This is a genomic window from Psychrobacter halotolerans (assembly GCF_039680845.1).
Classification (GTDB): domain Bacteria; phylum Pseudomonadota; class Gammaproteobacteria; order Pseudomonadales; family Moraxellaceae; genus Psychrobacter.
Genome location: NZ_JBDKWD010000002.1, coordinates 230,687 through 288,357, shown reverse-complemented (window position 1 = coordinate 288,357; position 57,671 = coordinate 230,687). Strand labels below are relative to the sequence as shown.

At 41.2% G+C, this 57,671-nt stretch carries 42 protein-coding genes (1 of these 42 cut by a window edge); 8 read left to right on the top strand and 34 right to left on the bottom strand.

The features are described from left to right. On the top strand, positions 1-1,258 hold the 3' portion of the coding sequence (locus AAJP47_RS04885) for a phosphohexomutase domain-containing protein (protein WP_346716785.1). The gene continues 230 nt to the left of window position 1, outside the view; only the last 1,258 of its 1,488 coding nucleotides appear in the window; its start codon lies beyond the left edge, outside the window; its stop codon occupies positions 1,256-1,258. 230 nt (positions 1,259-1,488) lie between these two features. On the opposite strand, the gene AAJP47_RS04880 is transcribed toward AAJP47_RS04885, so the two are convergent. The 4 genes from AAJP47_RS04880 to AAJP47_RS04865 all read right to left on the bottom strand — a co-directional run bounded on the left by AAJP47_RS04880 (position 1,489) and on the right by AAJP47_RS04865 (position 6,688). Beyond that, positions 1,489-2,958, bottom strand: a complete 1,470-nt coding sequence (locus AAJP47_RS04880; protein ID WP_346716784.1) for a UDP-glucose/GDP-mannose dehydrogenase family protein — start codon at positions 2,956-2,958, stop codon at positions 1,489-1,491. Between the two features lie 57 nt (positions 2,959-3,015). Beyond that, the gene (gene pgi / locus AAJP47_RS04875; protein ID WP_497198684.1) at positions 3,016-4,686 is read right to left on the bottom strand and encodes a glucose-6-phosphate isomerase; all 1,671 of its coding nucleotides are present in this window, start codon (positions 4,684-4,686) and stop codon (positions 3,016-3,018) included. 3 nt (positions 4,687-4,689) lie between these two features. Beyond that, the gene (locus AAJP47_RS04870) at positions 4,690-5,565 is read right to left on the bottom strand and encodes a UTP--glucose-1-phosphate uridylyltransferase (RefSeq protein WP_346716783.1); all 876 of its coding nucleotides are present in this window, start codon (positions 5,563-5,565) and stop codon (positions 4,690-4,692) included. Between the two features lie 73 nt (positions 5,566-5,638). Further along, on the bottom strand, positions 5,639-6,688 hold the full coding sequence (locus AAJP47_RS04865) for a CgeB family protein (RefSeq protein WP_346716782.1): 1,050 nt from the start codon (positions 6,686-6,688) through the stop codon (positions 5,639-5,641). 59 nt (positions 6,689-6,747) lie between these two features. Here AAJP47_RS04865 and AAJP47_RS04860 point away from each other — a divergent pair, with 59 nt between their 5' ends. Then, positions 6,748-8,076 carry a NosD domain-containing protein gene (locus tag AAJP47_RS04860; RefSeq protein ID WP_346716781.1) on the top strand — a complete coding sequence of 443 codons (1,329 nt, stop codon included), beginning with the start codon at positions 6,748-6,750 and terminating at the stop codon, positions 8,074-8,076. Positions 8,077-8,114: 38 nt separating this feature from the next. Continuing rightward, entirely contained in the window at positions 8,115-9,179 is a 1,065-nt protein-coding gene (locus AAJP47_RS04855; RefSeq protein WP_346716780.1) for a hypothetical protein, read from the top strand. Positions 9,180-9,249: 70 nt separating this feature from the next. Here AAJP47_RS04855 and AAJP47_RS04850 read toward each other — a convergent pair whose 3' ends face one another. The 18 genes from AAJP47_RS04850 to sdhC all read right to left on the bottom strand — a co-directional run bounded on the left by AAJP47_RS04850 (position 9,250) and on the right by sdhC (position 38,233). Beyond that, complete coding sequence (locus tag AAJP47_RS04850; RefSeq protein WP_346716779.1) at positions 9,250-10,023, bottom strand: hypothetical protein; 774 nt, start codon at positions 10,021-10,023, stop codon at positions 9,250-9,252. Continuing rightward, positions 10,023-11,012, bottom strand: a complete 990-nt coding sequence (locus tag AAJP47_RS04845) for a hypothetical protein (RefSeq protein ID WP_346716778.1) — start codon at positions 11,010-11,012, stop codon at positions 10,023-10,025. The genes AAJP47_RS04850 and AAJP47_RS04845 overlap by 1 nt, the downstream gene beginning before the upstream one ends. Positions 11,013-11,034: 22 nt before the next feature. Continuing rightward, the gene (locus tag AAJP47_RS04840; RefSeq protein WP_346716777.1) at positions 11,035-12,897 is read right to left on the bottom strand and encodes a heparinase II/III domain-containing protein; all 1,863 of its coding nucleotides are present in this window, start codon (positions 12,895-12,897) and stop codon (positions 11,035-11,037) included. A 24-nt stretch (positions 12,898-12,921) separates the two neighbouring features. Beyond that, positions 12,922-15,387, bottom strand: coding sequence for a glycosyltransferase family 4 protein (locus AAJP47_RS04835; protein WP_346716776.1), 2,466 nt, complete (start codon positions 15,385-15,387; stop codon positions 12,922-12,924). Between the two features lie 371 nt (positions 15,388-15,758). Beyond that, the gene (locus AAJP47_RS04830) at positions 15,759-17,381 is read right to left on the bottom strand and encodes a hypothetical protein (RefSeq protein ID WP_346716775.1); all 1,623 of its coding nucleotides are present in this window, start codon (positions 17,379-17,381) and stop codon (positions 15,759-15,761) included. 115 nt (positions 17,382-17,496) lie between these two features. After that, positions 17,497-19,494: a heparinase II/III family protein gene (locus tag AAJP47_RS04825; protein ID WP_346716774.1), complete on the bottom strand. Its 1,998-nt coding sequence runs from the start codon at positions 19,492-19,494 to the stop codon at positions 17,497-17,499. A 14-nt stretch (positions 19,495-19,508) separates the two neighbouring features. Beyond that, positions 19,509-21,791 (bottom strand): glycosyltransferase family 4 protein, encoded by a 2,283-nt coding sequence (locus AAJP47_RS04820; protein WP_346716773.1) that lies wholly within the window; start codon positions 21,789-21,791, stop codon positions 19,509-19,511. 29 nt (positions 21,792-21,820) lie between these two features. Next, positions 21,821-23,065, bottom strand: a complete 1,245-nt coding sequence (wecC, locus tag AAJP47_RS04815) for a UDP-N-acetyl-D-mannosamine dehydrogenase (protein ID WP_346716772.1) — start codon at positions 23,063-23,065, stop codon at positions 21,821-21,823. A 24-nt stretch (positions 23,066-23,089) separates the two neighbouring features. Next, positions 23,090-24,235: a non-hydrolyzing UDP-N-acetylglucosamine 2-epimerase gene (gene wecB / locus AAJP47_RS04810; protein ID WP_346716771.1), complete on the bottom strand. Its 1,146-nt coding sequence runs from the start codon at positions 24,233-24,235 to the stop codon at positions 23,090-23,092. A gap of 613 nt (positions 24,236-24,848) precedes the next feature. Beyond that, entirely contained in the window at positions 24,849-25,724 is an 876-nt protein-coding gene (sucD, locus tag AAJP47_RS04805) for a succinate--CoA ligase subunit alpha (protein ID WP_346716770.1), read from the bottom strand. A gap of 138 nt (positions 25,725-25,862) precedes the next feature. Next, positions 25,863-27,029, bottom strand: coding sequence for an ADP-forming succinate--CoA ligase subunit beta (sucC, locus tag AAJP47_RS04800; protein WP_062843560.1), 1,167 nt, complete (start codon positions 27,027-27,029; stop codon positions 25,863-25,865). Positions 27,030-27,175: 146 nt separating this feature from the next. After that, positions 27,176-28,630 carry a dihydrolipoyl dehydrogenase gene (gene lpdA / locus AAJP47_RS04795; protein ID WP_346716769.1) on the bottom strand — a complete coding sequence of 485 codons (1,455 nt, stop codon included), beginning with the start codon at positions 28,628-28,630 and terminating at the stop codon, positions 27,176-27,178. 249 nt (positions 28,631-28,879) lie between these two features. Continuing rightward, complete coding sequence (odhB, locus tag AAJP47_RS04790; RefSeq protein WP_346716768.1) at positions 28,880-30,127, bottom strand: 2-oxoglutarate dehydrogenase complex dihydrolipoyllysine-residue succinyltransferase; 1,248 nt, start codon at positions 30,125-30,127, stop codon at positions 28,880-28,882. A 140-nt stretch (positions 30,128-30,267) separates the two neighbouring features. After that, a complete protein-coding gene (locus AAJP47_RS04785; RefSeq protein ID WP_497198683.1) occupies positions 30,268-33,153 on the bottom strand; it encodes a 2-oxoglutarate dehydrogenase E1 component in 2,886 nt (961 codons plus the stop codon). A gap of 1,121 nt (positions 33,154-34,274) precedes the next feature. Further along, positions 34,275-34,985, bottom strand: a complete 711-nt coding sequence (locus tag AAJP47_RS04780; protein ID WP_346716767.1) for a succinate dehydrogenase iron-sulfur subunit — start codon at positions 34,983-34,985, stop codon at positions 34,275-34,277. Positions 34,986-35,207: 222 nt separating this feature from the next. Then, entirely contained in the window at positions 35,208-37,058 is a 1,851-nt protein-coding gene (gene sdhA / locus AAJP47_RS04775; RefSeq protein ID WP_346716766.1) for a succinate dehydrogenase flavoprotein subunit, read from the bottom strand. A 381-nt stretch (positions 37,059-37,439) separates the two neighbouring features. Beyond that, positions 37,440-37,844, bottom strand: coding sequence for a succinate dehydrogenase, hydrophobic membrane anchor protein (gene sdhD / locus AAJP47_RS04770; RefSeq protein WP_346717099.1), 405 nt, complete (start codon positions 37,842-37,844; stop codon positions 37,440-37,442). A gap of 2 nt (positions 37,845-37,846) precedes the next feature. After that, entirely contained in the window at positions 37,847-38,233 is a 387-nt protein-coding gene (sdhC, locus tag AAJP47_RS04765) for a succinate dehydrogenase, cytochrome b556 subunit (RefSeq protein WP_346716765.1), read from the bottom strand. Positions 38,234-39,314: 1,081 nt separating this feature from the next. Here sdhC and gltA point away from each other — a divergent pair. Continuing rightward, complete coding sequence (gene gltA / locus AAJP47_RS04760) at positions 39,315-40,595, top strand: citrate synthase (RefSeq protein WP_346716764.1); 1,281 nt, start codon at positions 39,315-39,317, stop codon at positions 40,593-40,595. A gap of 147 nt (positions 40,596-40,742) precedes the next feature. On the opposite strand, the gene AAJP47_RS04755 is transcribed toward gltA, so the two are convergent. After that, positions 40,743-41,711: a hypothetical protein gene (locus AAJP47_RS04755; protein ID WP_346716763.1), complete on the bottom strand. Its 969-nt coding sequence runs from the start codon at positions 41,709-41,711 to the stop codon at positions 40,743-40,745. A gap of 71 nt (positions 41,712-41,782) precedes the next feature. Then, positions 41,783-42,310, bottom strand: a complete 528-nt coding sequence (locus AAJP47_RS04750) for a type IV secretion protein Rhs (RefSeq protein ID WP_346716762.1) — start codon at positions 42,308-42,310, stop codon at positions 41,783-41,785. Between the two features lie 333 nt (positions 42,311-42,643). Here AAJP47_RS04750 and AAJP47_RS04745 point away from each other — a divergent pair, with 333 nt between their 5' ends. Both AAJP47_RS04745 and ribBA read left to right on the top strand, forming a co-directional pair. Further along, on the top strand, positions 42,644-43,933 hold the full coding sequence (locus AAJP47_RS04745) for a replication-associated recombination protein A (RefSeq protein WP_346716761.1): 1,290 nt from the start codon (positions 42,644-42,646) through the stop codon (positions 43,931-43,933). Between the two features lie 341 nt (positions 43,934-44,274). After that, positions 44,275-45,387 (top strand): bifunctional 3,4-dihydroxy-2-butanone-4-phosphate synthase/GTP cyclohydrolase II, encoded by a 1,113-nt coding sequence (gene ribBA / locus AAJP47_RS04740; RefSeq protein WP_346716760.1) that lies wholly within the window; start codon positions 44,275-44,277, stop codon positions 45,385-45,387. Positions 45,388-45,519: 132 nt separating this feature from the next. Here the strand turns inward: ribBA and AAJP47_RS04735 are convergent, their stop codons facing one another. The 6 genes from AAJP47_RS04735 to AAJP47_RS04710 all read right to left on the bottom strand — a co-directional run bounded on the left by AAJP47_RS04735 (position 45,520) and on the right by AAJP47_RS04710 (position 51,379). Continuing rightward, positions 45,520-46,011, bottom strand: a complete 492-nt coding sequence (locus AAJP47_RS04735; protein WP_346716759.1) for an acyl-CoA thioesterase — start codon at positions 46,009-46,011, stop codon at positions 45,520-45,522. Positions 46,012-46,052: 41 nt separating this feature from the next. Continuing rightward, on the bottom strand, positions 46,053-47,012 hold the full coding sequence (locus AAJP47_RS04730) for a hypothetical protein (protein ID WP_346716758.1): 960 nt from the start codon (positions 47,010-47,012) through the stop codon (positions 46,053-46,055). 64 nt (positions 47,013-47,076) lie between these two features. After that, positions 47,077-48,027: a uroporphyrinogen-III synthase gene (locus AAJP47_RS04725; protein ID WP_346716757.1), complete on the bottom strand. Its 951-nt coding sequence runs from the start codon at positions 48,025-48,027 to the stop codon at positions 47,077-47,079. A 102-nt stretch (positions 48,028-48,129) separates the two neighbouring features. Then, a complete protein-coding gene (gene hemC / locus AAJP47_RS04720; protein WP_346716756.1) occupies positions 48,130-49,164 on the bottom strand; it encodes a hydroxymethylbilane synthase in 1,035 nt (344 codons plus the stop codon). 178 nt (positions 49,165-49,342) lie between these two features. Then, positions 49,343-50,080 (bottom strand): LytR/AlgR family response regulator transcription factor, encoded by a 738-nt coding sequence (locus AAJP47_RS04715; RefSeq protein ID WP_346716755.1) that lies wholly within the window; start codon positions 50,078-50,080, stop codon positions 49,343-49,345. Between the two features lie 291 nt (positions 50,081-50,371). Next, positions 50,372-51,379 carry a histidine kinase gene (locus tag AAJP47_RS04710; RefSeq protein ID WP_346716754.1) on the bottom strand — a complete coding sequence of 336 codons (1,008 nt, stop codon included), beginning with the start codon at positions 51,377-51,379 and terminating at the stop codon, positions 50,372-50,374. A gap of 257 nt (positions 51,380-51,636) precedes the next feature. Between AAJP47_RS04710 and argH the strand changes: the two genes are divergently transcribed. Beyond that, on the top strand, positions 51,637-53,010 hold the full coding sequence (gene argH, locus AAJP47_RS04705; RefSeq protein WP_346717098.1) for an argininosuccinate lyase: 1,374 nt from the start codon (positions 51,637-51,639) through the stop codon (positions 53,008-53,010). 342 nt (positions 53,011-53,352) lie between these two features. After that, positions 53,353-53,643: an oxidative damage protection protein gene (locus tag AAJP47_RS04700; RefSeq protein ID WP_193005813.1), complete on the top strand. Its 291-nt coding sequence runs from the start codon at positions 53,353-53,355 to the stop codon at positions 53,641-53,643. Between the two features lie 106 nt (positions 53,644-53,749). Here AAJP47_RS04700 and phoU read toward each other — a convergent pair whose 3' ends face one another. The 4 genes from phoU to pstC all read right to left on the bottom strand — a co-directional run bounded on the left by phoU (position 53,750) and on the right by pstC (position 57,608). Continuing rightward, entirely contained in the window at positions 53,750-54,541 is a 792-nt protein-coding gene (phoU, locus tag AAJP47_RS04695; RefSeq protein ID WP_346716753.1) for a phosphate signaling complex protein PhoU, read from the bottom strand. A gap of 118 nt (positions 54,542-54,659) precedes the next feature. Beyond that, entirely contained in the window at positions 54,660-55,580 is a 921-nt protein-coding gene (gene pstB, locus AAJP47_RS04690) for a phosphate ABC transporter ATP-binding protein PstB (RefSeq protein ID WP_497198682.1), read from the bottom strand. A gap of 102 nt (positions 55,581-55,682) precedes the next feature. Then, complete coding sequence (gene pstA, locus AAJP47_RS04685; RefSeq protein WP_346716752.1) at positions 55,683-56,588, bottom strand: phosphate ABC transporter permease PstA; 906 nt, start codon at positions 56,586-56,588, stop codon at positions 55,683-55,685. A gap of 66 nt (positions 56,589-56,654) precedes the next feature. Then, complete coding sequence (gene pstC, locus AAJP47_RS04680; protein ID WP_346716751.1) at positions 56,655-57,608, bottom strand: phosphate ABC transporter permease subunit PstC; 954 nt, start codon at positions 57,606-57,608, stop codon at positions 56,655-56,657. Positions 57,609-57,671 lie beyond the last annotated feature (63 nt).

Below are 57,671 nucleotides of genomic sequence, written 5' to 3'. Positions count from 1 at the left end.
CAGTGATATTCGTCATTCAAGTGAGCAGCTAAAACAAGCGGCCATTCGAGGTATGTTAGATGCAGGCGCTGACGTTATTGATTTGGGCATGACTGGCACAGAAGAGGTGTATTTTGCCACCAGCCATTATCAAGTACTGGGCGGTATTGAAGTGACGGCCAGCCACAACCCTATTAATTATAATGGCTTAAAATTGGTGAAAGAGCACTCAAAACCCATCAGTGGCGATGATGGTTTGGCAGAGATTCAAGCATTAGCAGAATCAGGACAATTTACCAATGATCGTCCATCGGGCACACTACAATTAATAAGCGATAAAAGCGCTTATATCGCTCACTTAATGACTTTTATCGATACGGATAAACTAAAACCACTCAAATTGGTGATTAATTCAGGTAATGGCAGTGCTGGCCCTGTTGTCGACTTATTGATTGATAAGCTCGCACAAGCGGATACGCCCATCGAGATTATTACGCTACATCACACTCCTGATGGCAGCTTTCCCAATGGCATTCCCAATCCTATGATTGAAACCAATAGAGCAGCGACCCAGCAAGCGGTTTTAGAACACAAAGCAGATCTAGGAATTGCGTTCGATGGTGATTTTGACCGCTGTTTTTTATTCGATGAAAATGGCGCGTTTATTGATGGTAGCTACATCGTAGGTATGTTGGCGCAAGCCTTTTTGAACAAGTATGCCAATGAAACCATCGTCTATGACCCGCGAGTGATATACAACACTGAAGCGGTGATAGAACAACACCATGGCAAAGCGGCGATCAGTAAATCGGGACATTCTTTTATCAAACAAGTTATGCGTAATTCTGGTGCTGTCTACGGTGGCGAGATGTCGGCGCACCATTATTTTCGTGATTTCTTCTACTGTGACAGCGGCATGATCCCGTGGCTGTTGACCATTGAGCTACTGTCCATCACAGGCAAGACCTTGTCTGAATTGGTTACAGGCTATATCAAAGATTATCCCAGCTCAGGCGAGCGCAACTTTCATTTGACCACGCACGATGCTCCCACCATTATCCGTGCGATTGAAGAAAAATTCAGCCTGCAAAAACCCACTAAATCCACACTCGATGGTTTAAGTCTCAACTTTGGGGAGTGGCGCTTTAATTTACGCGCCTCTAATACAGAACCACTTATCCGGCTAAATATTGAAAGTCGTGGTGATGCGTCATTATTGGCGGCTAAAATTGAAGAAATTCAGCAGTGGTTAGCCACCCAAGGCGCTGTACCTGCCTAACATCACAAAGTCGGTTCAACATAAGAAAGGTATAGCGTGACTGGAATACATTTTTTGTAGCCTCTGTCAGCATAGCAAGCAAGCAAGCAAAATTTTTACGAGTCACGCATTATAAAGCTATCCATCTATTTTATTGAGTATCGACTAAGGCCATTCAAGATAAAAAAATGCTCGCTGATAGCGATTAACTATTGGCGAGCATTTTTTAGTTCGATAAGATTTTAGCAGGACTATTTAGAGCGACCAATACCCATATAATCGCCTACCAAGCTATCAACTTGCAAGCGCGTCAATGAATTTTGGGCATCAAATATCGGCATTGCTTGTTGATTGAGCTGATTGATATCCAACTGATCGTTAGAAGACCAGCTTATAATAAAAATCGCTTGTGCTTCATGCAGCTGTTGGTACGGAGTGTTTATCAGTTTAAATAGCGGTTGGTCGCCATAAAGCGTGACCAATTCTGTCTGGGCTTTATCACTATATATCAGCGTACGAATATTATAAGACCATAACAGTGCCAATAGTGGATGGATGGCTGAACCTGCCGTACGTCCAGAGCCGGATTTATAGCTACCGCCCCAAATCATGACCGTTCTATTATCAATAAAACCGTTAAAATACTGCCAAAACTTACGGAAGATAAGCTCTTTTTGGTCTTCATTGATATGCATCACAGACTGCAATAATGGCATGTCTAAACTGTGCGTTTGACTCGACTGCTGCAACTTATCAAGCTCCGTTGGTAAAGTATTACCGCCGAATCCCCACCCAGCTTGTAAGTAGCTGCTACCAACACGCTCATCGAGCCCCATGATATGACTCACCTGTCTGATATCAACTTGTTGGCTGTCCGCTAAACGCGACATCTCGTTCATAAAGCTAACCCTTGTCGCAAGCATTGCCATAATACTACTACGGGCAAATTCTATCGTGGCAATATCGGCACGATGAACAGCGTGAGCATGCTGCGTTAGAGGCTTTAATATCTGTAGATGTTCGCTGCTGTTTGCCGTTTTTTCACCGACTAACCACAGTGATGGGTGTAACATCGAGCTATAAGCGTCGCCATCCTTTAAGAAGACAAAGGGTACATAATACACCCACGCGCGCTGCAAACGCTGAGCCAAAACAGCAACGTGTCCCAGCTTTTCAATACCGCTCATAATCAAAGGCGTTGCTTGCTGCTGACTGTGGTTAAACGCAGTCAGCCAGCTGTCCTCCGCCCAAACCGATTTGATACTGGTTAAAAATACCCAATAAAGCCCCACTGTCATTGGCTCACCGATAGTGCTTTGAGCTTCAAGATCGCGATCGTTTTCACGACTTAATGCTTCATCGTTTGCTGGGTCATGACTTAATGACTGATGGTTTAATGATTCATTGTTTAAAGATTCATAGCGCTGTATAAGCTTGTCAGCCGTGTCTGGCAATGCTTGACTCACAATCATTTGCTGCTGCTCATACAGGTGCCACAATGCTTGCAAATGATGCTCAAAACCATACTGCTGTAACTGCTGAGCCAATATGTCTTTATTGGCATACAAATGGACACGCTGACCCAAACTTGCCAGCACCACCGCACTCGTGATGGCTTCAATACTGTGACCAATAAGCACACAAACGGTAGAATTGCTTAAGTGGTTTGGATCAAAATCTTTATTGGTAGACATTGGTATATCGTTTGCATTTGCGCTCATGAACTTACCTTACCCTGAGGTTAAACGATTAACAAATCACTGATTATTAATAAAGCACTAAGCCCGCTGTTTGATGTGTTGTAGCAACTGATCGGTAGACGTATCAAATTGAGCATCGCTCTCATGTTGCATGGCGTGATGCACAGATTCTGCCATTTGTTTTCCCATCTCAACGCCCCACTGATCAAATGGATTGGTGTCCCAAATGCTTGCCATGACATAGACCTTGTGCTCATAGAGGGCAACAAGTGCCCCTAAACTATGCGGTGTCAGCTCATCTATCAGCAATGTGGTTGATGGCTGATTGCCACGGTAGTATTTGTATTTGTCAGCATCAGCCACTATTTTAGTATCAGCGATGTTGGCAACAGCTGTATTACCAAAAGCCAATACTCGACTTTGTGCCAAACAATTGGCTAACGACAGTTCATGCTGCTGCTGTAAGGGCACGTTTTGCACGTTGTCACTATAACGCCGGACACACGCGATAAAATCGCAAGAAACTTGCTGCGTGCCTTGATGGAGCAATTGGTAAAATGCATGCTGAGCATTTGAGCCAATCTCACCCCACAGAATTGGACAGGTATCGTAATCAATCTTCTTACCGTGACGCGTCACTGACTTACCATTACTCTCCATCTCAAGCTGGGTTAAGTAGCTAGGTAAGTAGCTTAAACGGCCATCATAAGGCAAGACGGTATGGGCATTTACCTGTAAAAAGGTACTGTTCCAAACAGCAAGCAAACCTAACAGTACAGGTAAATTCTCTGAAAAATCAGCCTGAGCAAAATGCTCATCCATACTATGGGCACCGTTTAACAGCGCCTTAAACTTAGGCATACCGATACGAATGGCAATGGCAAGCCCAATCGCTGACCATAAAGAAAAACGACCGCCCACCCAGTCCCAAAGTTGCAACTGGTGATCAGAATGAATCCCCCATACGTTCATTTTCTCTTTATTGGCTGAAATACCAATAAAGTGCCGACGCAATACGCAGTCCTCAGTACCGTCTCGTAGCTTGGCGGTCGTAAGCAGCCATGACAAAGCCGTTTTAGCATTTGATAAGGTATCAACCGTACCAAAAGATTTGGACGAGATGATAAATAAGGTCGTTTCAGGATTCAAATGCTTCAATAAGTTATCGAGTTGAGTCCCATCCATATTGGACACAAAATGTACTTCTATCTCTGTATCTGCCCACTCATCTAAGGTGGTGGTTGCCATCAGTGGTCCAAGATCAGAGCCACCGACCCCGATATTGACCACATCGGTAATGGCTTTACCTGAAAAGCCGCGCCACGTACCGCGACGTACTCGCTCAGACAGTCTTGCTACTTGCGCCAAACTTTGATGTACATCAGCAACTACGTCTTGTCCTTCAAGCGTTAAGGCAGCGGTTTCTGGTAAACGCAGCGCTGTATGTAGCGCTGCTCGCTGCTCGCTGGTATTGACTATAGCACCTTGCATGAGCGCCTCAATCCGTGCTGACAACTCGCAATGCTCTGCTAGCTGCAATAAACTCATCAGTACCTGCTCATCAATACACTGCTTGCTATAATCCATATATAGCGCGCCAGCTTGAGCACTAAAATGGGTGGCACGGTCGTCATCTTGCGCAAATAAGCTTGCCAACGACCATGGCTGCTCGGCAAGCGTTTGCAGTTGTGTCCAATGCTCAGAGCTGCGAGCATTGTTGTATGTGAGCTTATTGTTGATCTCTTCCACAGGCTACTCGTCCTTTGCCAGTTGCCGCTGGGCAAAATAGATAAAGGCTTGCATATAAGAGCGCATGTCGCCTGCATCATAGCTGTCACCGCGCATGGTCGTCACATTGACGCCGTACTCGCTAATGAGCGCATCAATGGCATCAGTCAATTGTATTTCGCCGCCCACAGAGGCTTTGGTATTGGCCAAATAATCAAAGATTTTATTACTAAATACATAACGACCGACCACTGCCAGTTTAGACGGTGCCTCTGCTAAGCTGGGTTTTTCTACAAAACCTGCTACGCCAAAGCTAGCATTAACGCTACCCGATATCTCATCTACATGGCTGGTATCAACAAGTTTGGCGATACCATATTTCTGCACGTCCTCATCAGCAACTTCATTGACCAATATTTGCGAATGACTGTCATTGTTAAAAGCATCAATCATAAACGCTAAATTATCAGAAGATAGATCCGTGGTAAAAGGGTCAAGCACCACGTCTGGTAGCAAGACTGCAAAGTCATGCTCGCCAACGATTGGTTTTGCTGCAAGCACCGCATGACCTAAACCCAACGCTTTTCCCTGACGTATCATGGATACGGTCACATCATCTGGCAGCCAATTCAAGCTATCTGCCAGCTCGTCTTTGCCTTTATGCCGCAGCTGGGTGTCCAGCTCAGCATTGATATCGAAATAGTTTTCAATGGCGCTTTTTTGCGCATGACCGACCAAAACGATGTGCTTAATACCAGCGGCAATCGCTTCTTCGACGACATAATGGATGGCTGGACGATTACCTAGCGGTAATAGCTCTTTTGGCACGGACTTAGACAGCGGTAGCATACGTGTACCGAAGCCTGCGACAGGAATGACAGCGTGGGTTATTTTTTTCATAGTATTTGGGCTGTGTTAGGAGTTAAATGTTTCAAGAGCAAAAAGTTAAACCTAGCTAATTATTGCCTAGTATTTATAACTCAATAAAATCCACAATGTGTTGTAACCATTTATCATAATTGTAATTTTCTAGCACATGATTGCTAGCATAATGCATCATCTCGATTTGTTGTTTGGTATACCCTTTAGATAATTGTGCAAACAACTCATCAGCTTCTTCTTTGCTATTAATGACTTCACACATCCCTTCAAAGCGAGTGCTCACTGATAGACTAGGATTGGTCACAGCTAACCTACCACAAGCCATGATTTCAATTAGACGACGTGAAAACATACTTGGAGAATTGGTCACTGTATTGACATTCAAACAATGAGAATACTGTCTAAATAGTTTACCCGTCTGATCGTAAGGCATAGCAGGATTGATAGTCATATTTAAAAGATTAGGGTAGCGATAAACATCTGACTTACGATCAGAATTGCGATCAACGATAGTCAATCCATAAGGGGCAGCAGCAGTAAAAGCCATGTCTTGCCACTGCTGACGTGTGTTATGAATATGCTGACTATAGCTACCGACAAACAAGCTTTCATTATAACGAGGCGGTAAAATCGTTGGGTAATGGATCTTTGGCTGCACCGCAAATGGTAGCACACCTACTTTAACACTATTGCCCAGTATAGACTGGTAACGCCCTACACAGTTCGCATCGACGGTTAATACATATTTAAACAAGCTTGCAGAATCAATAAAACGGTTGAAATGAGCACCATCTTCTTTATTCCAAAATACTGCCGGAATATTATACTTATCTGCTATTTCTAAGAGTTTACGTAACTCAACGTTATTACGTTCTGGATAATCGGGATAATTAGCTATTCTATAACGCCATTTATCTTTGTGACCACGCCATGCTGATTCTACTAAAATAAAATCAGGTTTACGTTTTCGCCAAAATTGGTACGGTAACTGATTTTCAAGTAACTTGACAGAATCTACCATATTTAAGGATTGGGAGGTCAACTCATCACTGATTAGTGCTAGCTTTAACAAAATATTAGGCCTATATTTTAAGGTTAAAAATTTTCTAGTTTTGTTGCTGGATAATAATGAAGCTAACATAATACTATTAGTATTTCTTTTGGGATTCTATTAGATTATAGTTATTTTGGAGAAACGGTTTGCAAAGACGTCAACTGGGGAAAGGCTTATTAAGTTTTGCGCTATTAGCCAATAGTGTCTATATAAAGCCTTCGTTCGCTATGCAAAATTCGCTGTCTGTCAGACAGTTTGGCGCAGTTGCTGACGGAATTACAGATGATAGCAAAGCTGTACAAGCGGCTTTTAATCAAGCTGCCATAACAAAGCAGTCTCTTTTTTTTCCTTCTGGGATTTATCTAGTCTCAGGTATAGATATAAAAGGGGTTTCTTTTTTTGGTCACAAAGCTTGTATTATGAGTAATCAAGATACTAATCATCGTTACCTCATGTTTGACTCTTCAACGAACGCTATCGAAATATCAGATATTGTGTTCGATGGTAAGACCACGGTTCAGTCCAATAAATCCTATCAAGTCGCTTTAAGGTTCGAAAACAACAAGCAAATTGAGTTAAATAATATAGATGCACACAATTTTAAAAACAACGTGGCCATATTTGAACAAGGAACTTCACACAATGTAGTACGAGGTGGCATTATTCAAGACTGCCAAAGTAGTAATGTTTACTCTTTCAAAGGGCAATACAATCAAGTATATGGTGTCAGTTTTTCGCATTGTAAAGATCATGTTATCAGGTTTGGACGCTTCAACTCCGACAAGGATAAAGACTCAGGTCGTTATAACTTAGTCGATGCTTGTGTCTTTGAACAAGTTGGTAATGACGCTATTTTATATGAGCTTAATTCTGGTAAGGGAATTATCAAAGGATGCATCGGTCATCACATTCGCTCACTTGTGAAAGCAGAAACGTCATCAGAAGCTGAACTACCGGAGCAAAAATCCCGTGATATTCATGTCTTAAATAATTATATTGATCAAACCATCGAAGAGAAAGGTGCTTGCATCAAGCTTAATGGAGCAGAACATTGTATGGTGGCTAATAACACAGTCATCGGTTTTTATGATGGGATCTCAGCTGGTTCTGCGAGTATTATATCTGACAATATTATCCGTGATACTGAACATGTTGCTATACGCTGTAATGGTAATCATATGATTGTTAAAAGCAACCAAATTATAAAGGCAGCCTACGGATGTATGGCTAATAAAACGGAGTTCAATTACTTAACCATCACTGATAATCACCTACAACACTGTAAAGAGTATGCGATTTCGCTAGCTTCCTCTAACAATATTATTAAAAATAACATTATTACCAACTCGAAAGTAGCTGTTAGACTGGCTGACAAAGCTGAGCATAATAACATTACTAACAATACAGGCACAAACAACGATAGGAATATTAGAAAAGGGAATACTACTAATACTTTTAATGGAAATTTTAATTAGTTACTTAGTTTGATAAACCAACCTAAAAGAGCTTTATTATGGTAACAGTGTCATTGTCTATTGACGCAGAATTAGCTTTAGAAAGAATTCATAGAGCGATGAGTAATCGTCAGCCAATAAAAGAAAAGTTCGAACTTTCCACTGGCTATGCAATCAATATCCATATTGAAGATTACAGTAAGCCGCTGCTATTTACCTTTGACAATCGCCAAATAGCCGAACATATGGAGGAAACGACTTTTGAATGTAGAAAAGGCTGGGGCTACGATTACATTGTGGGTAAAGGCTGGAATGTATGTGCTTTTCTAGAATCTGACTATACACGTTGGTATCGTCATCCATCTTTCATTGCTCTAATGCAATACATCGAGTCAAAAGGCTTGTTTAAAAATTATGCATCGAAAAAGATAACTTATGGCAGTTCAATGGGTGGATATGCAGCAGCTACTTATACAAAAGCATTGTCCGCTGATATGAGTATCCTGTTCAATCCTTTTTCAACATTAAACGCGAATCTTGCTCCTTGGGAGACCCGAGGAATTTACGCGTTATATAATGATTGGACTAATGAGTACCATGACGCAACTGATGGATGTCAAGCAACTAATAACTATATTATCTACGACCCAACGTTTCAGTTGGACTATCTTCAAGCCAATCGTTTCGTCAAAAACTGCCGTCAAACAACACAGATTAAAGTACCCGGTGTAGGTCATGGTATACCTGGCCATTTATCTAAAATCGGTGCTTTAGATTTGGTAGTTAGTAGTATTGTGACAGACCATTATCTTTCGTCTGAATCAGAAATTTTTGAGGCATTAAAAAAACGGCGTAACTATATAGGCTATCACCGATTTATGTTAAATCGTAATCCGCAAATGACCGAGGCTAGAAAACAGATTGTTATGAAACACTGCTTAAACATGCTACGCAAAAAATATCCTGAACCTAGACATGCTTCTTTTTTCTATAGAGATGCGAGTGACCTTTATGCTTTTTATGATCGACAGACGGCTTTAACGTTTATAAAAAAAGCAGCCACGCTAAAGCCTGACTGCCCTAAAATAGATAAAAGATTAAATGCCCTTTTAATAGCTGTTTAGAAAATCGGATAAAAAGAGCTGTTTTTGGTTACCCATGTTAAAGACAGCTCTTTGCAAATTTATCCAATTATTATACAGTTTCTGGATATTTTTCTTTTAACTGAGTAAGCTTATTTAAGTCACCAGCTCTCATATAGGCCTGATAGCTGTTTTGAACCACTGTATTAGAGGTATCTAACTCAAGCGCTTTACTAGCAAATACTGACTCAATACTTGTTCCTTCTTCTGCAATAGCACCAATCGTACGACTCGCTCTAATAAGTAACACAGCCTTAGTCCTATTATTAAAGCGAATGTCGTTCTCTATAGCAGCAATCAAAGTATCAACACCATAACGACGATATAAGCGCTTAAAATAAGTTTTTTGTTCTGAAACATCTTCTATTGGCATAGTTTCAGGGTACTCTTTGATATTATTTATTACTTTTTGCTGTTGATACTGTTCCTGATAGTCTGCTATCAGAGATTCGATATTAACAGAGTCTTCAAAACCGTCAACTAATTGCTGCTTGATTATAGAGTACTGTTCGTGAGGCTCTAAAGACTGCTCCTGATAATAGTAGTGCAGATACGACAGACACTTTAGAGCTGAATCAGTATCACCCAGTTCAATATGAAGTAAGCCTGCCATGCGATAAACACTCTCGTGTCTACTTAAATCAAAAGCAATATCTGGTAAATAGCCTAATCTTCCGTCCGCTGATTTTTTAGCTAATTCGCGACCAGCTTTTAACAAATTATATGCTTGAACTCTTGGATTTTTTTCATCGATATTTTGATTGAGATAAGTTATTAACCCGTAAATACCAGAATCTTGGAAGTTAGACAATAATTCTGAACTCATTATTGAACCCCTTTGCTATTAATAATACCTTTCACTGAGTCTTCTAGGAATATTGGATAGTGACCAGCCAACTCTTCATGAGTATTGTAATCACCAAAATCCCATTCCACATTGCTTATTTCTAACGTATCAACCCATTTCATAAAAGGAACAGCATGTTCAATGTAGTGTGGCTCCCCCTTACCAACATGTATTCTAGTATTAGGAAATGGCTTTTCAGCTTTTTCTAATACTTTATACATAAGGTTATTGGCGTATTCTTTTTTAGTCTCATTTTCTTCACCAAAAATCCCTCTAAATATAGGAGATCTGATAGAAGCATCTGAGTACACACACAAATAATCTCCAAGCATCGTTTGTGGACCACCAACTACAATATGGCCAGCTCCAAACTTATAACCATGGTATAACCCTGCATAACCACCTTTACTTGATCCAATAAATATTGTATTAGCTTTAGGAATATTTAAAGCTAGAACGTAAGCGCTTATTAGACTCTGTACTAAATTATCTACTGCTATAGGATTATTTTCATTTAAATAGTAACTTGAATGTGTATTTTCGTCAGTTCCATACCCATCTTTAATATATAATCTATGGGCATCAATATGTGCTATTGTTCTTATATAATTATATTTGGGAATTGCTTGTATAGCTTGGAAACAAACTACCAAATAGTTACTTGGATTTTGAGAAGGATAGAATGCATACTTTAAACCGCTTTCGTCTGCGATCTCTGGAATTAAATAACGATAACCGTCCCCTAAATCTGTCCATCTTTTAGTATCTGAATCAAGTTTTTGATATTTATACTTATAGTTATAATGGCTTTCTAGTTCGTCGTGGTTTAAAACAAACACTTCGCGCGATTCTAACACCTTTAAGAAACTAAATTCATTCTTCACATTATCATGTATAACTAGTCTGACTTTTTCATCCAATTCTTTCTCTAGATAAGGATTAAAGGTAAACTCGCCAATAAGTTTCATTTCTTTCTCCAAAAATTAATTTTTATTTAAGTGTATATTTTACTTTAAACTCTAAATCTTCTTCTCTAAGCAATGAAAACTCATGTACGCCAATATCATCTACCCAAGTAAAATATAACTTCCTACCTGATGTATTAGCAAAGTTATCTTCTAATTTCTTTTCACAAATACTATTAAAGCTAAACAACGTAGCAAATGAACTAGTATTAACTTTAGACTGACTAAAATTAATAGAATCCGAAGGTATAAACTCTCGCTCTGCTGGTGAAAACCAACCTTGTAATCTTGGCTTTTCTACCCCACGCATGACTTCAGATCCTTGAACGCCATTGAGCAGACTTGTCACATGTAGCTCAGTATTACTATCTAGTTTAGTATAGTAAGCATCTTCCAATTTGATAAGTTTAAGTCCTGGATCAAAATTGAACCATTGCTTGACATCATGGATATCATCCAAATTATCTTTGAACCAATCAAATACAATTAGCCATTGATTAGGCATGTATATCAGCACCCTTGCATGTCTAATACTCTTATTGTGCTTACATTCCGTTTCAAGTACTGTGAGACCATTTAGATATTGTTTGGATCTTTTAGTTGCGCTTCCATAAGGTTTTACCCCCTTACGCATGTAATCTTTACCATCAAACTCTAGTGTGTTGTGCGCGCGTGTAGACTCGCAATATAACCTGCTAGGGTGAGTATACCAGTAACCTTGTGACCATAGCTCTGTACCCATTTCAGCTTTACCGATATAACCATATCGACCTGCATCTATTAAGATATTATACCCACGGTCATACCATATGAAACTCAAATCATCTGCATGCTTGTGAGTACGAGAATGAAAAGCTGCCGTTTGTGCAAGATAGCTGTATTTATCATAACCCAAGTCTTTGACAGAATTACTATTACGTACAATAAAATAACCTGCTTCTTTAAACTCTTTTAGCTCATTGCTTCCTAGCGTCCCTGCTTCTCCATTCGTTGTGACAAACTTCATCATTGGCGTTTGCCATTTTCTTTCAGCAGCTGAGCTTTTTATACGCATTAAACGCCAATCAGAGTCACCGAAATTAGCGATATGTTGATTGGGTAGTATAAACCAAGACAGAGCTTCTTCTATCTTATAGGTGAATGACAAAATTTCTTCGTCTTTTATTAAATCTGCTTTTATTACACCGATCAATGTATCGTAAACCATGCGATGGTAGTCTGGAGAATGCTCACGATGGACACCATCTTCTGTAAACTGCTGATTTAACATGATTTTGAATCGTGATATACCTTGCTCTAATGCAAATGCCATTACAGGAGACGTTTCTTTGAATCGTCTCCCCATAGCAATTTGTCCAGCAGCTTGGTAATAACCATGATTATTATGAAAAGTTATATTACTATCTAAATTTAAGTAAGCTTGATGAGCTAAGATACCACTCCATAGCTTTTTACTAATCAAATCATCCTTTTCTACATTTTGTGTATATGCGTCATATATATAAGATAGCCTATAAGCTCTTAAACCTACTGCCATATCGTACCAAGCGAAATCTGTACTATTTTCATAGTTGACTGGAATATTCGCCTCTATATTTACATACTGATCTATCCAATCTAAAGCTATATTTAATGCTGGCTTAAATATTCTATCTTCTGGAGCCTTATCATAGGCATACAATAAGATATCTATCATATCCCAAGAATGAATATAAAAGTTCCATGAGCGCTCATCTTGTGAACTAAGCGCCCATGGTATTGAATTATTTATATCTATGAATGGATAGTTCCTACGTGACCAACCTTTTTCAAGAATGTCATATGCTTCTAGAGTCGCTTCTTCTTTCGACTTTTTTCTACTTGTCAGATTTTCATAAGGAATTTTCATAAGAAGTTATCTATAGTATAGTGATTAAGCAGAAGTATTTAAAATACGACCAATTATTAAAGACGCCTTTTCAGCCGTACGCTGCCAAGTACGTTCATTCTCAACGAATATACGTCCTGCCTCACCATAGCCTAGCCACTTCTCTGGATGATCAAGTAAATATTGAAGCTGCAATACCAAATCATCTGTATTACCACGCTCGAAGACACGACCGTTCACATCATGAGTTATCATTTCTGTTAAAGCTTTGTTGCTTGATACTAACACCGCCTTTTTCATCGAAAGTGCTTCTAGTGTTTTCATAGGAGGGACTATCTCGCACACTGGCCATGCTTTACGAGGGAACGGAGCAATATCGATCAGCGAATAATAGCGTTCAACTTGTTCAAAAGGTATTCTGCCTGGCATAATCAGCCAGTCCATAAAGCCTACATCTTGGGCAATCTGTTCTACTTGATTGATGATACTCCCTTTACTCTGCCCTGTCGCATCCTCATTACCAACTATCAATAATCTAAACTCATAGCCCAACTGCTTAAGCTTAGAGCAAGCAAAAGCAAGATCATCAAGTCCTTCATAACTCACCAATGTGCCAACATAGCCTATAACGGGCACATCTAAGGGTATATTAAGTTCAGCTGCTAATTCTGCATCTTTCGATATAGGATTGAAACGTTCAATATTACATGAGTTAGGTAATAGAGTGATCCGTCCTTGAGTTTGCACACCTCTGGATTCTAGTTCATCCACCATGCCTTGCGTAAGGGTAAATACATGATCGGCATTTTCTGCAACAACCGCTTCTAGGCGCTTTTCTACTTCGAACATAGGGTCCTGCTCAAATTCAGGATATTTTGAGAGTCGAGTAATTTCCCAAAAGCCTCGTATCTCATAAATAAATGGGATACCAAGAGCACGCGCTGCAAACATAGCTGGCAATCCATCTAAATGATTTGATGCAGCTATAATGAGTGCAGGTCTATCTACCTCAAAAGCCTGCTTATAGCTATCGACCGCTTTTAGTATATATTCGTAGTTTGAGTATTCACGGCGAGAAGGCGATAGTAAACGCTTATATACTACATCATCTATCTGATCAGCTGGTGCTACATCTTCTACTTGGACTTGACTAATATCATGCGGGTAACCAGGCCTAGTGGTAGCATAAATGTCTATTCCCTGACCTCTTAGCGCCGTTAGTAGTCCATGACCTCGAGTGGCATAACCTCCGCTAGAATACGGTAAGCTATTATGAATGACATAACAGACTCGACCAGCAATTGGTTGATAAGCTATCTCAGTATTGAACTCAGGTACTTGACTGGTTAATGTCAATAAATGCTCTGGAGTAGACCACAGTAACTTACGCTGCCGTTGTGTCGGGTCATTACCAGCAATAACTCGCAATAATTTAATTATTTCTTTTAACTTATCGTATTGAAGAGTACGCTGGTACGCAAAATAAACATTACGTAATGTACTTTCGTTTTTATCAAGGCTATAAGCATATGAGGCTAGCAGATTAGTATCGCGCTCAAAATCTTTCGGACGAGAGTTTGTATAACTACGTACTACTTTAGCCGCTTTTAGTGCAAGTGTGGCCTTAGCTTTATTACTCAGTGTTTCACTATCTATAAGCTTTATAAGACCATCAGCCCCATCTTTATTTAATATAGTGAGGACATATTCTTCAGTATACTTGTCCTTAGGTAGCTTAATATGTTCAGAAGCTATTTCAGTGTGTTGTTTACTACCACTTTTTACTATATTAATCGACTTACCATTTAGCTCAATTTTCTTTATATTCTTTTCAAGCGTGGACAGTAAACTCTCTTTAAGTTTAGCTATTTTCTCATCTTCAACTTGATATTTTTTTTGAAGTTTTATGATTGCTTGGTTGGCTTCTACAATACTACCAGTATTTATACATATACCAGCATGAGTCATTAATGTATATCTATCTTCATAAAGAGATAGAGCAATTTTACTCAAGACTTGTAAATTAGATTTTACGAAGCCGTTGCTTTTTGCATGATTTATTAGCTGGATATATAGACGAGATTTATACTTGTTATCTAAACCCATATATCTTGCTTCAAAGAAGGCAATTAAACTAGATAAGTCATTTCTCAACAAAAGAATTAGACTGTCTTCAAGAAATTCAGTATCTGAACCTTTTAGGAAATTTTCTTTCGATTTTTCTAAAAGTACTGAGTCAAATAATTTTTCTTCTTTTACTGAATATTTATTCCCCAAATCATCTAAATAAAAGAATTTTACAGAAATATTCCTACTGGTGGGGATTGTTTTAAAAGTAAAAACACTTTCCAAAATATAACTTGATTTTTCAATAAGCATTTGGTTTGCATATAAATAAAAGGCATAACGTATACCTTCTACTTTTTCAGTATTTGCAACAATTAGCCCATTTTCTTCGCTAATAGCTCTGCCCAAACTTTCTATCTGGGCTTCAAATGCTTCATTTTTCAAGTTTATTCCTTCCATTTTTAGGCTCTAATATAATATGTGACTACTCAACAAAAAATAGGGTAATTTTAATCTTGAAATAAAGACATAAAACATAACTAATTTCATCGGAAGATCTAAAATACTTTCTACCTTTCTTAAAATTAGGGTTTTTTTAGATGCCAAAAAAATATGATACATTTAAAAAATCTACTTAATCTGGTATTTCTTCTACTTTAAGTAGATAGCTTGAGTATGAACTTTAGTCCTCTTCGCTATGCTATGCTATGCTATGCTATGCTATCTAAATAAAAAACTATTTATTTCTAGTAAAGTATTCTTATTTAAAATTAATATTAAATCGTCTTATGATTATTTACTAATGACAGTATTTTTTAAAACAAACCAGTTGCAATAATAGTAGATATTGGAATACCTTCTTTAGCGCTAGCGAACTTCCCATTAACTATAGCCTTATCTAAAGCTATAGAAGCTTTATTAATAAAATCTTCATTCCATAATTCTTTTACTAGTTTAGTATTACAAGCTCTATCAAAATCCTCCTTCAAGTATTTAAACACTACACTCTTAGAACTTTTTGAATTGATATCTTTTTCAACAGACTGTCCTACAAAGATGGAGCCTTTTTTTATGGAAATATTAGAATTAACTCTAATCAGTTGATCAAAGTTTTCTTTTACAGGTGCCTTTTTAGGATCATCATAAGGCAAATTCAATAAATCATCAGTAAGATTTATCAGATCATATAGAACTTGAAGATTTTGGATTTTTTTAGAATTATCTTTTTTTGCTATATTGGCTAGGTATTTAGAACTTAAAGGATTGAAACTAACACGATACTGTGGAGATAAGCCTGTATGAAATCGATTTCTGAAATGTCTATAATGGAGAATTAAAGGATCTATCTCTTTACCACATTGATCTAGATCTTGTATACGTAATAATGTTTCATATAAATTAATAGCAAAGCCTAATTGAAGATTTTTTTTATTTAGTTTACTACATAAAAGTCTAACAAAATCCTTATAGTTATTAGTATTAGGCCGCTTGGTATAGAAAGGACGGTAGTTCTCACCACCACCTCCTCCTATTTTAACTTTCTTATAGTCGATTTCAGATTCAGGAAAGTATATTGGCTGATAAAGCCCTAAGCATGTGTTTTTCCAAGTTAAATAATTATCTTCATCACTTAAATATTTTACTTTATAAACAGAGTTTCCTTTACGGTTAAGTTCGTAACCATAATAAGATGATATTTTGTCGGCTATCTTAATATCTATGTCACTTCCGTTAGTTAAATAACTTGATAGCCTATAGTCAGAGTTATTGGAAGAGTCAATATTGTTGTAAGCAAGATGAGATAGTGAAAATACAGCGCGAGAATCCAACCCTCCTGTCAATGCTTGTTGTATTAATACATTTTCACATGACATTAGGGTTGAGAACCTAGAAGCCCACATATTAGCAAAGTTTAGTATTATTTCATCATAGTTAATAATATCTACTTCTTTATCTTGGACTTTTTCAATGCTCAGGTTATTTTTTCCTATTGTAAGCACGGTATTGATTGGAAGTATACTGATTTCTTTAACAATAGTGTCAAATGTCATAGGTTGTTGGGCTGCAGAAATCTCTATAGACAACATTAACAAAGATTCGAGATTAGGGGTAATTTGAATAGAGTGTTTAGTTAAATGCTCAATCATTAAAACTATAGAATTTGAAACCACCCAAACTCCCAAGTTTTTATCGTGAAAATATAGTATTTTCTTATATCCTGCACTATCTGATCCTATTACAAAATTTTCTGCAACTTTCTTTGCTAAGATATAACAACCATCCTCCCCAAAAGAAATATCTTTACCAGTAGCTTTTAGATACTCATCCGCCCCTGACTGTCCGAATATAAAATTCTCTTTATCGAAACAATAACCTTGGAAAAATTCATCTGGATTTTTCTCAAAACTAGATAGAAGATATGTAGCATTATTTTGCATTTTATTCCCAAACTAAAAATTAAGGGTTGCTATGATTAGATTAACCAAATAATAAAGATAAGCTTAATCACCATCTCCATAAGTATTCTTGATACCGGTTTACAGTCTAATAGGTTTAATCGTTTATATAAGAATATAAGTTAAAGTTTTTCGTTATAATTTGGTCTTTAATCAAAGATATAGTCGGTTCTACTAGGAGTTTTTGACTAAGTATAAACCTAGTCAATATTGTAGTTTTCTTATCCAAAATAGTAGATATTCTTAGAGTAGAAGTTGGTTCATATTGAAGATAGCTTTTAGAAACCCATCCAATAAGTTTTCCGTTTGATTCGTAACCTTTATATGTGTGATAATTTATTTGATTATTTGAACATTGAGAGGTTATTTCTGTCATAAGCTTTTTGTTAGTTTGTACAAGAACTTTCTCTTCTTTTATAACGACCTCTGTATCAGTGTCAAAATGCCACCATTGATTTACGTTTCTCAGGCTATCGCTTCTTTTATTAATAAGTATATCAATGACATATAGTTCTTCTTTAGGTTTATATACTAAAATCCTTTCATGAATATACTGGTTCACTTTATGATCCACTTTACCTTTTAATACCCAAAAACCATCAATATATTTTGGTTCTTGTGCAATCGCACTTCCATAGGTATAGTTTTGGCTACGAGTGGTGCTTTGTTCGTCAACCTCAATAGTATTGTGAGAGGATGTACTCAAAAAATATTCTCGATACTTATCCTTATGATATCCATATTTACCAGAATCGATTAATAAATCTACCCCATTTTCTTGTAGAATCAAAGAAAGATCATCACTATGTTTATGGTGATGGCTATAAAATGATCCTTGAAAAAACAAGAATGATGATTTTTTTACTGGGGTTGTTTCACATGATCTGATAATTGCATAGCCATCTACTTTTGCACCGATATATTTGTCAAATTTCACATGTGGCCAGCTCTCTAGCTTAGGTAGTTTACTGATAGCTGAACCAGTGTGTGAGTCACCGATAGGCACGCATTTATTGTTAGGAAAAACTAACCATGCCTTTGCCAGCTCTCCTTGCTTAAGTAGATTTAAAATAGCCGCATCTAGGTCATTCCACCAAGGTGAATTAACCATTTTTATTAATCTTTTATGGGTAAAAAAATGATAGTCAGGTGAATTTTCTGTATGCACCCCATGTTGCCCTAGTTGAGAAGTAATTAGCTTTCCCATTTGCTCATTAGCATAAGCTCTTATGTTTTCAATAGAGTATGCGTCCTTATTACAACTTGCTAAAACATAAACTAGGCTTTTAAGCCCATGTAACTGGAACAACCCATGATTACCAGAATTAAGTTCTTTCGGATTACTAAGATGCCTTAAATGTTCGTGAAAAAAGTAATCTAAATCCAAAATTTGATGATCCACACCTTTTTCATAACAATATTTCAAGTAAAGACTGATTTTAAGCGCCCGTAGACCTACTGACATGTCATACCATAGCCATTCACTTGTATTATTTTTTTCGAAATATATCCAGTCATTAATAATTTTAGCTATATAGTCCAAATCTTCGATATTGTTTCGGTTAAAATAAGGCTCTAACATTCTCCAAGCATGTAGTTGATACATCCAATTTCTATCATCAAATGGATCAAATGACCAGTCTATAGGTACAGTCAGAACATATGGAACGCTATCTTTCCTAGGTTTAAAACCTTCTTTTTCATATAGCTGAATAGATTCGACCGTAGAAATTATTATCTCACTGTCATTTAAAGACACTTTCTCAAGGTTAGACCTTAAAAAGGAATATCTAAAATCTTCTTTAATTATAACTGGGTAGTACCTTGATTTTTTCACTGAAGGTTTTTCTATACTTCTAAAAAACACTTTAACTCTCAAATCAACAGCATCTTTTTTTGGAAGATAGAATATATGGCTATTGTTATATTTGTAGTCACTTTTATACATTATTTGATCATTAGAATATAGATAACATGCACACTCTATGTTTTCATTTTTTTCCTTTGGTAAAACCTTCACATCGATTTTTAACCCATCATAACTAATGTCTACCATAGCTGAGTTGCTAATTTCTATAACTTCTGCCATTTCCATTACTTGTCTCATTATTAGCTATAAGCGTCTAACATCAATTGGTCTTTGATAGTCTCAGTCGTTTTGACCCAATTTCGCTCTTGCTCAACCCAAACCCGTCCATTTTCGCCCAAAGTATGTCTCAAACCCTTGTTATCAATCAATAATTGCAACTTATCCGCAAGGTCGTTAATGTTACCTTTTTCGAACACCAACCCCGTTTCTTCTTCAACCACCATCTCTTTTAATGCTTGAACACTAGAGACTAAGACAGCTTTTTTCATAGCCAATGCTTCTAAAGGCTTCATTGGAGAAACTAGTTCGCATACTGGTTGGGGTTTTCGAGGAAAAGGCGCAATATCTATGAGTGAGTAATAGCTCTCAACTTCATCAAAAGGTATACGTCCTGGCATGATTAACCAATCAGCAAAACCGTAGCTAGTAGCAATTTCGCTAATCTTAGCAGTGATAGGACCTACTTCTTGACCCGAAGCATTTTCATTACCAACTAATAGTAGTCTGAATTGTACACCTTTCATTTTAAGTAGAGCACAAGCCTCTGCTAGGTTATCTAATCCTTCATACTGTACAAAAGTTCCTATATAACCAATCACAGGGACATTATTTGGAATTTTAAGTTCTTTCACCAATTCCATATCACGTTCTTTTGGAATAAAGTTTTCTGGTGAACATGAATTAGGAACCAGTGAAATACTTTCGCTTTCCACTCCTCTTTTTACTAATTCGTTAATCATTGGTTGTGTCAGGGTGAAAACGTGATCAGCATGTTTCGCTGCCAAAGTCTCAAGCAGAACTTGTACAGTGTAAGCAGGTTTTTTTTCAAATTCAGGCTCACGTGAAACGCGAGTAATTTCCCATAAACCACGTACTTCATAATAGAATGGAATCCCCAATCTCTTTGCTGCTATCAGACTGGGAATAGCTGTAATATGATTAGATGCTGCTATAACGTATTGAGGCTGGTATTCTAGAAACCGTTTTTCTAGTACATTTGCGGCTTCTAACATGTAGTCATAAGGCGTCATCCCTCTGCGAGATATCGATAGAGAACGTATATATTTGTACCCATCTATTGATTCGACTTCTGGTACATCTTCAACGCTTAGCTCATCTTTAATATCTAACGGGAAACCTGGACGATTAATAACGACTACTTCAAATCCATGACTTCTTAGTCCTTCACTTACTCCAAAAGCTCTAGTAGCGTAGCCACCAGAGGAATAGGGGAAACTATTATGAAGAACATACGCTACTCTCTTCGGAATAGCGTCTATTTTAGTTTGAGGTTCGCTCACGATCTCGCTTTCTATCAACAAGCTATAGGCAGGAGACTTATATATTTTTTCTAATAAAGACTTTTGTTTGTCGTCTGAAGACTTCTCTAAAATAGGAACAAGTTTTCTTAAAACTATTGCTGTATTACCAAAATCTTGACTTCTTTGATAAGCCCATAAACTGGCTCTTAGCGTCTTTTCGCTTTGATCTATTTTCAAAGCTTCTTCACAGAAGTATGTTTCTAGGTCTTTATCGTGAGCGGATAAGACTTTTGAAACTTTAATGAATAAAAAAGCTCTATCAGTTTTTTTCATATAAGAGGATTTTGACTTTATAAACTGGGCAAGCTTTTCTTTACCGTACTTAAAGTAAAACTCTAAAACTGATTCAGAAAATTTATCAGCATTATAATCCAATAGATTTTCTTCATAAGAAACATCGTAACCTTCTAGCTTATTTATTTTTTTCTCAGATATAAGATAATTTAGTTTTTTCGTGAATAAATCCACTAATTCGAAATACTCTTTATCCTTCGTTCTATTTCCCTCTTTAAGGAGCATTTCTATTATCACTTCTAATTGATCTAAATCTCTTAGATGGTAGTTACTCCATGCGTACGCTTTTAGATTTCTTTTATTAGATTTTAACTTAACAGACATGCCCATTAAGGTTTTATAAAGGTTAATATCCCGCTCTTTAACCGTCAGTGCATTGTCATACACTATATTAGATTTTTCTTTATTTGAAACATCGTACCATTCCAAAAACTCTGTGACGCCCAATAATCCATGCTTTTTATGTACGGTTATTAGCACTTTATCAAGTGGACTAGACTTAAGAATTTGTTCGTAATTTAACTTCGGTTTTTTCCGAGTCTGACGGCTTTTAGCATCTTTTCTCAAATGATATAACTTCAAAGGTAACGTTAACGCTCCTTCAACCGTTTTAGCATCAATCAACGCTTTACCTAAGCGGTAAGATATCGTTTGATACTCATTTTTAGCCGTCTCTTTATTTTTCATTTGTATTACTCTTAAGTCTAGTATTGTTTTTAAATAATGCCTACAGCGTCAATAACTGCCACACTACTTTTCAGGGGCTCCTTCTTGAATTCGTTATGTGCAACTAAAATAGCAACAACATCTGCTACCTTCATAGCGTCATCTAAAGAGGAAAGCTTACCTGACTCTAAGGCTGTTGGTAGTTTATCAATATTAGGCTCAACCAGCAAAATGTTAGCGGATTGATTTTCAAGCATTTTCTTAGCAATATTGACTGCAGGACTTTCACGCAAATCGTCAATATCTGGTTTGAACGCTAAACCTAATAATGCTACGGTTGGTTTCTCAACACCTTCAGACTTTAGACGATTAATTTCAACATTAATCTTTTCAATAACCCAGTTAGGTTTATTATCATTTATTTCACGAGCCGCTCGAATGATTTTAGCTTCTTCAGGATTTTGATTCACAATGAACCAAGGATCTACTGCGATACAATGACCACCTACCCCTGCACCTGGTTGAAGAATATTAACTCGTGGATGATGATTGGCCAGCTCAATCAGCTCCCACACATTGATATCTAGCTTGTCTGAGATAATAGAGAGTTCATTGGCAAAAGCGATACTTACATCACGAGATGCATTTTCTGTTAGTTTAGCCATTTCAGCGGTACGAGAGTTAGTTTCTAGCAGCTCTCCTTCTACGAAAATACGATAAACTTCTTGTGCCTTTTTAGTTGATTCTTTAGTCATACCACCAATAATACGATCATTTGAAATGAGTTCTTCAATAACTTTACCTGGTAATACACGCTCAGGACAATAAGCAACAAAAATATCAGCTTCAACGTCGGGCTCGTGATATTTAGGGAAAGTCAAGTCAGAGCGCTCTTCCGCTAGCCATTCGACCATTTTCTCAGTAGCGCCTACTGGAGAAGTTGACTCTAAGATTACAACATCGCCTTTTTCTAGTAATGGTGCTAACGCTTTACTGACAGATCGGATATAAGACAGGTCAGGCTCATGATCATCGCCTTTAAAAGGTGTGGGTACTGCAATGAGGTAAGCATCGGAGTGTACTGGCGTTAAGCTAGCTTTGAGCTTATTGTTATCCACAGCCTTTTTAACGATTGCTTCTAGACCCGGCTCTATAATATGAATTTTACCTTGATTAATCGTCTCTACAGCGTGAGGATTGACATCAACCCCAACAACATTAGCCCCATGATGAGCAAACATCGCTGCTGTAGGTAGACCAATATAACCTAAACCGAACACACAAATATTTTTCATTATTACCTCATTGAATATATATAATTATTTTGAAGAGTCTTTTTCACTAAAAAAATTGACGATTGTGTCCGCAATATACTGTGAAGCTTTACCGTCACCATACGGATTATGAGCCTCACTCATTTTTAGATACAAAGCCTCATTCTCGATTAAGTTGCTAACCTCAGTAACGATAGTCGCATGATGAGTGCCAACTAACTTAACTGTACCCGCGTCAACTGCCTCTTGACGTTCAGTGGTTTCACGCATGACTAGTACTGGAATACCAAGCGAAGGCGCTTCTTCTTGAATACCGCCTGAGTCCGTCAAAATAATGTGACTGGTACTCATTAAATAAACAAACGGAAGATAATCTTGTGGTTCAATCAATTTAACATTATTAAGACCTTGAAGTAGGCGTTCTACTGGTTCTTTAACATTAGGGTTGAGATGAACAGGATAAACGAACTCATAATCAGAATATTTTTGCGCAAGTTCTCGAATCGCTTGGCAGATTGACTCAAAACCACCACCAAAATTTTCTCGACGATGACCTGTAATTAATACACGACGTTTTGTAAAGTCTAACTCAGAAAATTGACGTTGTAACTGGTTTCTTAATGATTCATCGTTTTCGAGCTTTTCTTTAACATCCAACAAAGCATCAACTACTGTATTACCAGTAACGTAAATGAACTCAGGATTATTGTGCTCATCGTATAAATGCTGAGCCGCTGTTTTAGTAGGTGCAAAATGCAGTTTGGTGATAATACTGGTGAGTTGTCTATTGGCTTCTTCTGGCCAAGGAGAATAAATATTATAAGTCCGTAATCCAGACTCTACATGACCAATAGGAATCTGTTGATAAAAAGCAGCTTGAGCCCCGCATAATGTAGTTGAGGTATCGCCGTGGACTAGTACGAGATCTGGCTTACAATCTTCAAGGATGGGCTCGAGAGCGAGTAACATTCTTGAACTAGCCTGAGTTAAACTCTGTCCTGACTTCATGATATCTAAATCATAATCTGGTCTTATTTCAAATAACGCTAACACTTGATCAAGCATTTCACGGTGCTGAGCTGTCACACAAACTAAAGATTCAATATCTGGATTAGCATCTAGTGCTTTTACTACTGGAGCCATCTTAATTGCTTCAGGGCGTGTGCCAAATATACTGAGTACTCTTATCATAAATACCTCTTGTAAATGTTCATTTATTTTTAGAATAAATTATACACTTATAACTATAGCGTTTAAAATTTATACCTTTCTAACGCAACCTCTCCTCATACATTTTAGTAAAGGGTGACGGTGCTTACCAAACAAGTAGCCTTCTTGCTCGAGTAGAACTGGTATGACAGTTGGGAATATTGTTCCTGTAAGAGATAACCTTATCTCATGATGTTTAAATAAGCACCTATCGGTTCTAGTATAAAGGCCTTATCATTAAACTAGAGATTAACAGGTAAAATTTACTAAAACTTGCTTATCTGGGCAGAAGTATATAGGTTTTTATCTAAGAGATTTTAGATACCTTTGTGATGCTCTTCTTACTAAACTCAAGATATCATTCGATGGCATTAGAAAACAAGTGAATAGATTTGTAAATACCTAGCTAAGCTATATTGATAATACAACTTATGTTCGTAAGTATTATTGTATAAATAGCTTTAATCTATGTATCCAACAATTTTTAGAGAGATACCAATACACAAAAAAACACCCCATTGTAGGGGTGTCTTTGTTTCATTTCAATAAAGTTTTAGTATTTAAACTGTAGACATTTACCTAGCCTACATTAACATTACCAACCAGTAACTTCTTTTAGCTTGTCACCAAGTTTAGATGGATCGCGGGTATACGCGATGCCAGCATCTTCAAAGGCTTTGAATTTCTCTTCAGCAGTCCCTTGACCACCAGAGATGATCGCGCCCGCATGACCCATACGCTTACCTTCAGGAGCAGTGACACCAGCGATGTAACCAACAACTGGCTTAGTGACATGGTCTTTGATGTAAGCAGCCGCTTCTTCTTCAGCAGTACCACCGATTTCACCGATTAGGATAATCGCTTCAGTCTGTGGATCGTCTTGGAACAATTTCAATGCATCAATCTGGTTCATACCAGGGATTGGGTCGCCGCCAATACCGATACAAGTAGACTGACCAAAACCAAGCTTAGTCGTTTGCGCAACGGCTTCATAAGTCAATGTACCAGAGCGTGAGATGATACCCACTTTACCTGGCTGATGGATATGACCTGGCATGATGCCAATTTTGCATTGACCTGGGGTGATAACACCTGGGCAGTTAGGGCCAACCAAACGTACATCGCCTGCTGCTTCAAGATAGCGCTTGGCTTTTAGCATATCGATAGTTGGAACGCCTTCAGTGATCACAACGATCAATTTAACGCCTGCATCGATGGCTTCGATGATAGAATCTAGTACAAATGGGGCTGGTACATAGATAACAGAAGCGTCAGCTTGAGTTGCTTCCATGGCTTCCGCCATTGTATTAAATACTGGTAGACCGAGGTGAGTTTGACCACCTTTGCCTGGCGTAACACCACCAACAACTTTCGTACCGTATTCAATGGCTTGTTCAGAATGAAACGTACCGTTTTTACCAGTAAAACCTTGTACCAATACTTTGGTATCTTTATCGATTAATACACTCATTATGTTTTCCTTTATTCGGTTGTCTTGTGATAGCAGCTTAATGGAGAAATGAACTATTCATTAGTAACAATTTATTTTTATACCAAAAAACCGCTATTACGCTTTGACTACTAGGCTTAAGCAACTATGTTTATAGATTTACGCTTTAACAGCATCGACAATTTTTTGAGCTGCGTCAGATAGACCTTGAGCTGAAATCAATTTCAGACCAGATTCTTCTAGAATTTGCGCGCCTTTCTCAGCGTTGTTACCTTCTAGACGAACAACCACAGGTACTTTTACGTCAACTTCTTTGATCGCAGCGATAATGGCTTCTGCAATCATGTCACAACGTACGATACCGCCGAAGATGTTGATAAGAACACCTTCAACACTGCTGTCTTCTAAAATGATTTTGAACGCTTCAACAACGCGATCTTTGGTTGCGCCGCCGCCAACGTCCAAGAAGTTAGCAGGCTTGCCGCCGTACAATTTGATGATATCCATGGTCGCCATGGCAAGACCAGCACCGTTAACCATACAACCGATGTTACCTTCTAGAGCAACGTAGTTTAGATCAAATTCAGCGGCCTTAAGCTCACGCTCGTTTTCTTGCGTTTTGTCTTGTAGCGCTGCGATTTTTGGCAGACGATAAAGGGCATTTGAATCGATACCGATTTTGCCATCAACACAAACGATTTCGCCATTTTCACGAACGGCCAATGGGTTGATTTCCATCAAAGCAAAGTCATTTTCAACAAATGCTTTATAAGCGCCAGTCATCAACTTAACGAACTGGTTGATTTGCTTGCCTTCTAAGCCTAGTTTGAACGCGACGTCACGTGCTTGGAAAGGCAATAGACCAACTAAAGGATCTACATTTACTTTGAAGATTTTTTCTGGCGTGTTGTGAGCCACTTCTTCAATGTCAACACCACCTTCGGTTGATGCCATGAAAGTCACACGACGAGTCGCACGATCAACCACTGCGCCAAGATATAGCTCAGTTTGTACTGGGTACATATCTTCTGCAACCAATACGAAGTTCACTGGCTGGCCATCAGCGTCGGTTTGGAACGTTACTAGGTTAGTACCGATAAGCTCTTCTGCAACTTGCTTGGCTTCTTCACGAGTTTTAACCAGTTTTACACCGCCCGCTTTACCACGGCCGCCTGCATGTACTTGCGCTTTGATGACCGCAATGTCAGTTGGCGTTTTATCAAAAGCCGCGGCAGCTTCGTCGCCGTTATGGGCAATGATGCCTTCTTGAATAGGCAGTCCGTAGCTTTTTAATAGCTCTTTTGCTTGATACTCATGTAGATTCATTGATTGTATCCTTTATTTTTTACAATTAATAAAAAGTGAAAACAAGTACACGCGGACTGATGTCCGGCGCACTTATGATGATAACGATGACTTGATATAGCCACGCTACCATCAGGTTATAAGTCGGTACTTATTACAATAACTACTTATTTCTTACGCTTTTTACGCTGAATGGCATGAATAGCACGGCCATCTGCAGACAGAGCGGCTTCATGCACAGCTTCTGAAATCGTTGGATGCGCAAATGTCATTAGCTGTAAATCTTCAATACTAGAGACGAATTCCATCGCGATCATGCCTTGATGGACGATGTCACCAGCGCCAGCAGAGATAGCATGCATGCCTAATAGGCGATCCGTTTTCGCATCAGCAACCACTTTGATAGAGCCTTGTGCTTCACTTTGCGCGAGGGCACGGCCGTTGGCTGCTAAGTTGAATGAGCCTGTTTTAACTTCATAGCCCGCTTTTTCAGCTTCTTGCTCAGTTAAACCAACCCATGCGATTTCTGGATGCGTATAGATCACGTTGATAATCGTATCATAGTTAACCTGAGGTTTTTCACCATGAATACGCTCAACCGCCATCATGCCTTCTTCCATTGCTTTATGGGCAAGCATAGGACCACGTACTAAATCACCAATAGCATATACGCCGTCAAGATTGGTTTTACATTGATCGTTCACGTCGATGAGACCGCGTTCAGTCAAGGTGATACCACTGTCATCACCCAGTAGTTTTTCTGCGTAGGCGCGGCGACCCACACAAACGATCAGTTTATCAAAACTCTCTTCAGATGACTCGCCTTTATTTTCGCTAGTGACGACTACTTGACCATCTTTGACTTCAGCATTGGTGACTTTGGTATCAACGCGAATATCAAGACCTTGCTTTTTCAGCATTTTACCCGCTTCTTTAGCAATGTCAGTATCAGCAGCAGCAAGGAAGCTTGGCAGTGCTTCATATACAACCACTTCACTACCTAGACGACGCCATACTGAACCCAACTCAAGACCGATTACGCCGGCACCAATTACGCCTAAACGCTTAGGAACTTCTGTAAAATCAAGTGCGCCGGTAGAATCAACGATACGCTCACCGTCAGTTTTAGCCACTGGGATTTCGATAGGGACAGAGCCTGCCGCAAGAATGACATTTTTGGCAGTGATGGTCGTCTCACTATCGTCTTCTAAAGCAGTGAACTTAACTTTTTTGTCAGTGCCTTTACCGTCAACCAATGTGCCCCAGCCTTGTAGCCAGTCAACCCCATTGCCTTTTAGTAATGCTGCAACGCCGCCTGTTAATTGCTTAACGATGCCTTCTTTACGCGCAATCATTTGCTCGATATCGATGGCTACATCACCTGTAGTGATACCATGTTCTTGTAGATCATGTTTGGTCGCTTCGTAACGGTGTGAGCTGTCAAGCAATGCTTTTGATGGGATACAACCCACATTCAAGCAAGTACCGCCAAGCGCAGGCTCGCCTTTATAAACACGTTTTTCGATACAAGCAACGCTCATACCTAATTGGCCTGCACGGATAGCAGCTTCATAGCCACCAGGACCGCCGCCGATGACGACTAGATCATAATTGTCTTTCATAGTACGTTCCTATTTCTAATTCTAAATGTATTTGTCATTCTTACTGCAAGTAATTTTATCAATGAATATTGTCTTCAATCCGTAGCCATTACCCTGTATTGGCGTAATGCGATTATTCATTATAAAAACTACTAAACAATGCTGACCAAATTTTCTTATTAAATCTATTGAGTATTTAATGTGTCAAGCGAGCATCGATACTAAAGTTAAAAAGCTTGTATTAGCGGTTGCCAATACAAGCTTAGAAGCTTACAAGTCTAGGAGCAGCATGGCTGGGTCTTCAACCAATTCTTTGATGGTGACTAAGAACTGTACTGCTTCTTTGCCATCAATCATGCGATGGTCATAGGACAGCGCCAAATACATCATTGGTAGGATTTCAACTTTGCCATCAACAGCCATCGGGCGATCGTTGATCGCATGCATACCTAGGATAGCCGTTTGTGGTGGATTCAAAATAGGCGTTGACATCAATGAGCCGAATACACCGCCGTTCGAGATAGTGAACGTACCGCCCGTCATGTCATTTAGACCAAGCTTACCTTTTTGAGCAAGACCACCAAGCTCGCGAATACGGCTTTCTACATCTGCCATACTCATGCGATCGGTATCACGTAAGACTGGCACTACCAAGCCGCGATCTGATGATACGGCTACACCGATATCATAAAAACCGTGATAAACGATGTCATCACCATCTAATGACGCATTTACCGCTGGGAAGCGTTTCAATGCTTCTGTAGCCGCTTTCACAAACAACGACATAAAACCTAGACGGACGCCATGACGCTTTTCAAATTGGTCTTTATATTTAGCACGCATGTCCATCAATGGCTTCATGTTAACTTCATTGAACGTCGTCAACATGGCCGTATCTTGTGACGCTGACAATAGACGATTTGCAACTGTCTTACGAAGACGCGTCATTGGCACGCGTTTTTCAGTACGCTCGCCCGTTGATTCTGCTACTGGACGACCACTGTCAGATTTGATGCTGCTGTCTGATTTTAGCGTTGGGTTTGCCATGTCTGTTTTGGTTACACGACCACCGCGGCCACTGCCTTCCACTTCTTTAGGGTCTACGCCGGACTCTTTGGCTGCTTTACGCACCGCTGGGCTTTGGTCTTTATGATCAGACTCAACGCTGTCTTTTTTGTCAGTCACTTGTACTGGCTCGCCACCATCAGTCGCTTGTTTTGCTTGTACAGGAGCAGCTGGTTGATCAGGATCTACGGCAGGAGCAGAATCTGCACTGGCGCTTGCACCCGCTTCAAATTCAGCGATAAGCTCATCAGACAGAACCGTATCATCTACTTGTTTAACGATCTTGGTAAGGACGCCGTTATCAGGCGCTACCACTTCTAATACAACTTTGTCAGTTTCGATTTCAGCCAATAGATCATCACGATTTACTTGCTGACCTTCGGTAACATGCCATTCAACGATTGTGCCATCGGCAACCGATTCTGGAAAAACGGGGGCTTTGATATCAGCCATCGATATACTCCTTAGATTTGGATATTCATACTTATTATTAAGTCGTGATAAGCGATCAGTACGTATTTAAATAATATTACTCAAATGCTATTAAAGCGTACTGACCGTTATCGCCTGATTCATTTATCTTCTATAACCTATTACTGAGATAGCTCATCGACACTGATACCAAGACCACCAGCAATCAACGTTTGTTGCTGCTGAGCATGGAGCTTTGGTGAGCCTGTCGCAGGTGCTGCACTAGGAGGACGGGCCACCGGCTCCATAACTTTCGCCTTGGTTGGATGCGGTACGACGATACGGAACATGTGCGGTGCTAAATAATACCAAGCGCCTTGGTTAAGTGGCTCTTCTTGCGTCCAAACGATTTCTGCTAAGTTACTATACTTTTCAATCTCAGCAATCAAACGTTTTTCTGGCAAAGGATAAAGCTGCTCAATACGAACGATGGCCACATGATCTAGACCTAAAGCGCGGCGCTGCTCAAGCAAGTCATAATAAACTTTACCACCACATAGCACCATACGCGTGACTTTGTCAGCGTTATGATCGTCCATCTCTGGCAATACGGTTTCAAACTTACCATTGGCAAGCTCTTCTAAGTTCGAAGTGGCAAGCTTATGACGCAGCAAACTCTTCGGCGACATCACAATCAAGGGTTTGCGAATTGGACGTACAGCCTGACGACGTAGCGCATGGTAAATTTGCGCAGGCGTGGTTGGCGTAATGACCTGCATGTTGTCTTCAGCACACAACTGTAAGAAGCGCTCAAGACGAGCCGATGAATGCTCAGGACCTTGACCTTCAAAACCGTGTGGTAACAGCATAGTCAGACCACAAACGCGCTGCCATTTAGTTTCGCCACTTGCGATAAACTGATCAATCACGACCTGTGCACCGTTAACGAAATCACCGAACTGCGCTTCCCAAACGATTAATGCGTTTGGCACTGTGGTTGCGTAACCGTACTCAAAAGCCAGCACCGCTTCTTCTGACAATAGAGAGTTGTAAGTGGCAAAACGGGCTTGCTTCTCACTCATGTGCGCCAATGGCACATACATACTGCCATCATTCACGTTATAAATTTCGCTATGACGATGTGAGAATGTACCACGGCCCACATCTTCACCAGTAATACGTACCAACACGTCATCATTGTCGACCAGTGATGCGTATGCCAGCGTTTCAGCGGCACCCCAGTTCAATGGCTCTTCGCCCGTTTGCATGGCTAAGCGCTGCTCGACCACTTTTTGAACTTGGCGCTGTAACTTATAACCTTCAGGCATTTCAGCCATGCGGCGTCCGTAACCTTTTAGGATTTCAATATCAACGCTGGTGTCCCACTCGTCCACTAACTCATGACCTAAATAAGGTTTCCAATCGACAAATAGCGCTTCGTTAGGCTCACTCACTAATGAATTGGCAACATAGTCACCACGGTCTAAAGATTCACGGTAATCATCTTCGTACTGTTTTTCTTCATCAGCATTTAAAATGCCTTCTTCAATGAGCTTTTGCGCATAAAGAGTACGGGCTGTTGGTAGTTTTTTGATGACTGCATACATCAAAGGCTGAGTCGCTGATGGCTCATCCGCTTCATTATGACCATTACGGCGATAGCAGAACAAATCAATAATAATGTCTTTATCAAATTCGCGGCGATAATCTAAGGCCAACTGAGCAGCGAATACCACAGATTCAGGATCATCACTGTTTACATGTAGAATGGGTGCATGAACCATTTTTGCGACATCAGTACAGTACTCAGTTGAACGCGCATCTTCTTGACGACTGGTAGTAAAGCCGACCTGATTGTTGATAACAATGTGTACCGTACCACCTGTGGAATAAGCACGGGTTTGTGACATTTGGAAGGTTTCTTGAACCACCCCTTGACCCGCAAACGCAGCATCACCATGGATAACGATTGGCAATACTGAATTGCCATCTTTGTCTGCTGTAAGAGGTTCATCGTTACGGCGAACTTGACGTGCCCGTACAGAGCCTTGTAATACAGGTGCGACAATTTCAAGATGCGATGGGTTAAAGGCCAACGCCAAATGTACTTCACCGCCCGGTGTCATCACATTAGATGAGAAACCATTGTGGTATTTAACATCGCCTGAGCCTTTTTCTGGTTGCACCTTACCGTCAAACTCATCAAACAAATCGGCAGGATTTTTGCCTAAAATGTTGACCAACAAATTAAGGCGTCCACGGTGCGCCATACCGATGACCATCTCTTTTGTACCGTAATGGCCAGCACGTTGGATGATTTCATTGATAGCCGGAATGAAACTTTCGCCGCCTTCAAGTCCGAAACGCTTAACGCCCGTATACTTACGCGCTAAATACTTCTCTAACCCTTCCGCTGCCGTTAGGCGCTCAAGAATAGACAAGCGTTTTTCTTTATCAAACTTGATATAACCCAAATTACTTTCTAGGTACTTCTCCATCCAGCGTTTTTCTGTACTGGTGGTAACGTGCATGTACTCGACACCGATGTAGCGGCAATAGACACGCTCCATAATCTCGATGATCTCACGTAATGGCGCTTCATCCTTACCAATATTTAAGTCATTGGTAGGAAAAACTGTGTCTAGATCAGCTTCTGTTAAATTGTGATAAGCAAGCGTTAGATCTTCTACTTGGGCACGTGGATGCAAAGCTAATGGATCAAGCTGGGCGCGGCGATGACCACGACGGCGGTAGGCTGAAATCAACTGCTGCACACCCATTTGTTTGGGATCGGCACAGTCAGTGTTATTGCTAGCGGTTGATTCAGTGGTTTGTGTTCCACCTTTATTAGCGGTCTGATTGCGAGCAAGCAATAAAAATTGATCTTTAATCGCATTATGAGGGGCGTCGTTTGGCGATTTGTATTGTTCAAAATACGTTTGCCAATCTTGATCAACGCTATTAGGGTCATTTAGATACTGTTCGTATAGCGCTTCTACATAGCTGGCATTGTCTGCAGCTAATTCTGTATGCGTTAGACTCTCTGCTTCTTTAGTTATACTATTCATAATAATCGTCTATTTTGATAGATAAATGAATGGAATCGTGCTTATTATTGTGCAATCTGTTGTACGTTGACTACTCTGACGCGATATCAGACACTATTAATAAGTAGCATTTGATAAAAGTCTTTTATCTTTATAAAGGTTAAAAATCATTACTTTTGACAACAAAAAATGGCAGATCGCCATACCAGTGTTATTTAAAGATTTTTATTACCCTTACAATTATTTGTGAACGTTCAGTTTTCTCATCTGACTCGTTCCACAACATTAATTTATATATACTGTTTTCAGTCATAACCAATTCATTATTAATACGTCATTGCTAATAGAAAAATATTGTTAGCTGACCTATAAACTGGCTATCTATACTGCTGGCTCCCATCACTATGATGCGATTTTTCTTGAAATATTAGCAGCTTTTCATTAAAAATACACTGCTGTGTAGCATAACATGTCAATATTTTGACCTATAGTTTGTTTGTTCAATACTAGATATTTAGGTAATGAATATTTATTGTCATTCAGCCTATCAATTGAGTTATTAACAGCTTTGACGCAAAGTGATAACTAATTCAAATCCATCTTACCTACTATTTTTCTATCCATATTTTGATGCTTACTTCTGAACGATATTCTAACATTTAACGTCACTAATATCTCTTAGTGAATGCTTTTTTCTTACAGTAATTTTCCTTAAATGATTGCCTTAAGCAATTACCTGTTTCTCATAACGATTATATAGCGTGCTTGTAGCTATATCATGTCCTCTTACATATGACCAACGTATTGTTAGTACAGCCTTACCTTAGATGGTTTCCATTATTTGTCGTGTCACAATGTGCCTTTGACCTTGATAACCTCTCTAGATTGAGTCGAACTAATATAAAAGATGGGCATATAACATTGAGGTTCTACTGGTATCAGTTTTCTTCATTGCGATTTAGGGCGTGATAGATACGTTGCAACACTCATCCAAGCAAAACCACTTCGTTGGATAAGAACTGACTATGATTTTGGTAGTTAATAAACAAAAAAAACACCACCTAATGATAGGTGGTGTTTTTCGTACGGTATCTACAAAATTGCAGACAAAGTCCTTAGACATAAAGCTTTTCAGATAACGATTAACCTGCTTGGTCAATAAGCAAGCTACGTAGATGACCAATCGCTTTGGTTGGGTTCAAGCCTTTTGGACAAACAGCCACACAGTTCATAATACCGCGGCAACGGAAGAGACTGAACGGATCATCCAAACGAGCCAAACGTGCTTGGGTATCTGCATCACGGCTGTCTGCCACGAAACGATACGCATGTAGCAAGGCTGATGGTCCTAAGAACTTATCAGGGTTCCACCAGAAAGATGGGCAACTGGTTGAACAGCAAGCACATAGGATACATTCATACAGACCATTTAGCTTTTCACGTTGTTCAGGCGACTGTAAACGCTCTGTTGGCGGTGCTGGCTGATCATTGATTAAGTATGGGTGTACTTTTTCATACTGCTCGTAGAATTGGTTCATGTCTACAACCAAATCACGAACCACTGGTAGACCCGGTAATGGGCGAACCGTTACTTTTTCAGGCAATGTGTTCATGTTGATAAGACATGCAAGACCGTTTTTACCATTGATGTTAACGCCATCAGAACCACAAATACCTTCACGGCAAGAGCGACGGAAGGTAATGGTTTCATCTTCCTTTTTTAGGCGTAATAACACGTCAAGCAACATACGATCCGACTCTAATAGCTCAATCGTATAGGTTTGCATGCGCGGCGCTGCGTCCACATCAGGATCGTAGCGATAGATTTCGATGGTGCGAGTACCTCGGCTCATAATGCTAAACTCCACACATAGGTGATGGCGGGCATACAAAGGTTGCAACATAAGAGCGCTAATTGTTGGTCAGTACTTATACTTATAATCGATATAAGTATAAGTACTGACTAATAACAAAATAGCGCTGGCATGAGCATGTAGCTGGCGGTCACCTTTTGATAGATTAATAAAGGATAAAACGTTTACGCGGTGCTTATATATTAAGGACGTAATCTAGGATTAGTAGACACGAACTTTTGGTTCAATATAGTCAACCGTTAAAGGCACTTTGCGAACTGGCTTATAAATGACACGGTTGCCTTCAGAATACCATAAAGTATGCTTCATCCATTCATGGTCGTTACGGCCATTTGGTGCATAATCATCATCTTCTGGACGATCATAGTCAGATACGCTATGCGCGCCGCGGCTTTCATGACGCTTGGCAGCTGATATCATTGTGGCTTTTGCCACTTCATATAAGTTTGCCACTTCGAATGCTTCGATACGTGCGGTATTAAATACTTGTGATTTATCACCCAAATGGATTTGTTCGACTTTTTCACCCAGCGCTAAAATTTTCTCAACGCCTTCATCCATCATTGCTTGCGTACGGAATACACTCGCGTGTGTCTGCATGGTGGCACGAATCTCATCAGCCACTTCTTGCGCATTGTAGCCTGAAGTTGACTGCTGCAATTTATCTAAACGGCCAACAGTGATATCAAGTACACGAGGATCAAGTGGCTTATAGTTATGGTCAGCGTGATGGAATTCATCAACGATGTGCTTACCAGCAGCACGGCCAAACACTACCAAATCAAGCAATGAGTTAGTACCTAAACGGTTGGCTCCGTGAACACTCACGCAAGCACATTCGCCGATTGCATAAAGACCTTTAACGACATTGCCTTTGGCATATAAGCCCTCTTCATCCGTACCCGCTTCTAGATCTGGCATAATAACCTGACCATGAATCGTCGTCGGAATGCCGCCCATCATATAGTGAATGGTTGGAATAACGGGAATAGGCTCTTTGGTGATATCAACGTTCGCGAAGTTTTTACCAATCTCAAATACAGATGGCAGACGCTTCATAATAGTCTCAACACCCAAATGCGTCATGTCCATCACGATATGATCGGCATTGGGACCACAACCACGACCTTCTTTGATCTCCTGATCCATAGAACGAGAGACAAGATCACGTGGCGCCAAGTCTTTGACCGTTGGTGCATAACGTTCCATGAACGCTTCACCATCTTTATTACGTAAGATAGCGCCTTCACCGCGGCACCCTTCCGTTAATAGTACGCCAGCGCCATGGACGCCTGTTGGGTGGAACTGCCAGAATTCCATATCTTGTAATGGAATGCCCGCGCGAACCGCCATACCAATACCGTCACCCGTGTTGATATAAGCGTTGGTAGAAGCGGCAAAGATACGACCTGCGCCGCCGGTTGCTAATACCGTGATTGGTGACTGGAATACAGCAATTGTACCCGTTTCTTGCTCAATCGCGATGACGCCATTGATGTTACCGGCTTCATCTTTGATCAAATCAAGCGCAATCCACTCAATAAAGAACTCAGTGCCTTGCTGTAAGTTTTTCTGGTACAAGGTATGTAGCAAGGCATGACCTGTACGGTCAGCGGCCGCGCACGCACGTTGAACCGCTTTTTCACCGTAGTTTGATGTATGACCACCAAACGGACGCTGATAGATCGTACCATCTTCGTTACGATCGAACGGCATACCCATGTGCTCAAGTTCATAAACAACTTTTGGTGCTTCACGGCACATATATTCGATAGCGTCTTGGTCACCCAACCAATCTGATCCCTTCACGGTATCATAAAAGTGAAAGTGCCAGTTGTCATTGCTCATGTTACCCAAACTTGCACCGATACCGCCTTGAGCAGCAACTGTGTGCGAACGCGTTGGGAATACTTTGGTCAAAACGGCAACTTTCATGCCCGCTTCAGCCAAATGTAGGGAAGCACGCATACCTGAGCCACCGCCACCAACGATGACTGCATCGTAGTTTAGGGTCTTAATATTACTAATGGTATTGTCTTGTCTAGTTGCCATTACGGTTTTCCTAATGCCTGTTAATGCTTAGAAGTAAATAAAAAGTCTGTTTTGAGCATCATCTGATTGCAGGACTCACATCTTTATATGCGGGCAACACATGCCATTATTCAAGCTGATGATACAAATCACTTTTTACCACTTAATTTGCATATCTATCGTTATATTAGGCCAAGTTCGCTCAACCCTTTGACCACTCAGTGGCTTACTATTGACAGCTAAACCTCTAAATGATCCATTGAATCAGTACCAGCCCAATCCTATGACTATTTTTGGCGACTAACGCCCAGCTTTGCTTTTTTCAGCAAAAAATCATGCTGTCAAAAAAATGCTGTCCGTTAGCGTTATGATTTACAGAGACTAAAAAAGATAACTTAGGGGTTAAACGGCTACCACGCCGAAGCCTGTACCCCAAAAAATCATGATGCCCCAAAATAGAAATACTAAGATGGCGATAATCATTAACGTCTGTAGTATCAAACGTAGTCTTGGCGCGCTCTCACCCATCTTGCCGGACGTGATGTAATCGGTAAATACCGTCCACATACCAACCCAAGCATGACCGGCTAACGCCAATATGGTCACTAAGCTAAATAGGCGCATAGGTAGACTGGTCATGAATGATGACCACTCAATAAAAGTGACATTACCGTGAGTCAAAAAGAATCCCAGTAATACCACACTATAAACAGCCAAAACGACAGCACTGATACGCTGAACGATCCAATCACGAGAACCTGATCCTGTCAGACCAGTCGCACTTTTGATTCCTGAATTATTTTTTATCATTAGAACATCACCCATACAAATGACGCGACAATTAGAATCGCTGAAATCACAATACTGGCTACAGAAGCAGCGCGGCCAGATTTTAGCTCTTCAGTCATGCCCATATCAGCGAATAAGTGTTTGATGCCCATCACAAAATGATAAGCGATTGACGCCACGAAAATCCACGCCACAAAGCGCACGAGTACGTTGTCAAATACGGTCGCAAAACTCTCAGGCGAAGCCAATGAGTTCTGTAGTAACCACAGCATGACAGGAATCAGTAAGAATAAAATAATGCCAGAGATACGATGCAAGATTGAGGCGATCGCAGTCGGTGAGCTGTTAACTCTAACCACTTGGCTTAAAGGCAGATCAATAGGTCGGTTGCTTTTCACAGCGGGCATCCTTTTTGCGGTTATACTCCTGTATCTGCTATCTTCGCTTAATATAAATGGTATCAAGCATTGAGCAACACACGAGACGAATAAAGTAAGGAAGAGCTAGCTGACTTCGTTTAGTTTATGCTAAATATGAAGAGACGATCATTGGATACAAGGTATTGATAAACGGTTTACTATCGCTCGGCAAACTGACAGATATAAATAATCTGACTATTGTAGAACAAGGAAAATAAACCTGCGTAAGATCGATTAACCCGTCTATTTTTACAAGTTATATTGGCAAGAACAACACGAGCGTCGTCTATACCAAGACAAATCCTGTACTAAGTACTTTTTGTATTGAGTATCTCTTATAATAGGTAACTTAGTAGCTAGCTAAAGATAATCAATAAAAAGACATACTTAAAAATAGAACCGTTAACAAGAACATTCGAACCGTGAATGGCGATTCTTGTCTATCAAGACATTGTTGAGTCGCAATCAAGTACAATACGAATAGAGCAGACTCTAAACCACATTATATCATGACCACTTATCAATTCGCACAAAGCTATTGCCAGTTAAATTCCTCTAATTATAAAATGACTGGACAATAATTACAAATTTATCCCTAAAATAGTAAAAGAAGAACACAAAATTAACAACTCATTAGGGAAAGGTAAGACGAGTTTCTTAACATTACTCATTCATTCACCATTTATGAACACCGTCTTTTGTCTACCACTCATACTTTACCTGTTTTTAGGACATATAATGATAAAAAGACACTCATTATTCTCATCATTTCTTTTGGAAATACTGGTCAGCATAAAATTGGGTATTTGCTTAGAAATCAGCAGATTTTAAGCAAAATAACCAACCTGACATATTTTGATACAAAAATTACAGTGAATAAACACGACTACACCGTGCCAATTAGGGGCATTGTCGAGAAAAGTCTTTTCAAATCCTAAACAATTACTGCTAATATACCTTGCGTATCGAACGAGTTAAGTAGAATTTAACCGTTTGACTAATGACGACGCGAGGGTATGCGTCTGAAGTAAGTTTATTCTAACAAATTAAAACCAATGGAGAGCGACTTATGGCTGATACTAATGCCAAATTAACGGTGAACGGTAAAGAATACGAACTTCCTATTATTGAAGGAACTTTAGGGCGTCCAGTTATCGATATCGCCGCTTTACAAGAATCAGGATTTTGGTCTTATGACCCTGGTTTCAAAGTAACTGCTCCTGTTGAGTCAAAGATTACTTATATCGACGGCGGTAAAGGCGAGTTATTACACCGTGGTTACCCTATCGACCAATTAGCGAACAATGCTGAATACCTAGAAGTGGCTTATGCGCTGATTCATGGTGATCTTCCTAACAGTGAACAAAAAGCAGATTTCTTCAAAAAAATCCGCGAACATACTGGTGTTCATGATCAACTGCGTAAGTTCTTTGAAGGCTTCCGCCGTGACGCGCATCCGATGGCTATTATGGTTGGTGTCGTTGGTGCCTTATCTGCGTTTTACCATGAGCATTTAGATGTAAGCAATGAAGACCATCGTGAGATCACAGCTATCCGTCTGATTGCCAAAATGCCAACGCTTGCTGCGATGAGTTATAAATACTCACGAGGCGAACCGTTCATGTATCCACGCAATGATTTCAATTATGCAGAAAACTTCTTGTACATGATGTTTGCAACCCCTGCTGATGTAGATTATGAACCCAATGACGTCATCACCCGCGCCATGGATAAAATCTTTACCTTGCACGCTGACCATGAGCAAAACGCATCTACCTCTACTGTTCGTCTAGCAGGTTCTACTGGCGCTAACCCTTACGCTTGTATCGCGGCTGGTATTGCAGCACTGTGGGGACCATCACATGGCGGCGCTAACGAAGCCGTTCTTGAGATGCTAGATGAAATCGGGACAGTAGAAAACGTACCTGAATTCATGGAAAAAGTGAAAAGCCGCGAAGTGAAACTGATGGGCTTTGGTCACCGCGTTTACAAAAACTTTGACCCACGTGCACAAGTCATGAAAGAAACCTGTGACGAAGTACTTGGCGCCCTTGGCATCAACGATCCTAAGCTTGAGCTTGCAATGGCACTTGAAAAGATCGCTTTGGAAGATCCGTTCTTTGTTGAGCGTAACCTATATCCAAACGTTGACTTTTACTCTGGCATTATCCTAAAAGCCATTGGTATCCCAACGTCAATGTTTACGGTTATCTTCTCATTAGCGCGTACTTCTGGTTGGATCAGCCATTGGTTAGAGATGCACAGCACGCCGTTCAAAATCGGTCGCCCACGTCAGTTGTACACTGGTGAAACGCGTCGCGATTTTGTAAAAGTTGAAGACCGTAAATAAGTAAAAACCGTTTGTTTCATAAAAAATCCCGCTAGCGTGCGGGATTTTTTATTGTGTTTGTTTTATTGTTTGAACGTTCAACGCCATGGGTTTTGCTGAAGGATAAGCAATATACCGTATAGTCACCACTTCTTTTCATTCGGCTTATTACTGAAACTGTCTCAATGTCTGCTCATACTTAGCAATCTGCTCGTCATATCCTTGAATCGTGTCGTTAAATTTTTCCATAAGCGTCTCAAACTCTTTTTGCTGATCGACTTTCATTTGCTGCATATCAACGACTTGTTGATCTTGTATTTGTTCCCACACTTGATGTTGGATAATAAGTCTTGCCAGCGCAGGACTTTTGGCACTGACGCGTCCAGCAATCTCTGCATGTTCAAACAATTGCGGCACCAAGGTTGCGATATCGATCAATGTATCTGCCTCTTCTGCACTAAGCGGAGTGGTCACCGGCTGATAGAGCGCATCCATCACTTGCTGATAGCGCTCAATGATTTGCGCTTCTGTTCTGATTACAGGCTTGCGCGGCTCAAGACTGATACGTTTTAATACGGTTAAATCCCGTTCACCAACTTCTGTACTGGTATTGATATCTTCTTCCGTCGCCAAGTCCGTCTGATTGATTGTAGCGGGTTCTGCCGTATTTGCAGTCGCTGTAGAGTCAGTATCTACGCCCTCATTATTGTTAAGAGCGCCATCATTATTAGTTTCGGCAACAGAATCGGTCAGTAGTAAGTTCTCACTGTCTGACGCATCTGCTGCTTGTAATGATTCATACTCTGCTTGTAAGCGCCGTTGTAGCCCTTGTACTTGCTTGACATATATGGGCTGAAACTGATCTATACGCGCAGCGGCTGAGTCACTTTTGGTCATAGGTCTACTGTCCTCAGCACTGGTTTTTTCAGTTGGCTGAGTATTGTCAGAAACCGGCTGAGTGTCTGATTGCTGCTGACAACCAGATAGAAACAACATACCAGCTAGCGTTGCTACCCATAGGGTTGATGGTCGTTGTCGTGGTTTGCTAAAGGGAGAATTCTCGTCTTTATAAACCCCACTCTCATCAGCATGCTGGCTTGCATTGAGCCTAAGCTTTGCTGGCAAAAATTTAAACATAAGCGTACTTATCCTCATTAAAACAAATATTAAAAACAAACCCTATCATTGATTGATATCACTCATTTATTTTATTTAGTTGGAACAACAGGCTTTAAATCAACAGGCTGTGGGGTCAAAAACGGGATACAAGCTTCCAAATCTTGGCAATCTTGTCCGCGCTGACGGCGAATAAAGTAATCCTGAACCATGCGTGCTTGCTGCTCGATACCATATTTAAAAAACGATTTTCCCGTCTCTAGTACATAGTCATAACGTCGATTAATGACAGCACCGTGTACGACTTTCAAGCCTTGTTGCAACTGCCATACATGGGTCAATTCATGTATAAGCCAGCCTTGTTTGCCAAGAGAGGCGCGACTAAAATCTGTGATCCAATCTGCTGGATGAAAATAAATATTACCATTCGGGCTGACAGCATAATGTCTCAATACCCACCAAGCGGTTTTTAGGCGAACTTCATCAAGCTTGATACCGTCACCAAACACAGATCGCGCCAACGCAATCTCGCCATTGGTCAGCGATCGCGATTGCTGCGCTGCCAGCTTGCTAGGTAAGTAGCGACTCGATAAGCGCCTAAAACTGGGTGGAAACCTCATGCTAGTTATACCTTATACTTAATAATCTTTTACTTAATAGTCTTTTACTTAAGAATACGGTCATTATTCTAAAACTGCGCTGACTCATGCAGTGTTATGCAATGTTTGCGCCGTAATGTTGCATTGATGGGGTAAAAACAGAAAAACCAAAGGTTTTGGGACATAAGTTGTACACTTAGTTGACTTTCATTAACGTAAATCTGAGGTAGCCTACCAAATCGTATTTAATTTTTATTGATATAAGTTTTGCTGCTATAAGCTTCGCTACTTTTTATATTGACCTGACTATATCGTCCATTAACGGACACCTATTTTATAATAATAGAGAGTGCTATGCCGACCAACTTCCATGCCGATACCCCTCTTGCCCAGCGTATGCGGCCCACAACGCTTGATAGTATCATCGGTCAAACGCATTTGTTGGCAGCGGGAGCACCTTTGCGGCGTTTGGTAGAACAAGGACATCTGCCCTCAATCATTTTGCATGGCGAAGCTGGCATTGGAAAAACCACCATTGCCATGCTATTGGCTGACGCGGTTGACAGACCATTCCATGCGTTGTCCGCGCTCAATACTGGTGTGAAACAACTGCGTGAAGTTTTGGATAGCAAAGATTCACTCAGCTTTGAGTCACCTGTGGTATTTATTGATGAGATTCATCGCTTTAATAAAGCCCAACAAGATGCACTATTGGGTGCGGTAGAGTCTGGTGATATCACTTTAATCGGTGCCACGACAGAAAATCCTTCTTTTAGCGTCAATAATGCGTTGTTATCGCGCTGCCAAGTGTATCGTTTGCAACCATTGACGGCTGAGCAAATCAATGCTGTGTTACAGCGTGCCATCTTAGCAGACAATGTGCTCAAAAAACTGACGATTGATTTGCAAGCGCAAGAGACGATCAGCCAATTGGCACATGGTGATGCCCGAAAAGCATTGAATCTATTAGAGCTTGCTATTCAAACGGCTGATGCTAAGCAATCTCCCGTTGTCATCAATGATGAGCTAGTTAGCCGAGTCGCACAAACTGCGTTGGTTCGTTATGATAAAGACGGTGAGCAGCACTACGATATCGTCTCAGCAATGATAAAATCGGTACGTGGCTCTGACCCTGATGCCGCATTATATTGGATGGCACGAATGCTCGTTGGTGGTGAGCCTGCTGACTTTATCGCACGCCGTTTGGTTATTTTGGCCAGTGAAGACATTGGTAATGCTAACCCTAATGCCCTACTCCTTGCTGATACAGCGCTGCGTAGCGTGCAATCGATCGGTATGCCAGAAGCGCGTATTATTTTAGGTCAAGTCGTTGTCTATCTAGCGACCAGTGCCAAAAGTAATAGCACCTATAAAGCCATCAATGCTGCGATGACACTGGCAGAAAAAGACGCGTCGCCTGTGCCGCTCCATTTACGAAATGGGGTGACCAAGCTGATGCGCAATCAAGGATACGGTCAAGATTATCGCTATCCGCACGATTATCCCAACCACTATTATCCGCAAAGCTACTTACCTGATAACTTGATAGGAACGCGCTTCTATGAGTTTGCAGACAATCAAAAAGAGCAACATAACAAACAGTTTATGGATTGGCTAAAAAGTCAAAACGCCAGTAATGACTAATAACTGTAGTGAGCGGCAGAGCCAAAGCAAGCGCCTTTAAAAGAGCGGCTTTGTGACAGACAACCAAGATACGACTATTCGTAAAGCTGATAGCGGTTTTTGTCAGTCTAACCGATATAGTTTAGAGATGACGCAGCACATGGTGATAAAACGCGCTAAAATAGCATCATATTAATAGATATCAGCAATAAGTGAGAGACTGCTTTATCCTTGTTGTCACAAGCCTTGGACGTTTTGCTTAATCGTAACAGCGTTTTGTGCTATCGGCTGCTACAATGACTAAATAATGATTTGTATGCAGTATCCTCCTATTTATACATAATAAAATATTGAGATTTCCTATGAGTTTAAACACAATCCCTGAAATTATTGACGACATTCGTGCTGGCAAAATGGTCATTTTAATGGATGATGAAGACCGCGAAAACGAAGGTGATATTATTATGGCGGCGACCCATGTGCGTCCTGAAGATATCAACTTTATGATTACCCACGCTCGCGGTTTGGTTTGTTTGACGATTTCAAAAGCGCGTGGCGAGCAGTTGGCATTGCCACTCATGTCAGATCGTAATGAGGCAAAATTTAGCACCAACTTTACCGTATCCATTGAAGCGGCTGAAGGCGTGACCACAGGTATCTCTGCGGCTGATCGTGCGCGTACTATTCAAGCGGCAGTCGCATCATCTGCCAAAGCTGAAGACATCGTACAGCCAGGTCATATCTTTCCTATTATCGCGCAAGATGGTGGCGTCTTGCATCGTGCTGGTCACACCGAAGCAGGCTGCGACTTGGCAAGATTGGCAGGTCTTGAGCCTGCTTCCGTTCTTGTCGAAATCATCAATGCTGATGGCACCATGGCACGTCGTGATGATCTTGAGATATTTGCAAAAGAGCATGATATTAAAATAGGCACGATTGCCGATCTTATCAATTATCGTATCGCCAACGAGCAAACGGTTGAAGAAATTGAAACTCGTCCGTTTGAAACTGAATACGGCACCTTTACCTTGCATCGTTTCCGTGAGTTTGGTGCTGATGAGACGCATTTAGCATTGGTAAAAGGCGATGTGAGCGAAGGCGTCAGTACTGTGCGCGTACATGGGTTCCAGCCATTGCGCGACTTGTTTGCCGCCAAAAACGATATGACGGGTCGTAGCGGTTGGAGCGTACAATCTGCGTTAAAAGAGATCAGCGCATCAGAGCGCGGTGTCTTGGTATGGGTTGGCGACCATGATCCAGTAGATTTGGGAGAAGCGCTAGATAAAGCGTCAAACAACCAATCGCAATCAACGATTACCAAGCAGCCGTATCGCAGCATTGGAGTTGGCGCACAGATCTTACGTCATTTAGGCGTACGTGACATGCGCTTATTGTCATCGCCAATGAAATTTTATGCGTTATCAGGCTTTGATCTAAACGTGGTAGATTTTGTACATGCGCCAACGCAAGAGTAATCTTTGCTAGCACACTGGTTTTAAACCGCTTTATAAAAAGGCACGCTGATATGGAATCAGCGTGCCTTTTTATTTAACGATCCAATCTTTATTCTTTGCTATATTTTTAACTGATTAAAAATTTATATCACTTCAAGCTTTGGGTACATGACCAAATTTTTTCTCTAATGCGAACAAACGCTGACGCTCTGCTTCTGTCCAAGGCAATTTATCTTTGCCATTACTCTCTAAACGTACGATGACTGCCTCAGCCGTCGCGACAATTGTCTCTTGTGCAGTGCTGTAATAACTATACTCCAGCACGATGCTGGTGTTGCCCAAACGCTGGCAACGCACGCCTAACAACAAGGTATCAGGATACGTCACTGGCTTTAAATACTGACAGCTCGATTGTGCCAAAACCGTCATCATATTACCATCAAACATCTCTAAGGCTTCTAGATAGCCAATACGCGCTGATTCAGAGTAGCGATAATAAACCACATTATTTAGGTGGTTAAAAGCATCCATCTCTCCCCAATGTATGGGCTGATAATGAATGATAGGATAATGCGCCAAGGCCTCAGGGTGCTGATCGTCTAACAGATCGGCTGGTAAATTCACCATTTGTTTTGAGCTATGCATAACAGGATGTCTCTTATTTCTTGTACAAATAAAATTTTCAACTAGCGCTGGGGCTTGTTTAAAACTTGAGTGGTTAGTAAAGGGGTTGGCTTTGGCGCATTGGCGATCAACTGATCAAGCAGCGCTATGACTTCTGGAATATTAGTCGGTGCGGCATTGTTTTGTAAGTTGGTTTGGTCAGCTTTTGAGGCGGTAGCATCAGAGCCTAAACGCGCGGTTTTTGCATTAGCCGTTGTATTTGCTTGCGCCGTCATCTCCTTTGGCACTAGCGTTTTTAGCTGGTTTTGCGCTTGACGTAGATACCCTATGAACGGCTCTTTTTCACGCATATTGCTCGCTTGAATGGCCAGATTCAAGGTCATGATAACCTCGTGAACCACCAGTTGGCGACGCGTCAATACGTTATTAGCGGTGGTTTGAGACGCCTCATTAGCCGTTGCAACCCGTTCATGACTGTGCAAAAAATCTTGAATATTTTGAATGGCTAGATTTTGTAGTTGCCAAGGACTGGGCTGCGCACTTCTTGCTTGTAGGCGCTCGATATCTTTGATCAAACTTTGTTTGATGACGACGGTGAGCGCTGGCGCAATCTCATTATTGCTTTGTGAGAGCTGCCAGTGTAAACCTCGCAATAATTCTATTGCGGCACTGTCATTATTATCCACCAATAATCTGTCAGCGGCTTTGGTTTGAATACGGAGCAGATCAAGCTGGTTTTGCGCTTGACTGCTAGCCACAGCCCTTGGCTCCGGCAATGTCTGCTGACTCATGGCAAATAAGCGATCGTCCATCTCATTAAGACGACTCACTACCTGCTCGTTGCTTTGCAAACGCTCATTGACGTTTTGCTGGAAACGATGTTGGTTGATGTATAGTCCCAACAATGCCGCGATCAGTAATAAAATAACCAGCCACTGCAATCGCAACAAAAACATAGTCGCTTGCCGGCGCTGCTGAACAGTAGAGGGATCCTTAGATAACGATTTAGAATTCATTGACATAAGGCAGTACCGTTAGTGATAAATTTGAACATAGTTACCGCGAATAAGTAGAGAATAGATCATACTAGGTTGTCGCGTTAATCGCAGCAAGAATAGTCTCTGGTGCTAAGTCGTCTACTTGCCAATGATCTAACTGCTGCTTTGCCACTTGGTTGGTTAAGCGCGCCCCTAATACGATATAAGTAAAATCTGATAAGGTGAGTGTCTGCTGGTATTGCATCTCATCATCTGCGCTCATACAGTCTGATTGCGTCAAGGAAGAGGCTACTGAGGTTTCGTTCACCACCGTCATCCAATGCTCAAAAGCCGTTCCACTACTGATCACAACGATTGGCTTTGTTTGTTTGGATGGTGCAACTTTAGCATGACGGGTTAAAAATGCTTGTCGCCACGCTTGATACTGCACTCTAGCTGCAATCGGCATGACACGCTCATACCAAGCAATGCTATCGACATGAACACCGCGCGCTTGTAATGCATCGACCAATAACCGCCTTCCACCCAGCCCTCGCCAGATCAGCACCTTATCACCCGCCTGTAAGCGTTCAATTTCAGGCATCGCTAACATACCTTCATTATTGGCAGTTTTAGGTTGGCGGACTGGGTAGCTTGCCGTATCTAAATGCGCATGATTCAGCACAGTCGCGGTGGCGTCACCGACGGCGATAAGCGGGCTTGGTGACTTTAAGCGACCAAATACGGTTAGAACTTCTTGTTCATGAGGTCTGCCCTCTACCTCACGCTCCAATGTTTGCCAAACTGCCAACCCTGAAGCAGCAGCGGTCGGACTGACAATTACCAAGGCTTTATACTCGCCTATTAACCATTGGTGCATCTTTGTTACATCATCATCAGTCGTTGGCCGCGACTGTAGTGCCAACATTGGCATCTCGGCCACTGCTAATCCAGCGGCTTGCAAATGCTGGGTCAACAAGGCGGCACGCTCTACTGGTCGCGTATTGATAACCACTCGCGGCTCTGGCAAAGGATGCTCCACGGATTGATGTTCGCTCATAGACTAGGGCATATCCTCAATCTGAACAGTGAACGTTACAACGTTACAACGTTACATTGGTCAAAAATGGCCAAACAAAACGATGACCCAATAATAGATGCGTTATTCAGGGTGGTAGATTGCTGTTAGAATCTCGCCCGCCCCATCAGCGAGTAGTTGCTTTGCGACATCGATACCGAGCTGATTGGCCTGCGCTTCTTTTTCAACCTGCGTACCGGACAACGTTACTCGTTTTTCTGCCTTGAGCAGCTCACTACCATCGGCTTGACCCACACGGCCACGTAGCCATAAGACATTGCCATTGTCGTTATTGCCATCTTCACCATTGTCGTCGTTATTGACCTCGGTTTCATCCGCCATTTGTAGAACAGCATATGCTGCGATTGGGACTTGGCAGCCGCCTTCTAGATGACGGTTAAGGGCGCGCTCAGCTATAAGGCGGATACGAGCCTTGTCGTCATTGAGCGGCGCCAGTAATTTTAATACCTGATCATCACCGTCACGGCACTCAATGGCCAATGCGCCTTGCCCCACCGCAGGTAAGCAAGTATCAATATCAAGCTCGCCGCGTATGCGCGCATCAAGCTCAATACGTTGAAGCCCACTGGTTGCTAGAATAATGGCGTCATACTCGCCCGCATCCAGCTTACCTAAACGAGTCCCAACGTTACCGCGCAAGGTTTTGATCTGCAAATCTGGACGATAGGCTTTGAGTTGGCACTGACGGCGCAAGCTTGATGTCCCAACAACCGCCCCTTGTGGCAACTCATCAATATTCGCATAAGTGTTAGAGACGAATGCATCTGTTGGTGACGCGCGTTTGCAATAAACACCCAGCGTCAAACCTTCAGGCAACTGCATCGGCACATCTTTTAGTGAATGCACGGCAATATCTGCCTGTTTATCATACAAGGCTTGTTCCAGTTCTTTGACAAACAAACCTTTCCCACCGATTTTGGCCAAAGGTGTGTCCAAAATCTTGTCACCCTTAGTGACAATTTTTAGCAACTCAATTGTCAATTCAGGATACATCTCTGACAGACGATCACGAATGTGCTCCGCTTGCCATAATGCCAAAGGGCTCTGACGTGTAGCAATCGTTAAGGTAGTTAAGGCAGGTTGCTGCAAATTGCTCATAAAGGACCTCGATAATCTCAATACTAGACGCCCGCATTCAAAAAGACAGTAGACTTGCCATACAACATGGACAATATTAGTCACTGACTATAAATGCTGACGCAAAAAAATACCTCTATTTAAGCATAAATAAAGGCTTGATGATATGGGATGAGTTTGTCCATCGTAATATAGCGGACTACATGCTTTGAATCTTATCACGTAAGGCAGGTAAATGACGACGACTGACGGCCAACGTATCACTGATACCTTTAAAACGTATTTGGTATTGTCCGGCGTCCAACGTTTCTAAAAAGTCCAAAAACCCAAGGTTAATAATCGCGTTACGGTGCACTCGGAAGAGTCGATCCTCAAACTCTTGTTCCAGCTCTTTTAGTGTCTCATCAATCAATAAAATACCGTCTTTGTGACGCACTTTGACGTATTTTTGATCGGCCGTAAAGTAATAGATGTCTTTGAGCTTAATCAGTTCAACGCCGCGGTGCGTACGAGCAGCAATGTGCTCGCGTACGGGTCGTGCCGTTGGATCTTCCAGCTTACGAATCTCGTTTAACTGTGCCGCGTTCAGGCTTTTTGCTTTATTTAATGACTCTAACAATTCGTCTTTATTAGCAGGTTTTAATAGATAAGCAATCGCATTGGCTTTTAGCGCGGCTATTGCATAATGATCATACGCGGTCACAAATATAATCGCTGGTGGATGATCAAGTTGAGCAAGTTCTTGAGCACAGCGTACCCCATCCATCTCGGGCATACGAATGTCTAACAATATGATATCTGGCTGCTTGGTTTTTACGGCCACAATGGCTTGTATCCCGGTTGTCGCTTGAGCAACCACCTCGTGACCTGACTCCTGTACGATTCTGACCAAACGCTCACGCGCTAGTGGCTCATCATCACAAACTACAATACGCATGCAAACTCCTATCTTCCGGTAGACCGAATATATTTTCAATCGTACTGGCATTTATTGCCTTTATTTAGAATAGAAAATCTAATCCCTGAATAAAGAGACCACTTAGTCAAGAGATCTTCAAACTTAATTCTCTTAACTTACAGTCAATCTCTTTCTATTACTGATAAGTTTACTATAAAGCAATAAGCATGCCACGCTTATTTATTGAAGGAAGGTAGCAGAAGAGTAAGTGATAAAAAACAAACAGTTATAAACTCGTCGTTATAGACTGACAGGTTATAAATCGAAAGGTTATAAACCGACATCTTGTAACGGATAATCGATAACGGTGATGATTTGGGCGTTGGTTACCACACTTTTAATATCGGAATCATGACCGAAATAGGCTCGTAAACGCTCAGCTTGAATATAAAAATCCATGTGTTGACGCAAATCATGATTGATAATCAGCGTCTTTTGGGGAAGCTCGACACCAATCGTAATCGTCACGCGATGACTTTGCCACGTCACTTTAATATCTATATGGATCGTTTCAGTCGTCATCTCAACGACGTTAATCAACATTTTTTCCAAAACGCTTTGGAGGGTGAGAGCGGTGATCACCATGTCATACATGATGTCTTCATCGGGCAACTGCCAGCTTACCTCAAGTTTGTCTGCCAAACGGCTCGCTTCAATTTCTAGATAATGCTCACAAAGGGCAATCTCTTCTTCAAAACTGATCTCATGAGCGCCTGTAAAGCTGGCTCGGAACAGCGCAGACACGTGCTGCAATAAAGAAGCTGCTTTTGCTGGATTGGATTCCATAAGCGACACAAGCGTATTTAGCGTATTAAAGAAAAAGTGCGGCGCAATGCGGGCTTTGATTAAGTCGTTTTGAGTGGCCAACTTATACTCAAATGAGAGTCTAAGCGCATTGAGTTCGCGATAAATACGTAGAAAATACAGTAAAAATATTAAAGTAAAACCGCCCGTACATAGCGTATCAAACAGCAAACTCAAGATAAATTCTCGAGGGTGATACGACATCCATCCCATATTTACCATGATAAGGAGCACAAACGTTGTCGCTACAATAGACGCAAACATCAGCAGCAGTACAACTCGAATGCTTACACTTAAGGTACTGGCTTTTTTAAAAGTGGGTCGCAGATAGTCAATCAGATACAGTGAAGGCATCACAATCAGAACGTCTTGGATAAACCTACCCAAAAACCGAATCAGAAACTCCGACCAAGTGGCCAAACCTTGGCGTTCAATCACCGTGATAAACAGTGACCAAAAAAAAATGTACAGCATCCACTGCCAAGGTCTCAAGATTTTCATGAGCTTGGGAATAAAAAACTCTAAGCGCTCCGCTAGTAAGGCAACCTCATCCTTTGCTATACTCGAGTTCTTATTCTCTTGACTTGTCCTGTATCGATATGAATGCCAATTCTTCAAACCATAGTAATCCTGAATCGAATATGAATACCTCTGTCTCTGATTCTAGCACAGATGTTTCTACAACAAATAACGCTTCACAAAACACCACTGAAGGCGCTCAGGGCCAACAGATGTGGGGTGGCCGTTTTAGTGAGGCGACCGACAGCTTCGTAGCAGCCTTTACCGCATCCGTTGGTTTCGATCAACGTTTTGCCCGTCACGATATTCAAGGCTCAATTGCCCACGCGACCATGCTTAAAGAGTGTGGCATTTTAACGGCTGAAGAAGTGGCCACCATTATTGACGGCCTTCATCAAGTGCTGCGCGAAATCGAAGCGGGCGAGTTTAACTGGTCGATCGCGCTTGAAGATGTGCACATGAACGTTGAGTCACGTTTAACTGATATCATCGGTTCGGTCGGCAAAAAACTGCACACGGGGCGTAGCCGCAATGATCAGGTCGCCACCGACATTCGTCTTTGGTTACGTGAAGAGACGGATAATATTATTGCCTTGCTGGTGCGTCTGCAAAGCGGTCTGCTGGACTTGGCTGAGCAGCATACCTTGACTATTATGCCAGGCTTTACCCATCTACAAACCGCCCAGCCTGTCAGCTTCGGGCATCACGTCATGGCATGGTTTGAGATGTTGTACCGTGATACTGAACGCTTGGTCGACGCCCGCCGCCGTATCAATCAGATGCCACTTGGTAGCGCCGCTCTTGCTGGCACGACCTTCCCTATCGATCGTACCATTACCGCAGAGTTGCTGGGTTTTGAAGGCATTTGCCAAAACTCACTGGATGCGGTGTCAGATCGTGATTTCGCCATTGAATTTACCTCAGCGGCCTCGATTCTCATGATGCATATGTCACGCATGAGTGAAGAGATTATTCTTTGGATGTCGGCGCAGTTTAACTTTGTGCAAATACCAGATCGCTTCTGTACTGGCTCATCCATCATGCCGCAAAAGAAAAATCCAGACGTCCCTGAATTGGTACGTGGTAAAGCAGCGCGAGTGTTCGGTCAATTGATGACGCTACTTAGCCTAATGAAAAGTCAGCCACTGGCCTACAATAAAGACAACCAAGAAGACAAAGAGCCACTTTTTGATTGCGTTGATACATTGACGGGTTCGCTATTGGCCTTTGCTGATATGCTACCGAACATCACACCAAACGTTGATGCGATGCGAGCTGCCACCATGAAAGGTTATGCAACCGCGACTGACTTGGCCGATTACTTAGTGCGCAATGGTGTCGCATTCCGTGACGCCCATGAAGTCGTCGGTAACGCTGTCGCGCTCGGCATTAAAGAAGGCGTTGATTTAAGTGACTTGTCGTTGGCACAGTTAAAACAGTTTAGCGATGCCATTGGTGATGATGTGTTTGACTACCTAACGCTAGAAGGATCACTGGCTGCTCGTGATCATTTAGGCGGTACCGCGCCCAACCAAGTTAAGCAAGCAGTCGTTAATGGGCGTTCGCGTTTAAAAGCGTTTGCCTAAGATTTCAATGAAGAAGCTTGCTTAATGCTTGTACAAAAAACACCCGTCTCAGTAGCGGGTGTTTTTTTGTTTGTCACCGAATCCAAAAACTATAACGATAGTCAGCTTAGACTAAAAAGGACATACTTATAATAGCGTTTTGCTGGGATAAATTTTTCTCGCTTGCTGTGTGCTTCGCACTCCAGAGGCTTCGAAACATAAATCCCAGCAATACTACATTCTTTTTGAAGTGAATCGGCTATATATACCAGATACCCTTTGCTAAATCTTATAAGACCGTTATCATAGATAAACAAACTTATCTGATTAGACCTTTTACTATAAAAAAATAAGGAATACTTTATGACTGAGACATTTAACCCGCAAGCCAATACCGTATTTTGCCGCAAATATAAGCAAGAATTGCCAAAAATGCCGCATCCACCTTTCCCCAATAAAAAAGGCCAAGAACTACAAGACACGGTATCTGATAAAGCATGGAAAGAATGGCTTGAGCATCAAACCATGCTGATTAATGAAAATCACTTGAGCATGATGGATCCTGAAGCCAAAAAATTCTTAACAGAGCAGCGTGATAAGTTTTTGGACAATGAAGATTATGAGCGCGCCCAAGGCTGGACGCCCGAAAGCTAGCCATCAATTTTTGATTTATCCCTCTCATAAAAAAGCTCATAAAAAAACGCGCTATATCACTATAGCGCGTTTTTTATAAATTAGGATAACCATTAACTTACATGGCTCAATCGGCATCGCTGTCCGATGATTCAAGATCTGTCAACGACATGGTTGACAGGGTATTCACTTGCCGCGCTGCCATACGGTCATTGGCTTCCTGTACTGCCTTTTCAACCTTTGTATAGTCGGAGTGACGCACATCTTGGCCGCTACTATAGTTGATGACCAATTCAGCCACGTTTTGAGCATGGTCGCCAATCCGCTCAAGCGCGCGCAGTACCCACATAATGTTAATCACTTTTGAGACGTGCCGCGAGTCTTCCATGATATAAGTCATTAACGCACGAATGGCCGACTGGTACTCGTCGTTGACCATGTCATCATTACGCATGACTTCAAATGCTTGCTCCGCATTGGACTGACTAAACGCTTCTAGGGCATTATGCAGCATCAAACGAACTTGGTTGCTAAGGTGTTGTACTTCGGCATAACCGTAAGAGGACTTACCTTGTGAGGTGATTTTTTTGGCCATTTGCGCAATTTTTACGGCTTCATCGCCAATGCGTTCTAAATCAACCACGCCTTTACTGATGGACATGACTAAGCGTAAATCACTGGCAGCTGGCTGGCGTTTGGCCACCAATAACAAGATATGTTCATCCAGCTCCACTTCCCTGCGATTGATTTCGAAGTCCATATCGATGACCTCTTGCGCGAGCGTCTCATCTTTATCAATAAGGGCATGAATGGCTTTGGCAACTTGGTTGGCTGCGCTATCGCCCATGTACAAAAACAGACGGATGGCTTCATCGAGATCTTGATCGAAACTTTTAGAGATATGCTTGTCACTTTGCATAAGAGATATTCCCTGAAATCCATATTTTAATAGCGGGCGGTGCTTTATGAGTCGAACGCGCCGACTCACAAAATCTTATTAAACGTCTCAAAATCTCAAGCTGGTTCTACCCTTTTGATCAACCATAACGACCAGTGATATAGTCTTCCGTCGCTTTTTGATTCGGTTTGGTGAATATCTGATCGGTTTCACCCATCTCAATCATATCGCCTAAGTACATATAGACGGTGTAGTCCGACACGCGCGCCGCTTGTTGCATATTGTGCGTCACAATCGCGATGGTATAGTCATTTTTTAAGTCTTCGATCAAATCTTCGATAGCGCCAGTTGAAATCGGGTCAAGGGCGGAAGTTGGCTCATCCAGTAGCAACACCTCAGGCTTGGTGGCGACGCTACGGGCGATACAAAGACGCTGCTGCTGACCGCCTGATAATGACAGTCCAGACGCTTTTAGCTTGTCTTTTACCTCAGGCCACAATGCCGCTTTTTTTAGCGCCCATTCGACACGATTATCTAGCTCAGCTTTGCTCAATTTTTCATAAAGACGCACGCCAAAGGCGACATTGTCATAGATCGACATCGGAAATGGCGTTGGTTTTTGAAACACCATGCCGACTTGAGCGCGTAGTAAATTCACATCGACGTCTTTGCCCAAGATGTTTTTGCCATCAAGATTGATTTGGCCTTCTGCACGCATACCGGGATACAGATCATACATACGGTTAAAGGTACGTAATAGCGTGGACTTGCCGCAGCCTGAAGGACCGATAAAGGCCGTCACTTTTTTGTCTGGAATGTCGATATTGATGTTTTTAAGGGCTTTAAAATCACCATAATAAAAACTTAAGTCACGAATCTGCATTTTGGCATCAGGCATGTTTTTAGGAATGTCATGAAGCGTTTGCTTGGTGAGACTGGCAATATCTGGCTGTTCCATTTGTTTGCTAGTAGACTTGGATCTATTCAATAGATTGTCTGTCGTCTCATTGAAGCGATCGGGCGTCTTTTTGGTGCGAACTTTGCTCATGACGTCATTCATAGTCTTATCCAACCTAGCTCAATTAAAATTCGTATAAATTCAAATGCTGCTTATTACTAATGCTTACTAATAATACCTGTTACTGTCGATCTTTTGTCAGTTTTATTTGGTCTGACCGCGGCCGCCGATAAACCGCGCAATCACATTTAGTGCCAAGACAGAACCTGTGATTAACAGTGCCGCTGCCCACGCCAACGTGTGCCAGTTTTCGTAAGGGCTCATCGCAAACTGATAAATGGTGTTGGGTAAGTTGGCGATGGGTTGACCCATATCGGTACTGAAATACTGATTGTTCAGCGCGGTAAACAGTAAGGGCGCCGTTTCACCCGTGATTCTAGCGAAAGCCAATAACACCCCAGTGGTAAGACCCGCTTTAGCGGCCTTGATAGTCACTTGTGTGACCATTTTCCATTTGGGTGTGCCGAGTGCATAAGCCGCTTCACGAATGCTATTGGGCACCAGATTAAGCATGTTTTCGGTGGTACGTACCACCACAGGAATCACAATCAATGCCAACGCCAACGCGCCTGCCCAACCAGAAAAGTTTTGACCTTTTACCATGAGCGCATAAATAAACAGACCAATCACAATCGAGGGTGCTGACAGCAAAATATCGTTCAAAAAGCGCGTCACCTTGCCCAGCATACTGCCTTGCGAAAACTCAGATAAATAAATACCGGTCATCAGTCCAATCGGCGCGCCAATAAACAATCCTGAAAACGCCAGCATGATTGAGCCAACAATGGCGTTACGCAGACCGCCGGCACTCATCGGCGGCGGTGTATCTGCCGTAAATACAGGCAGCTGTACGATACCTTGAAAGCCTTCAATAAACAGCGTCAGTAGAATCCAAAACAGCCAAAACAAACCAAACACCATCGCCGACATCGCAAAGCCGAGACCCAGCTTATTGGCCCAGCGGCGTTTGTTATACAGGCTGCGGTTATAACGACCCTCAAAGCCTGTATTCACTGGTAGTGGCGCATTGATTGTATTGTTAGAAAGCATAAAATTTGTGTCCCGTTTTTTTGTCAGTACTTATAACCGTCAACATGTCCATAGCCAACCGAACGACTAGCGGTTACCCGCTTTGTTGTCCATGCGCATCAGCATTAGCTTGGCAAGCGACAAGACGATAAAGGTAATGACAAATAGGATTAAGCCTAAATGTAGTAAAGAGGCCAGATGTAGCTCACTCGACGCTTCAGCAAATTCATTGGCCAAGGCAGAGGTAATCGTGACGCCAGACGTAAAGAGACTTGGACTGATATTAAAGGCGTTACCAATTAAGAACGTTACGGCCATAGTTTCGCCCAGTGCCCGACCCAATCCCAAAATAACACCGCCGACCACGCCCGCTTTGGTATACGGCAGGATAATCTTAAACATGACTTCCCACGTCGTGGCGCCCATGCCGTAGGCGGATTCTTTCAACAAATCTGGCACGACAGAAAAAACGTCACGCATGGTCGCTGCGATAAAAGGAATAATCATAATGGCAAGCACTAATGAGGCTGTAAACATTCCCAGCCCCATCGGCGCACCCGTAAACAGCTTACCAATAACAGGCAAAGGACCAACATGCTCGATAAACCATGGCTGAATGTGATCACCAAAAAAAGGCGCAAATACAAACAATCCCCACATACCATAAATAATGGAGGGGATACCTGCCAATAGCTCAATGGCAATACCGAGCGGTTTTTTCAAAAACTTTGGGCACATTTCTGTCAAAAATATAGCAATACCAAAACTGACTGGCACAGCGATGATAATGGCAATAAACGATGTCACCAACGTGCCGTAAATAGGCGCTAATGCCCCATATTCATTGCCGACTGTGTCCCAGTTATTGCTGGTATAAAAACCAAGACCAAATTCTTGAATGCTCGGCCACGCGCCGACGATTAAGGAGACTAAGATGCCGCCTAAAGATAAGAGTACCAGTATGGCAAAAGCCTTGGTTGCATTGACAAATAACGTATCGTAACGTCTTTGTTTGGCCAGTTGGGACCTTAAGTCATTCATAAGTGTCTCAGCATTCAATAGGATCAAATCAAAAGATTAGAAGTATTACGCGGGTTTTATGAC

What these genes read in the sequence shown, in the direction of transcription:
- AAJP47_RS04780 (WP_346716767.1), bottom strand. Translation starts at nt 34,985, where the DNA reads ATGAGCCGAGGTACTCGCACCATCGAAATCTATCGCTACGATCCTGAT.
- gltA (WP_346716764.1), top strand. Translation starts at nt 39,315, where the DNA reads ATGGCTGATACTAATGCCAAATTAACGGTGAACGGTAAAGAATACGAA.
- AAJP47_RS04715 (WP_346716755.1), bottom strand. Translation starts at nt 50,080, where the DNA reads ATGCGTATTGTAGTTTGTGATGATGAGCCACTAGCGCGTGAGCGTTTG.
- AAJP47_RS04750 (WP_346716762.1), bottom strand. Translation starts at nt 42,310, where the DNA reads ATGAGGTTTCCACCCAGTTTTAGGCGCTTATCGAGTCGCTACTTACCT.
- argH (WP_346717098.1), top strand. Translation starts at nt 51,637, where the DNA reads ATGTGGGGTGGCCGTTTTAGTGAGGCGACCGACAGCTTCGTAGCAGCC.
- odhB (WP_346716768.1), bottom strand. Translation starts at nt 30,127, where the DNA reads ATGGCTGATATCAAAGCCCCCGTTTTTCCAGAATCGGTTGCCGATGGC.
- ribBA (WP_346716760.1), top strand. Translation starts at nt 44,275, where the DNA reads ATGAGTTTAAACACAATCCCTGAAATTATTGACGACATTCGTGCTGGC.
- AAJP47_RS04840 (WP_346716777.1), bottom strand. Translation starts at nt 12,897, where the DNA reads ATGAAAATTCCTTATGAAAATCTGACAAGTAGAAAAAAGTCGAAAGAA.
- AAJP47_RS04725 (WP_346716757.1), bottom strand. Translation starts at nt 48,027, where the DNA reads ATGAGCGAACATCAATCCGTGGAGCATCCTTTGCCAGAGCCGCGAGTG.
- AAJP47_RS04850 (WP_346716779.1), bottom strand. Translation starts at nt 10,023, where the DNA reads ATGAGTTCAGAATTATTGTCTAACTTCCAAGATTCTGGTATTTACGGG.
- AAJP47_RS04735 (WP_346716759.1), bottom strand. Translation starts at nt 46,011, where the DNA reads ATGCATAGCTCAAAACAAATGGTGAATTTACCAGCCGATCTGTTAGAC.
- AAJP47_RS04820 (WP_346716773.1), bottom strand. Translation starts at nt 21,791, where the DNA reads ATGAAAAATAAAGAGACGGCTAAAAATGAGTATCAAACGATATCTTAC.
- wecB (WP_346716771.1), bottom strand. Translation starts at nt 24,235, where the DNA reads ATGATAAGAGTACTCAGTATATTTGGCACACGCCCTGAAGCAATTAAG.
- pstC (WP_346716751.1), bottom strand. Translation starts at nt 57,608, where the DNA reads ATGAATGACTTAAGGTCCCAACTGGCCAAACAAAGACGTTACGATACG.
- sucC (WP_062843560.1), bottom strand. Translation starts at nt 27,029, where the DNA reads ATGAATCTACATGAGTATCAAGCAAAAGAGCTATTAAAAAGCTACGGA.
- phoU (WP_346716753.1), bottom strand. Translation starts at nt 54,541, where the DNA reads ATGCAAAGTGACAAGCATATCTCTAAAAGTTTCGATCAAGATCTCGAT.
- lpdA (WP_346716769.1), bottom strand. Translation starts at nt 28,630, where the DNA reads ATGAAAGACAATTATGATCTAGTCGTCATCGGCGGCGGTCCTGGTGGC.
- sdhA (WP_346716766.1), bottom strand. Translation starts at nt 37,058, where the DNA reads ATGGCAACTAGACAAGACAATACCATTAGTAATATTAAGACCCTAAAC.
- pstA (WP_346716752.1), bottom strand. Translation starts at nt 56,588, where the DNA reads ATGCTTTCTAACAATACAATCAATGCGCCACTACCAGTGAATACAGGC.
- AAJP47_RS04710 (WP_346716754.1), bottom strand. Translation starts at nt 51,379, where the DNA reads ATGCTGTACATTTTTTTTTGGTCACTGTTTATCACGGTGATTGAACGC.
- AAJP47_RS04825 (WP_346716774.1), bottom strand. Translation starts at nt 19,494, where the DNA reads ATGGAAATGGCAGAAGTTATAGAAATTAGCAACTCAGCTATGGTAGAC.
- AAJP47_RS04845 (WP_346716778.1), bottom strand. Translation starts at nt 11,012, where the DNA reads ATGAAACTTATTGGCGAGTTTACCTTTAATCCTTATCTAGAGAAAGAA.
- AAJP47_RS04730 (WP_346716758.1), bottom strand. Translation starts at nt 47,012, where the DNA reads ATGTCAATGAATTCTAAATCGTTATCTAAGGATCCCTCTACTGTTCAG.
- AAJP47_RS04870 (WP_346716783.1), bottom strand. Translation starts at nt 5,565, where the DNA reads ATGAAAAAAATAACCCACGCTGTCATTCCTGTCGCAGGCTTCGGTACA.
- AAJP47_RS04700 (WP_193005813.1), top strand. Translation starts at nt 53,353, where the DNA reads ATGACTGAGACATTTAACCCGCAAGCCAATACCGTATTTTGCCGCAAA.
- hemC (WP_346716756.1), bottom strand. Translation starts at nt 49,164, where the DNA reads ATGAGCAATTTGCAGCAACCTGCCTTAACTACCTTAACGATTGCTACA.
- AAJP47_RS04755 (WP_346716763.1), bottom strand. Translation starts at nt 41,711, where the DNA reads ATGTTTAAATTTTTGCCAGCAAAGCTTAGGCTCAATGCAAGCCAGCAT.
- AAJP47_RS04865 (WP_346716782.1), bottom strand. Translation starts at nt 6,688, where the DNA reads ATGTTAGCTTCATTATTATCCAGCAACAAAACTAGAAAATTTTTAACC.
- AAJP47_RS04855 (WP_346716780.1), top strand. Translation starts at nt 8,115, where the DNA reads ATGGTAACAGTGTCATTGTCTATTGACGCAGAATTAGCTTTAGAAAGA.
- wecC (WP_346716772.1), bottom strand. Translation starts at nt 23,065, where the DNA reads ATGAAAAATATTTGTGTGTTCGGTTTAGGTTATATTGGTCTACCTACA.
- pstB (WP_497198682.1), bottom strand. Translation starts at nt 55,580, where the DNA reads ATGAATGACGTCATGAGCAAAGTTCGCACCAAAAAGACGCCCGATCGC.
- AAJP47_RS04785 (WP_497198683.1), bottom strand. Translation starts at nt 33,153, where the DNA reads ATGAATAGTATAACTAAAGAAGCAGAGAGTCTAACGCATACAGAATTA.
- AAJP47_RS04880 (WP_346716784.1), bottom strand. Translation starts at nt 2,958, where the DNA reads ATGAGCGCAAATGCAAACGATATACCAATGTCTACCAATAAAGATTTT.
- sdhC (WP_346716765.1), bottom strand. Translation starts at nt 38,233, where the DNA reads ATGCCCGCTGTGAAAAGCAACCGACCTATTGATCTGCCTTTAAGCCAA.
- AAJP47_RS04745 (WP_346716761.1), top strand. Translation starts at nt 42,644, where the DNA reads ATGCCGACCAACTTCCATGCCGATACCCCTCTTGCCCAGCGTATGCGG.
- AAJP47_RS04830 (WP_346716775.1), bottom strand. Translation starts at nt 17,381, where the DNA reads ATGCAAAATAATGCTACATATCTTCTATCTAGTTTTGAGAAAAATCCA.
- sucD (WP_346716770.1), bottom strand. Translation starts at nt 25,724, where the DNA reads ATGAGTGTATTAATCGATAAAGATACCAAAGTATTGGTACAAGGTTTT.